Origin of the sequence: Salipiger sp. 1_MG-2023 (genome assembly GCF_030547555.1) — a bacterium.
GTDB lineage: Bacteria > Pseudomonadota > Alphaproteobacteria > Rhodobacterales > Rhodobacteraceae > Salipiger.
Genome location: NZ_JAUOQN010000002.1, coordinates 111,472 through 168,488 on the forward strand (window position 1 = coordinate 111,472; position 57,017 = coordinate 168,488).

Genomic DNA, 57,017 nt, shown 5'->3' on the forward strand with positions numbered 1-57,017 from the left:
TTTCCGGTCTGGCCGTCGGCGGCATCGGAGTGTCGGCGGCGGTGCGGGCCTATCTGGCGCGCAAGACCTCGGTGATCGCAACGCTGCGCACGCTGGGCGCCTCGCGGCGGGTGATCTTCCTGACCTATTTCCTTCAGGTCGGCTTTCTGAGCCTTGTCGGCATAGCCATCGGCATCGTGCTGGGGGCGGCGATTCCGCTGCTGTTCGCGCCGATCATCGCAGGCGCCCTGCCGATTCCGGTGATCTTCACGCTTTATCCCGGCCCCTTGGGCGAGGCGGCGATCTATGGCGTTCTGACTGCGCTGCTGTTCACGCTCTGGCCGCTGGCGCGGACCGAAGACGTGCGCGCCGCGACCCTGTTTCGCGACGCGCTCGACAGCGCACGCGCCCTGCCCGCAACACGCTTTGTCGTGGCGACGGTGGTCCTGCTGGCGCTGCTGGTCGGGGTGGCGGTGCTGTTTTCGGGCAGCCCGCGCATCACGCTATGGACCACCGGCGGCATCCTTGGCGCGCTGATCATCCTCACCGTGGCCGCGTCGGGAATCCGCGCATTGGCCCGCAAGGCGACCCCCGCAGCGCGTGGAAAGCCGGTGCTTCGCTGGGCGCTTGGCGCGATCGGCGGGCCACGCGAAACTGCGGCGTCGGTGGTGCTGTCGCTGGGGCTGGGCCTGTCGGTGCTGGCCGCCATCGGGCAGATCGACGGCAACCTGCGCGCGGCCATCGACCGTGACCTGCCCGAGATCGCCCCGTCGTATTTCTTTGTCGATATCCAGCCCGACCAGATCGATGGCTATCGCCAGCGGCTCGCCGAAGATCCCGCCGTCAGCCGCGTCGATACCGCGCCGATGCTGCGCGGCGTGATCACCCGGATCAACGGCGTGAATGCCCGCGAGGTCGCCGGGGATCACTGGGTGGTACGCGGCGACCGGGGCATCACCTATGCCGCGCAGCCGGACGAGCGCACCATCATCACCGACGGCGCGTGGTGGCCCGAGAATTACGACGGCCCGCCCCAGATCAGCTTTGCCCGCGAAGAGGCCGAAGAAATCGGCCTGAACCTCGGCGACGAGATCACCTTCAACGTGCTTGGCCGCGACATCACCGCGACGATCACCAGCTTTCGCGACGTGGATTTCTCGACCGCCGGGATCGGCTTTGTCATGACGCTGAACCCGGCCGCGCTGCAGGGCGCGCCGCACACATGGATTTCGACCGTCTACGCCGAACCGCAGGCCGAGGCGCAGATCCTGCGCGATCTGGCCAGCCAGTATCCCAACATCACCGCGATCCGGGTGCGCGATGCCATCGACCGGGTGGCCGAGCTGCTGGAAGGCATTGGCGTCGCGATCCGCTGGGGCGCGGCGGCAACCCTGCTGACCGGGTTTCTCGTGCTGATCGGTGCGGCCAGCGCCGGGTCCGGCGCACGCACCTACGAGGCCGCCGTGCTCAAGACGCTGGGCGCCAGCCGCGCGCGCATCCTGCAAAGCTTTGCGCTGCGCTCGGTGTTGCTGGGCGCGGGCGCCGGGATCGTGGCGCTGGGAGCGGGCATCCTTGGCGGCTGGGCGGTGAGCCATTTCATCATGGAAACCGGCTTTGCCGTGCAATGGTCGTCGGCCTTCGGCATCATCCTTGGCGGCATCGTTGCCACGCTGCTCGCCGGGCTCGGCTTTGCCTGGAAACCGCTGTCGGCGCGCCCCGCCGGGGTACTGCGGGCGCGGGAATAGTGCCGCTTGCACCTCGCGCGCGGGACTGGCAAGCCTTCGCCATCCCTTTTGGCAGCTGCAGGACGCGATAGATGACCGATTCCCTTCCCATGCCGATTTCCGTGCTGAGTCGCGCTCAGAAGACCTCGATCCTCAACCTGGTACGCCGGGCCGCGAAGACCGAGATCATGCCGCGGTTTCGCCGGCTCGATGCGAAGGAGATCGCGCAAAAGACCTCGCGCCTCGATCTGGTGACCGAAGCCGACCGCAACGCCGAAAAGATGATCGCGCGTGGTTTGCTGCGGATGTTTCCCAATGCGGTGATCGTGGGCGAGGAAGCGGTGTCCGAAAACGCCGCCGTGCTGGACAAGATCGCCGGGGCCGAGCTGTGCTTTACCATCGATCCGGTGGACGGGACGTGGAATTTTGCCAAGGGTCTTGCCACCTTTGGGGTGATCGTCTCGGCGCTGCGCTTCGGCAAGCCGGTGTTCGGGCTGATCTACGATCCGGTGATGGATGACGTGATCTGGGGCGATCTTGGTGGGCCGGCGGAAATGACCGTGCCGACCAAGCGGGTCAATCGCGAGGTCTACACCTCGGAGGGCGGCGAGATCGCCGACCTGTATGGCTACATCCCGCTCTACATGATGCCGCTGGACAAGCGCGCCGAGATGGCGGCCACCCTGCCCCGCTTCGAGCATGTGCAATCCCTCCGCTGCTCGGCGCATCAGGACCGGATGCTGGTGCAAGGCCACGTCGATTTCGTGCTTTCGACCGGGCTGACGCCTTGGGACAATTCCGCCGGTGTGGTGCTGACCGGCTGTGCAGGCGGCGTGGCCCGGATGCTCGACGGGGCAGAGTTCAACGCCGCGAAGACCGAGGGCTACCTGCTCTGCGCCAGCGACGAGGCAACATGGACCCGGCTGCGCGACGCGTTTTCGTTTCTGCTGGAAACCCCGGCTGCGCCGGTGCCGATCGAAGACAGCGATGGAGACGGCGGCGAGGGTTAACGCCGCGCTGCCCAGCTCGCCGAGGCGTGCTTGCGGGTATAGAATTCGGCCATCAGGCCGATCATGATCAGCACCAGCGACAGGTACAACGCATATTCCCAGTTGGAATTGCGCGGGTTGTAATCGACAAAGGCAAAGCCGCGTGACTGGTCGATGGTGTGAAACAGCGGGTTCCAGCTGAACAGCGCGATCATCTTGGGCGGCAGGGTGTTGGCGACGAACATCTTGCCCGAAGCGATCATGTTGGCCCGCTGATAGATCGTCGACAGGATCGACACCGGCGTCGGGAACCATGGCTTTGCCGCAAGGAACACCAGCCCGATCGCCGCCCCCGACAGCCATGACAGCAGCAACATGCCAAGGCAGGCGATGGGATCATATATCTCCTGCATGACGAACGGGTTGAAGGCCACGTCGTAGATGAACAGGATGAAGAACAGTGACAGCACCTGAATATACAGCGTCGACAGCATCGCCGAAGCGATGGCGATGGCGGTGTTCATCGGCGCGTGCTGCATCATCGGGCTGGCCGGGCCTTCAGAACCGACGACGGCCCCCATGGTCTTGGTATGGGTCATGTACAGGAACACGCCGGTCATGATGTAGATCATGAAGTCGCCGCGCAGCGCCGTGCTGCGCAACCCGAGGATCTGGAACATGAAATAGAAGGCGAGCACGAAGATGATGGTCTGAAGCATGTTCATGAACAGCGCCATGAACGCGTTGCCATGGCTCTTACGCACGGCACGCACCGAATTGTGGTAGATCAGTTCGCAAATATAGACCGCAGACCCAAAGCTTGATCGCGGTTTTCTGGATTCGAACATCTTGCGCCTGCTCCGCTATGGCCCCACCGTCAGCTGCGCGGAAGGGTCTGCCCCATCGGACGGGTCTTCTTGCCCATCGCGACTTCGGGCAGCATAAGAGTGAGAGCCTTTCAAATCAATGAATCCGCACCGATTGGCGGAATAAGGAGATCAGCCTTGAATTACGAAACTCTTGTGACGGTGATGCGGCGCCTCGCGCTCGAGGCGGGCGACAAGATCATGGAGATCTACGAGTCCGACGATTTCGAGGTGAAGACCAAGTCCGACTCCAGCCCGGTGACCGAGGCCGACGAGGCGGCGGATGCGCTGATCTCGGTCGGACTGCGCGAGGCGTTCCCCGATGTGGCGCTAGTTACCGAAGAGCAGGCAGACAGCCATACCCTTGACGCGATGACCTTTCTTATTGTCGATCCGCTGGATGGCACCAAGGAATTCGTCAACCGGCGCGGGGATTTCACCGTCAACATCGCGCTGGTCGAAGAGGGCGTTCCGACGCGCGGCGTGGTCTATGCTCCGGCCAAGGGACGGATGTTCTACACCGACAGCGTCGGAAAGTCGATCGAAGAAACCGGCCCCTTCGACAAGGAGACCGTCGGCGAAACCGTGCCGCTGTCGGTCTCGAACGCCAATAATTCGGCGCTGATGGTGGTGGCCTCCAAGTCGCACCGCGACGAGGCAACCGATGCCTATATCGGCAAATACGCCGTGGAGGATTCCAAGAGCGCCGGATCGTCGCTGAAATTCTGCCTTGTCGCGACCGGTGAGGCCGATCTTTATCCGCGCCTCGGGCGGACGATGGAATGGGACACAGCCGCGGGCCATGCCGTGCTGAGTGGCGCGGGCGGTCGGGTCGTGCGGTTCGACGATCACACCCCGCTGGCCTATGGCAAGGCCGAGTTCGCCAACCCGTTCTTCATCGCCTACGCCCCGAGCGTCGAGCTGAAAGACGCCTGAATGCCCACGCCCTCGGCGCAGACGATTGCGGCCAGCATCGTGATCGTCAGCCGGGGGCGACCCGATGCGCTGCGGCTCTGCCTTGCGGGGATCGCGCAGCTTGATCATCCTCAGTTCGAGGTGATCGTGGTGGCCTGCCCGGCTGGCATGGCGATGCTGGGCGAGCATCCCCAACGGGCGCTGATCAAGGCCATCGCGTTTGACCGGGCCAATATCTCGGAAGCGCGCAATCTCGGCATCGCAGTTGCCGCGGGCGAGGTCATCGCCTTCATCGACGACGATGCGGTGCCCGAACCGACCTGGCTGGCGCATCTGCTTGGCCCTTTCGCCGATCCGCAAGTGGCTGCCGCCGGGGGCTATGTGCGTGGGCGCAACGGCATTTCCTTCCAATGGCGCGCCCGCTGCGTGCAGGGCAGCGGCGAAGATGCACCGCTGCACATTGCTGGCGACGCGCCGGCCCGCCCCGCCCTGCCCGATGGGGCCGCGCTGAAGCTTCAGGGCACCAACATGGCGCATCGCCGCACGGTGCTGGCGGCAATGGGCGGCTTTGATCCGGCCTTCCGCTTTTATCTCGACGAGACCGACCTTGATATGCGCCACGCGGCGCGCGGGCATATCTCGGTCGTGGTGCCTTTGGCCGAGGTGCATCACGGCTATGCCGAAAGCCCTCGGCGCAGCGCGCGCCGCGTGCCGCGCGATCTGACCGAGATCGGAGCGTCGATGGCGTGCTTCCTTGCCCGCCACTGCCCCGAGCAGGATCGCGGCGTGGCGTGGCAACGATTTCGCGACGGGCAGCAACACAGGTTGGCCGCGCTTGTCGCGCGCCGGGCGCTGCGCCGTGACGACATGCAGGGTTTGCTGCGCGGGCTGGATCAAGGCTTTGCCCAAGGTGCGAATCGCAGCGCCGCGCCGCTCGCAGCGATCCCGGCGGCGGGGGCGGCTTTCCTGCCCTTTCCCGGGCGTCCCGGCGCCAGTCGCAGCGTTTTGTTGGGGCGATTGTGGAACCGCCGCGCCCTGCGGCGCGAGGCCGCGCACCGCGCCGCGCAGGGCGAGATCGTCAGCGTCTTCCGCTTCACCCACACCGCGCTGCCTCACCGGCTGCGCTTTGACGCCGGGGGTTACTGGGAACAGACCGGTGGTCTTTGGGGCCGCAGTGACAGGGGCGGACCACGCTTTGTCGCGACGCTGTTCCGGGCGCGACTGAACGCCGAGATTACACGAGTGGCGAAAATTCGAGGTTTGCGCACGCCAAGCGATCACTAAGCAGAATATGATCGCCCAGCGGGAAGCCGCAGGCTATTTGCCCTGTTTTCTCGTTAAAAGAGACGTGCTAGTAAATTGGCGAAACCGTATCCTCGACACGCGAGGCTTTCGGATTATTTCAAGGAGCAAACCGTTATGCGCAACAAGGTGACCAAGGCGATTTTTCCAGTCGCCGGTCTCGGCACAAGGTTCCTGCCGGCAACGAAGTCCGTTCCGAAGGAAATCATGACCCTGGTCGACCGCCCGCTGGTGCAGTACGCCATCGACGAAGCCCGCGCTGCGGGCATCAAGGAATTCATCTTCGTGACTTCGCGCGGCAAAAGCGCGCTTGAAGATTATTTCGATGTTGCTCCCCATCTCGAGGCCGACCTGAAGGCCAAGGGCAAGGACAAGCTTCTCGAGATCCTCGAACATACCAACATGGACTCGGGCGAGATCGCCTATATCCGCCAGCACAAGGCGCTTGGCCTTGGGCACGCGGTCTGGTGCGCTCGCCGCCTGATCGGCGACGAGCCCTTTGCGGTGATTCTGCCCGATGACGTGATCGCGGCGGACAAACCCTGCCTTCAGCAGATGATCGAAAGCTACGAAGAAGTCGGCGGCAACATGGTCGCTGCGATGGAAGTGCCCGCCAGCCAGGCCAGCAGCTATGGCATCCTCGACGTTCAGGAAGACATGGGCAGCCTCGTGTCGGTCAAAGGCATGGTCGAAAAGCCCAAAGCTGGCACCGCGCCGTCGAACCTTGCGGTGATCGGCCGTTACATCCTGTCGCCGAAGATCCTTGAAAACCTCGAGAACAAGGAAACCGGCGCGGGCGGCGAGATTCAGCTGACCGACGCCATCGCCAAGCAGATCGGCGATGAGACCAACGGTGTCTATGGCTACCGCTTCAACGGTCAGCGCTACGATTGCGGCTCCAAGGCGGGCTTCCTTCAGGCGACTGTGGCCTTTGGCCTCGAGCGCGAAGAGCTTCGCGATGATCTGGCCGCCTACCTTCACGAGGTCGTCGCGGCGCGCAAGGCGGCCCAGTAACGCCTCATGACCCATGTATTGGTTACCGGGGGTGCGGGCTATATCGGCTCGCACGCCTGCAAGGCGCTGAAAGCGGCGGGCTATACGCCCGTCACATACGACAACCTCGTGACCGGCTGGCGGGATTCGGTCAAGTTCGGCCCGTTCGAGCAAGGAGACCTGTCTGACCGGGCAAAACTGGACGCGGTCTTCGCCAAGTACCAGCCGGTGGCGGTGATGCATTTCGCCGCCCTGAGTCAGGTTGGCGAAGCGATGTCCGAGCCGGGGCGCTACTGGCGCAACAACGTCGAGGGCTCGCTGACCCTGATCGAAGCGGCCTGCGCCGCTGGCTGCCTGAATTTTGTGTTCTCATCGACCTGCGCGACCTATGGCGAGCATGACAACGTCGTGCTCGACGAGGCCACGCCGCAAGAGCCGCTGAATGCCTATGGCGCCTCCAAGCGCGCTGTCGAAAACATCCTGCGCGATTTCGAGGCCGCCTACGGGCTTCGGTCGGTGATCTTCCGCTATTTCAACGTGGCGGGCGCCGATCCCGAAGGCGAGGTCGGCGAGCATCATCGCCCCGAAACCCATCTGATTCCGGTGATGCTCGAAGCCATCGACGGCAAGCGCCCGGCGCTGACCATTCACGGCACCGATTACGACACGCCCGATGGCACCTGCATTCGCGATTACGTGCATGTCTGCGATCTCGTCGATGCGCATGTGCTGGGGCTGAAATGGCTGCGCGAGGACAAGGGCAGCCGGGTGTTCAACCTCGGCACCGGCACGGGGTTTTCCGTGCGCGAGGTCATCGACGCATCGCGCGCCGTGACCAACCGCGAAGTGCCCCATTCCGAAGGGCCGCGCCGCGCTGGCGATGCCACCAAGCTGGTGTCCGGCTCGACCCGCGCCGCCGGCGAACTGGGCTGGGAGCCGGCGCGTTCGACCATGCCGCAGATGATCGCGGATGCCTGGAACTGGCATCTGAATGGCCATTACGACGGCTAGACTTCTGGACCTGACGCGGCTGGTCTCACGGGTCGGCCGCGCCTTCACCGGCATTGACCGGGTGGAATACGCCTATCTTTCCAGACTGTTGTCCGAAGGCCCCCTGTGGGGGCTGGTGCGCACGCAGCTGGGCTATCTTCTGCTGGACAGATCGGGCTGCGCCGAGCTGAAGGCGTTGCTGGAGGGCAACGCCTTCCCCGCGCCGGACCTGCTGTCACGCCTGCGCAAGCGCGACAATCGGCGCGCCGGGGCCGAGACGGCCTTGCGCCGCGTCGCGGTGGCGCGCTGCCTGCCATCGGGGCTGCGGCGGATGTTGCGGGCGCTGCCCGAGAGCTGCACCTATCTCAACGTCGGGCACACGCTGTTCAGCGTCGACGCGCTGCGGGATCTGCGGGTGGTCGTGTTGCTGCATGATACCATCCCTCTCGATCACCCGGAGTTTACCCGAGGCGGCATGACCGAGCGGTTCACCGGGTTTCTCGACCGGGTCGGGCAATCTGCGGCGCTGGTGATCTGCAACTCGGCGCAGACGCAGGCGGATCTGGCGCGGCATCTTGCGTCGCCCCCGCCAAGCGTCGTGGCCCATCTGGGCGTCGATGTGGCGCGTCCCGGCCAGATACCCTCCGGCCCGTGGGTCGGGGCACCCTATTTCGTGGCGCTTGGAACCATTGAGCCGCGCAAGAACCACGCGCTGCTGCTTAACCTGTGGCAGCAGCGCGCATCCCGAAGCCATGACAGCCCCCCGCATTTGCTGATCTGCGGCGCGCGGGGCTGGGGCAATGCCGAGGTATTTGCCCGGCTCGATGCCGGGATTGCAGGGGTGCATGAATTGCCGGGCCTGCATGACCATGCTGTGGCCGCCTTGTTGCAAGGCAGCGCCGGGCTGCTGTTTCCAAGTCTCGCCGAGGGCTACGGCCTGCCCCCGATGGAAGCCGCCGCGCTGGGGGTGCCGGTGCTGGCCGCCGATCTGCCGGTGTTGCGCGAGGTGATAGGGGATATTCCCATTTACGCCGCGGTAGCCGATACATATCGTTGGGCGCAGGAAATCGACCGGCTGGCAGCGGATCGACAGGCAGGGTGTCACGAAAAAGGTTCAACGCGTGCGGCATTTTATCCGCCCACATGGGATGAACATTTCAAGTTCGTGTTAACCCTGATCTGATAGCCGGAAACCGATAGGTCGGAGAAACCGGCCGCAGTGAGGGCACGCTTTGGGTGCATGGCAGTCATATCGGCTGAGGCTTCAGCGCAAACGCTGGCGCATACGCGCCCTGCGCAAGTCGCGTGAACTCAGGCCGGTGATCAATCGCACCGGTCAGATCAGGCCTTCGGACCTTCTGGTTTTCTGCACCGCCCGGAACGAAGGCATCCGCCTGCCCTATTTCCTGCAGTATTACCGCGAGATGGGGGTCAACCACTTCTTCTTTGTCGACAATGACAGCAGCGATGGCTCGCTCGAATACCTGTCGCGGCAAGAGGATGTGTCGGTCTGGTCGACGCGTGGCAGCTACAAGCGCGCGCGCTTCGGGGTGGATTGGCTCAATCATCTGTTGCGCAAATACGCCCACGGGCATTGGGCGCTGACCGTCGATCCGGACGAATTCTTCCTCTACCCGTTCTGCGACACCCGCCCGCTGCGCGCCCTGACCGACTGGCTCGATGCCTCGTCGATCAAGAGCTTTTCCGCCATGCTGCTGGATATGTACCCCAAGGGGCGCATCGACGCGCAGCCCTACGTGGCCGGGCAGAACCCGCTTGAGATCGCGTCATGGTTCGACGCCGGAAATTACTCCATTGCCCGCAACAGGCGCTTCGGCAACCTGTGGATTCAGGGCGGCCCCCGGGCCCGCGTGTTCTTTGCCGACGCGCCGCAAAAGGCGCCGGCGCTCAACAAGATCCCGCTGGTGAAATGGGACAGGCGCTATGCCTATGTCAGTTCGACCCATATGCTGCTGCCACGCGGGCTGAACCTCGTCTATGACGAGTGGGGCGGCGAAAAGGCCAGCGGGCTGTTGTTGCACACAAAATTCCTCGACACCTTCGGGACCAAGGCCGCCGAAGAGCTTGAGCGCAAGCAGCATTACGCCGCGTCGGTCGAGTATCTCGCCTATCACAATGGGATCAAGGACAACCCCGATCTGTGGTGCCGATGGTCCGAGAAATACATCAACTGGCGACAGCTGGAAATCCTCGGATTGATGTCCAAGGGCAACTGGGCATGAGCGTCGGCATCGTGATGCTGGTGCACACGGCCTTTGACCGGGCCGAGCAGGTGGCCCGGCACTGGGTGCGCGCGGGCTGCCCGGTGGTGATCCATGTCGACAGCCAGGTTCCGGGACATATCTATCAGAGCTTTGTCGATGCGCTGTCGGATCTGCCCGAGGTGCTGTTTTCGCGCCGCCATCACTGCGAATGGGGCACATGGGGACTGGTGGCAGCCAGTCAGGATGCCTCCGAGCTGCTCCTGCACCGGTTTCCGGCGATCCGGCATGTCTATCTCAGCTCTGGCTCCTGCCTGCCGCTGCGCCCGGTCGAAGAGCTGATCGATTACCTCGACGAGCGCCCCCGCACCGATTTCATCGAAAGCGCGACCACCGCCGATGTGCCCTGGACGGTGGGCGGGCTTGATCACGAGCGATTCACCCTGCTGTTCCCGTTCTCATGGCGGTCGAACCGCTATCTTTTCGACAGGTTCGTCGATCTGCAACGTCGCTGCGGCTTTGGCCGGCGCATTCCCAAAGGCATCACGCCGCATATGGGTAGCCAGTGGTGGTGCCTCACCCGGCAGACGTTGAGCGCGATCCTGCAAGACCCGGACCGCAGCCGCTTTGATCGCTATTTCCGCCGGGTCTGGATTCCGGACGAAAGCTATTTCCAGACGCTGGCTCGGCTGTATGCGACCAATATCGAAAGCCGGTCCCTGACCCTGTCAAAGTTCGATTTTCAGGGAAAGCCGCATATCTTTTACGACGATCACCTGCAATTGCTGCGCCGCTCGGACTGCTTTGTCGCCCGCAAAATCTGGCCGCATGCAGAACGGCTGTATCAGGCCTTTCTGACCGATGACACCGGCGCCGAGAACCGGCAAGAACCGAACCCCGGTAAGATCGACCGGATCTTTGCCAAAGCGGTCGATCGGCGGACCCGTGGGCGCGCCGGTCTGTATATGCAGTCGCGGTTCCCCAACCACGGCTGGGAGAATGGGACAACCGCTTGGAAATACTCGGTGTTTCAGGGATTCAGCGATCTCTTCAAGGATTTCGACGGCTGGCTGGCGCGCTCCACCGGGGCGCAGGTGCACGGCCATCTGTTTGCCCCGGAGCGGGCGGAATTTGCGCAGGGACAGACGGTGATAAACGGCGCGCTGCCCGACACGGCCGCGCTGCGCGATGCCAACCCACGGGCGTTTCTGACCAATCTGTTATGGAATACACGGGGCGAACGGCAGTGTTTTCAACACGGCCCGCATGACACGCCCGACATCGTCTGGCACCTTGCGCGCGATCCCAATGCGCAGATCAGCGTGATCTCGGGGGCTTGGGCGGTGCCCTTGTTCAAATCCAACGCCAATTTCGCCGATCTGCGCGCCGAGGCTGCCTTGCTGCAAAAAACCGAAAGCAGCATGCTCGACCAGCTACGCTCGCCCGAGGCCAAGGCCCGAATCCGGATCTGGACCATGGCGGAATTCATCGAAGCGCCGATGGAACCGCTTCAGGTGCTGATCGACGAAATCGGCCAGCGCACGCCGCGCCGCCTTGCCGAAGCCCCGGTGATGGAGGATCTGACCGGCTTTGGACAATTCCTGCAAAACCTCAAGAATCAGGGGATGCACCCGTATCTGATGGGCGATTTTCCGGTGGAACCGGTGCCGCGCAACAGCCGTGGCAAACGCCGCAAGCCCTATCTTGTGAAGAGCTGAGTTCCTATGACCGACCGCTTCGACAGTTTCGTCGTCTTTGCCGAGATGCGCACCGGCTCGAATTTTCTCGAGGCGAACCTGAACGCCTTTGACGGGCTGAGCTGTCTGGGCGAGGTCTTCAACCCGCATTTCATCGGCTACCCGAACAGCACGGAGGTGCTGGGCATCACGCAAGAGCGTCGCGATCAGGATCCGATGCTTCTGCTGAACCGCATCCGTGAGCGGATGCCCGACGGTATTGGCGGCTTTCGATTCTTTCACGACCATGACCCGCGGGTGCTGCCGGCGATCCTCGAAGATGAACGCTGCGCCAAGATCGTGCTGACGCGCAACCCGGTCGACAGCTATGTCAGCTGGAAGATCGCGCAGGCCACCGGGCAGTGGAAGCTGACCAATGTAGCAAAGCGCAAGGAATCGCGGGTGCGCTTCGATGCGCCCGAATTCGAAGCGCATCTCGAGGCGTTGCAGGCCTTTCAGATGACGCTGATGAGCGCGTTGCAGGTCAGCGGGCAGACGGCGTTCTACGTCGCCTACGAGGATCTGCAGGATGTGCAGGTGATGAACGGGCTGGCGCGCTGGCTGGGCGTGCCCGCGCGGCTTGACGGTCTGACCGCCTCGCTGAAACGGCAGAACCCGGAGCCGGTCGCCGAGAAGGTGCTGAATTTCGACGAGATGGAAGGCGCGCTTGCACGGCTCGACCGGTTTAACCTGACCCGAACCCCGAATTTCGAGCCTCGGCGCGGGCCGCAAGTTCCGAGCTATCTTGGCGGCGCAACAACGCCTCTGCTGTTCATGCCGATCAAGTCTGGGCCCGAAGCGGCGGTGACGCGCTGGCTCTGCGCGCTCGATGGGGTGGAGGAAGACGCGCTTGCGCGCGGGTTCAGCCAGAAGACCCTGCGCCAGTGGAAGCGCGACCGCGAGGGGCATCGCAGCTTTACCGTGGTAAGGCACCCCCTGGCGCGAGCGCATGATGCGTTCTGTTCCAAGGTGCTGACCACCGGGCCGGGGAGCTATGCGGGCATTCGCCGGACCCTGCGGCGCGCCCACGCGCTGCCGATCCCCGAGGAAGAGCCGGGCGCGGATTACAGCGCCTCGGCCCATCGTGAGGCGTTCGAGGCGTTTTTGCTGTTCCTGAAGGCGAACCTTGCGGGGCAGACCGCGGTGCGGATCGACGGGCATTGGGCAAGTCAGACGCAGGTGATTCACGGCATGTCAGAGCTTGTCGTACCCGACATGGTGGTGCGTGAGGACGAGATGCTGGCCTATCTGCCAGCGCTGGCCTTGCAGGTCGGCCATACGGCCCCGCCCGACCCGGAGAAGGTTCCGGTTGCAGCGCCTTATGCGCTGGCAGAGATCTATGATGATCGGCTCGAAGCGGCGGCGCGCGACGCCTATGCCCGCGATTACCTGATGTTCGGCTTCGCAGACTGGGGCTAACGCTTGCGTCCGCAGCCGGTGGGGGCCAGCCCCCACACCCCCGGAGTTTACCGGCAAGATGAAGGGGGGCCCTCGCGCCTGACCAGCGGCGCTATGCTGCCTGGGAGGAGCGGTCTTCGGTCAGGATGGCGTGCAGCGTGGCCGGGTCTGGATTGGCGCGCAGCTTGTTGCACAGACCGGCGTCGCGCAGGGTGCGCGAGACCAGGGCGAGGGCCTTGAGATGCTCGACCCCGGCATCTTCGGGCGCGAAGAGCGCCAGAATCAGATCGACGGGTTGGCGGTCGACGGATTCGAATTCGACCGGCTTTTCCAGCAGGATGAAGACACCGCGCACCTCATCGATGCCGTGAAGACGGGCATGGGGCAAGGCAACGCCATGTCCCACGCCAGTGGGCCCGAGGCTTTCACGCTCCATCAGCGCCTCGACGACGCGAGGCGCTTTCAGGGAGTATGCAGTTTCAGCCAACTCGGCGATGTCATGCATCAACCGTTTCTTGCTGCTGGCCGCGGCGACCACCTTGACCGCTTGCGGACTCAGAAGTTCCAGAAAGGTCATAGACCGCCTTTCGCTGTCTGCTCATGGGCGCGCTGGCCTCGGGGCGCGACCCGTTCGTTACGGATCGATCCAGCCGATGTTGCCATCGTCGCGACGATACACGACGTTCACGCCATCCTTTTTCTCGTTCCGGAAGACCAGCACGGGGGCACCGGCCAGTTCCATCTGCATAACGGCTTCACCGACCGACAGCGAGGGGATCTTGGCTTCCATCTCGGCCACGATGATCGGTTGCAGCGAGTCCGGCTCATCAGCTTCTGAGTCGGTCTCGCCGGCGAGGATATACGAGGAGCCCCCGAAGAGTTCAACGGGCTCTACGCGATCCTTGTGATGGTCTTTGAGACGGCGCTTGTAACGACGCAGCTGCTTGTCGATCTTTTCGATGCAATCGTCGAACGAGGCGTAGATCTCGGTTGCCCGGCCCTTGGCCGAAGCATTCAACCCGGTCGACAGATGGATGGTGACTTCGCATATGAATTCATGCGCGCTCTTGGAAAAGGTGATCTGTGCGTCGGTCGCGCGGGAGGAATATTTATCCATCACCGGAGCGAGCTCGGTTTTCACATGAGTTTGCAGCGCTTCGCCGATGTCGATCTGCTTACCCGTGATCTGATAGCGCATATTGGTTCCTTCTCTTCTTTTGGACCCGTCGCCCTTCCGCTTGCTGCGGATGAGTCACGTGGGTACGAGCCGGGAAAGACACAAGGCCGTTGCGATCGGTGCCCGGGCCTCCCTCTCCTCAGGGGCCTCTTGTAGGGCCTGCAAGACGGCGATGCGTCATGACCTGATTTGACTTCAGACTCGGGCTGAGTGTCAATGATCTGTCGCAAACCATGGCCTGCCGACTGCCGACAAAGCGAAGGAACATCCAAGGCGCGCCTAGCCGAAGCGGAAATTCTCGCCCAGGTAAACCCTGCGCACGTTTTCGTTCTGCACCACCTCGGCGGGGGTGCCGGACATCAGCACCTTGCCGTCATGCAGGATATAGGCGCGGTCGACGATCTCGAGCGTTTCGCGCACGTTGTGATCGGTGATCAGCACGCCGATGCCGCGAGTCTTGAGATCGGCGACGAGGTGGCGGATATCGCCGACGCTGATCGGGTCGACCCCGGCGAAGGGCTCGTCGAGCAGCAGGTATTTCGGATCGGCCGCAAGGCAGCGGGCGATTTCCACGCGGCGGCGCTCACCGCCCGACAGCGCCAGCGCCGGGGCGCGGCGCAGGTGTTCGATGGAAAATTCGCCGAGCAGTTCTTCGAGCCGTTCGCGGCGCCGGGTCGCATCGGGTTCGACGATGTCGAGCACCGAGGAAATGTTGTCTTCGACCGACAGGCCGCGAAAGATCGACATTTCCTGCGGCAGATAGCCGATGCCAAGCCGCGCCCGACGATACATCGGCAGCCAAGTCGCATCGCGCCCGTCGATGGTGACCTGCCCGCTTTCGGGGTTCACCAGACCTGCCACCGCGTAGAATGTCGTGGTCTTGCCCGACCCGTTGGGGCCGAGCAGCGCCACCACCTCGCCCCGGTCGAGCGACAGGGTCACGTCGCGGATCACCACACGCTTGCGATAGCTCTTGCGCAGATGCTGGACGCGCAGGCCGCTGTCTGCGTCGGTGACGGTCAGTTCCGGAAGGGCCATGCTTACCGCCCGTCGGCAGCGTTGCCGATGACGGTTTTCACCCGGCCACTCATCTGCGCCGTTCCCGCGTCAAGATCGACCTCCATCCGTTCAGAGGTCAGCACATTCTGGCCCTGTGTCAGCAGCACGTTGCCCGTCATGACGATGGTGCCCGCGTCGATGCTGTAATCCGCGCGCTCGGCCTCGGCAGCATCGTCGCCGCTGACCACGGTCACACCGCCGGTGGCTTCCATGCGCTCGATGCTGCTTTCGTCCTCGGTGTAGATGATCAGCACGCGGGGCGCGGCAAGGCGCATCTCGCCCTGCCCGATCACCACATTGCCGCTATACAGCGCCGTGCCGTCGGACTGGTTGACCTGAAGCTGATCGGCGCTGACCTCGACCGGCGCGCTGGTATCCTGCTTGGTGCCGCCGAAGGCCACATTGGTGCCTTGCGCCGCAACCGGCCCCGCAAGGGCAATGAAAATGGCGGCGATCAGCGTACGGTACATCGGCATAGCCCTCATGGATCTTGCGGGTCATATACCAGCTTTATGCCGCCGGTGAAAAGCAGTTGCACATCGCCCGTGCTCGCATCCGACGCGATCACCAGCTTTCCCGCGGTGAAACGCCCCGCCGGACCGGTGCCGCTGACCGGGGCCAGCGTCTGTGCATCGATGCGGTCGATGGCGCTCACCATGTGCTCAGTGTCCATGACATAGCCGGTCGAGCTTTCGATCCGCACCGCGCCTTGCAGGTCTGCGGTCATGGCGCCGCTGTCGATGCGGGCCTCTTGGGCACGCAGGGCAAGGCTGCTGCCATCGGCCATGTCGAGCTGTGCGTCGAGCCGGTTCGCCAGCATCTGCTGCGCCTCATCCCCAAGCGGTTCGACCGTGTCGGCGGTAAAGCGCAGCTGGTCGCCGTCTTGCGTGGTGCCGATATACACAGGTGCAACGATCTGTTCGCGGGCGCCCGAGGGGGCATCGCCCTCAACCACCGGCAGCGTGCTCACCGGCGCGCTGCCACGCGGCAGCAGGAACAGCGTCGACAGCATCACCAGCGCGACCAGCGGCAGCAGCAGCTTCAGCCAGCCAATCAGCCGCGTGTAGGAATCTCCGCGCCGGACCATGGCTCAGCTATGCGCAAAGATGTCGGTGTCGGCCCAGCCCGCAAGGTCGAGCCGCGCCCGCATCGGCAGGAAGTCGAAACAGGACTGCGCCATGTCGCTGCGCCCCTCGCGCTCGAGCCGGGCGATCAGAACCTCGCGCAGGCGGTGAAGGTGCAGCACGTCCGATGCGGCATAATCAAGCTGCGCCTTGCTCAGCTCCGCCGCGCCCCAGTCGCTGGATTGCTGCTGTTTCGAGATATCGACGCCCAGCAACTCCTGCGTCAGGTTCCGCAGCCCGTGACGATCAGTATAGGTGCGCACCAGACGGCTGGCGATCTTGGTGCACCAGACCGGCTGCGCCAGCGTGCCAAAGGCATGATACATCGCGGCGATATCGAAGCGTCCGTAATGGAACAGCTTGAGCACCTGCGCATCGGCCAGCAGGCGGCACAGGTTCGGGGCTTCGGTCTGGCCGCGAGCGATCTGAACAAGATGCGCATCGCCGTCGCCCGCCGAAAGCTGCACGACGCACAGCCGGTCGCGACGGGGGTCGAGCCCCATCGTCTCGCAGTCGATGGCAACGACCGGCCCGAGGTCCAGCGTGTCTGGCAGATCCTGCCTGTGAAGATGAATGGCCATGCACGCCGCCCCAAGTTGCCGCACCGAGATATGCAGGCTGCACGACTCATGCAACCAAAAGCCGGGAAAAGGATTCGGAAACCATGTCTCAATCGGGCGATCAGTCGACGCAATGTGGCGCGATTCGGCTCGAGTTAGGCGAAAGCTGGGCGGTCGGTGGTCATCACTTAGGCACAGCCCATCACGGATTGTCTCTACCTGTAACATTTCGTTATCGACAATGTTCTCGCGGAGCGTGTCGATCAGCCGGCAGCGCTTGCGATCCACTTGGCGTCGCAGACGATCAGGCCACGTCCGCGCAACGAAGATACGGTAGCCGGATTGTTTCCACCCCGGCTCGACCGGCCCTCGCCCAGGCTCGTATCTGACCGCTCTCCGCCGCCCCGAGCCCAGATTTTTCCGCGCTGCAGCATGAATTTGCCGGTTTTGGCACCGGTATTGTTTCCGCCCAAAGACCGCCCGTCTCCAAAAGCATGGCGGACGATTCTATTCAAACGCCCGGTATTGCGAGGCGGCTATTCATTTAAAATAGGTTAACCGCGGATTTACATCTGCCCGCAAGAATCAACCACAAGCTGTTCATAAAAGCGTCGGTTGACCCCAGCGAAGTCGCGGCGCATAAACATAAAAGTCGATCGAATGAACACATTCCGGTCACAGAACTTGATTATCACAACGGCACCGGGGGGTTGGTGCCATCACTCGGGAGCTTATGGCGAGTTCACTGCAATCTTGACCGGCGCATTGTCGGAAATCCCCGACCTCTCCAGAGGATAAACCTGAGCCCGGCTTTGGCCGAACTATGCGCTCGGCTGTTTTTCTGGAAGAGACCCGGAGGCGCAGGCCCTTTCCGTTTCCCGTCGATGCAATACCTCTGGGAGGTCACGTTGACACTGCATATTCGACAACCGGTCATCACGGCCGAATTCGACAGGCTGATTGAAGACACGCTGCTCAAGGCTCCGCGTGCGCAGTTTTACCGCGACTTCGGCAAGCGGAGCCTTGATGTCGCCATCGTGCTTCTTGGGGCCGTGCCCGTTGTTCTGGTGACGCTGGTTCTGGCGGCGCTGATCGCGCTTGATGGCAAGTCGCCGTTCTTCCTGCAAAAGCGGGTCGGGCGTCATGGCCGGATCTTCTACATGTGGAAGCTGCGCTCGATGGTCGCCGATGCGGAATCGCGGCTGGAGGCGCATCTGGCCTCGGATCCTGCCGCTCGTGCCGAATGGGACCGCAACCAGAAGCTTCGCAACGACCCGCGCATCACGGTGGTTGGTCGCATCATCCGCAAGACATCGCTGGACGAGTTGCCGCAGCTGTTCAACGTCCTGCGCGGCGACATGAGCCTTGTCGGCCCGCGCCCGATGCTGGTGTCGCAGCAGGAGCTGTATCCAGGCACCGCCTATTACGCGCTGCGCCCCGGCATCACCGGCTTCTGGCAGATCTCTGTCCGCAACGAATCGAGCTTTGCTGAACGGGCCGGGTTCGACACCGATTACCTGCGTCAGGTGTCGCTTGGCACCGACCTGTCGGTGATCGCGAAAACCTTCCGCGTCGTTCTGCACGGCACCGGCTGCTGAACTCTCTCTCTTCAAAGCTCACGACAGACCCCCGGCCCTTGCGCCGGGGGTTTTTCGTTTACGCCAGATACCCCCACCCGTCTGCCCACGCAGCCTTTCTACCTGCCCGCAAGGGCACAGGCCTACGGTATCGCTAGGGCGATGCCCCATGAGGCCGATGCGTCCCGAATGCAAAAACGCGCCGCGGGTGGGCCGCGGCGCGTCATGTCAGCGAGGCCCGAAAGGCTTAGCTAGCGTTCGGCAGGATCACGATTTCGACTCGGCGGTTCTGCTGCTTGCCCTCTGCGGTCAGGTTCGACGCGATGGGCTGGTTTTCGCCGCGACCGATCGACTGGATACGGTAAGACGGCACGCCTTCGGACATCAGCACCGAAGCCACGGACTGCGCCCGGCGCTGCGAGAGCTGCTGGTTGTAGCCCGCATCGCCATCGCTGTCGGTGTGGCCGATGACCTGCACCGTGGTGTTGGGATATTCCAGCAGCGAGCGGCCCACGGTGTGCAGATCGGCCTGAAGGTCGGGGCGCAGCGATGCGCTGTCGGTGGCGAACAGGATGTCCTGCGGCAGCGTCACGATCAGCCGGTCGCCGGTGTTGTTGATCCCGACATTGTTGCCCAGCTGCTGGCGCAGCGCGGCTTCCTGCTTGTCGAGGTTGTTGCCGATCAGACCGCCCGCCGCCGCGCCGACGGCAGCGCCAACGAGGGTGTTCTTGACGGTGTCATTGTTGTTGCCGCCCAGAATGCGGCCCGCCGCGGCCCCGCCCAGCGCGCCGATCACCGCACCCGACTTGGCGCGTGCGTTGGGATCGCTGTCGTCAATCAGCGTAATATCGCTACAGGCCGCCAGCGCCAGCGCGGCGGTGAGCGTCAGGAAAATCGGTTTGGTTGCCCGGATCATGAAAAGCCTCTCCTCATGGTATGCAGTCCCCAGAGTCGGGGTCTGCGTGGGTTATAGCCTGCCGTTTACCAGCGCCAACCACGGTTATGCGATCACATCGGCGGGAGTCTGCGCATCCCGCAACAACTCTCACGCCGATGTCACGCCTCGAGCCGCGCTGATTCCCACGCAAGGATCGCCCGCTTGACCGGCAGCCCCCAGTGATAGCCCCCCAAGCCGCCCGATTTGCGCAGCGCCCGGTGGCAAGGGATCAGCAGCGAGATCGGGTTGCGCCCGACCGCCGTGCCCACCGCCCGCACGGCGCGCGGGTTTCCGATGGCCTTGGCGATTTCGGAATAGCTGGTGACATGGCCGGACGGGATCCGCATCAGCGCCTCCCACACCTTGATCTGGAACGGCGCGCCGATCAGGAACAGTGGCACATCTCCCTGAGCCTGCCCGAAGGCGGCGGCGGTCCAATCCGCCAGCATGGCGGGATCTTCGACGTAGCGCGCCGCCGGCCAGCGGGCGCGCAGATCGCGCATCGCCTCCGCCTCGCCGGATTCGGCGGAAAAGGCGATGCCGCACAGGCCTTTTTCGGTGCCCATCATCAGCGCCGGGCCAAACGGGCTGTCGAACCAGCCCCAGCGGATCACCAGCCCGTCACCGCCTCTGGAATACTCGCCCGGGCTCATCGCCTCCCAGCGCAGGAACAGATCGTGCAGGCGTCCGGAGCCGGACAGCCCGGCCTCATGCGCTGTCTCAAGCGTGGTGAACCGCTCATCCAGCAGCGCCTTGGCGTGACCCAGCGCAAGATATTGCTGGAAGCGTTTCGGCGACACCCCGGCCCAGCGCGAGAACACCCGCTGGAAATGCGCCGGGCTCATGTTCAGCCGCCCCGCCAGCGCCTCTAGCGATATGCCGGGACCGGCCGCGTCGACCTCGGCGATGGCGCGGCGCATGAAATCGAAATGATAGCCTTGGGCGTCCTGCTGCATCTGTCCGGCTCCGTTCTGCGTGACACAGCAGTAGCCTGACCGAGGCCGCCGCGCGACCCGGATCCTGCGGTTTCAAGGCCAGCCCCTCGTCCGCAACGCTAACTACTTGCCCGGACCGCGTTTGCCCGGCATATCCGGACAAATGGCAAAACAGCTCGATTATCATACCCTGCGGGAGATCTTCACCCGCTTTCAGACGGCGGAACCCGAACCAAAGGGCGAGCTGCATCACGTCAACGCCTATACGCTGGTTGTCGCCGTGGCGCTGTCGGCGCAGGCGACCGACGCCGGAGTCAACAAGGCCACGGCGAAGCTGTTCGAGATCGCCGATACCCCCGCAAAGATGCTGGCCCTCGGGCTGGACGGCGTGACCGAGCATATCAAGACCATCGGCCTGTTCCGCAACAAGGCCAAGAACGTCATCAAGCTGAGCCAGATCCTTGTCGATGATTACGACGGCGAAGTGCCCTGCTCGCGCGCCGCGTTGGAAAGCTTGCCCGGCGTCGGGCGCAAGACCGCCAATGTGGTGCTCAACATGTGGTGGCATTACCCGGCGCAGGCGGTCGATACGCATATCTTTCGCGTCGGCAACCGCAGCGGCATCTGCCCCGGCAAGGATGTCGTCGCCACCGAGCGCGCCATCGAAGACAACATTCCCGTGGATTTCCAGCATCATGCCCATCACTGGCTGATCCTGCACGGCCGCTACACCTGCGTCGCGCGCAAGCCGAAATGTCCGGCTTGCCTGATCCGCGACCTCTGCCAGTTCGAGGAAAAGACCCTATGACCCTGCCCCATCCCACCAAGAAATATCAGGTCGTCGGCATCGGCAACGCCATCGTCGACGTGCTGAGCCGCAGCGATGACAGCTTTCTCGACCATATGGGCATCGAGAAGGGCATCATGCAGCTGGTCGAACGCGACCGCGCAGAACAGCTGTACGGCGCGATGGAAAACCGGGTTCAGGCACCGGGCGGGTCGGTGGCCAACACGCTGGCCGGGATCGGCAAGCTGGGGCTGCGCACCGGCTTTGTCGGGCGGGTGCGCGACGATGCGCTCGGGCGGTTCTACGCCGAAGGCATGGAGCGCGACGGCACCGATTTCGTCAATCCGCCGGTGGTGGGCGGCGAGCTGCCGACCTCGCGCAGCATGATCTTCGTCTCGCCCGATGGCGAGCGCTCGATGAACACCTATCTGGGGATTTCCGCCGAGCTTGGCCCCGAGGATGTGTCCGAAGACGTGGCGGCGCAGGCCGAGATCGTGTTCCTCGAAGGCTATCTTTTCGACAAGCCCAAGGGCAAAGACGCCTTTACCCGCATGGCCCGCAAATGCCGCGCCGCGGGAGGCATCGCCGGAATCGCCATTTCCGATCCGTTCTGCGTCGAACGTCACCGCGACGATTTCCTGCGCCTGATCGCCAACGAGATGGATTACGTCATCGGCAACGAGGCCGAGATCCGCTCGCTGTATCAGGACGATCATCTCGACAAGGATCTGAAGCGGGTGGCGGCGGTCTGCCCGCTGGTGGTCTGCACCCGGTCGGGCGACGGCGTCAGCGTGATGAAGGATGGCCAGCGCATCGACGTGCCGGTAACCAAAGTTGTGCCAATCGATGCCACCGGCGCGGGCGATCAATTCGCCGCTGGGTTTCTGTACGGGCTTGCCACCGGCGCCGACATGGAAACCTGCGCCCGGATGGGCACCGTTGCCGCATCCGAGGTCATCGCCCACATGGGCCCGCGCCCCGAGGCCGACGTAAAGGCCCTGCTGCGCCGCGAGGGGTTGATCTGAACCATCGCCTCTGGCGTCGTCGCCCCCTGACGTCGCGCCAGACTGCAAGACCTGTGCGCGCCGGGATCCTTGGCGCGCATGACAGGGCTCCGGCGGTATGAAAGAGACCCGGGCCCGTTGACTTGGCCCACGCCTGATCGCAGCGCATTTTACCGAAACCAAGCGACAAAACGCTGCCATTTCTTGACGCAAACGATTTAAATCGACACGCTCCCTTGAGTTCAGGGCAAATCCCGAGGGGCGAATGGAATCGCTGAGTGTCACGGCTCCGCCTGTCAACGACCGCGCTGCCGAAGCGCGCGCCCGGTCACGGGAGGCGCGCGCCCGGGCCAGAGAGGCCGTAAGCGTCGCACAATCCCTTCAAAAAGCTGCGTCTCTGTCTGACAACAGCGCAGCAAAGGCGCCGCGCAGCGATCAGTCCGGCTCGTCCGCGGCCTGAAGCGCGTCGAGCGCAAGCGGCACATTGTCCTGCGATATGGCCAACAGCTTCTGCTTCATGGCATGGCCATCCAGATCTTTCCCGGCTGGGCTGGCCTTGATCAGCGAGACGATGCCCGCAACGATGGTTGATGCCGCAGAGGTGCCTCCGAACAAGGTATAAAGCCCGCGCGGCAGGCTTTCCTGCCCCATCCGGTCGGCGATCACGCTGGCAGGCAGGCGATCTTCGGTCAGGTCGCGATCGGATGTCGTGCTTGCATCATAGCCGTAAGGTCCGGGAATGTCGGTCGCCAGCACCCCGTAGGGCGAATAGTCGGATACTGCATCGATCCAGCCTTCGACAGCGGAAAGATCCAGCCGCCGCGCCCGCCACGATGTGTCAGAATGGCGGAAATAGGCGTTTGAAATCTCTTCGCGATCATCCGAAGGCGCAAGCACCGTCGGCCCGTCTGCCTGCCCCGAGGAATAGCTGGCAATCCTGCCAAGGCTGTTCACCGCCCCCACGGTGATCAGCGCATTGTCCGGTGCGGCCAGAGAGGCGGGATATTCCAGACGGCTCTGGCCGCTGTTCCCGGCGGCAAGGATCACCGGCACATGCGCGGCGATTTTCAGCAGCAGCTCTTCGAACAGCAGCTTGTCGGCGTAGCGCGCCGCGTCGGTCAGGTTGCCGTTGCCGCGCGGATCGGCGTCTTCGCCGAGTTTTGGCTTGCCGTCCTCCCCCCAGACCGCGAGGTAATCGGCGGGGGAAAGCATGTCTTCGGCGGCGCGCGGCATCAGGATCACATCGGCGCCCCGGTCGATGGCATAAAGCAGCCCCATGATCAGCGGCCAGTAGGCAGGGCTGTAGACCGTGGCGATGGGAATCACCTGCGCCACCGGGTTCACCCCGTAATAGGGCAGCGTCACCGGGCTGCGATGCGTTGCCCCTTCGGGTTCGGGTCGCCCGGCCAGCAGCCCCGCACAGCAGGTGCCGTGCGCTGCGAAACGGGCCGAGGGCGAAAGCAGGTCGATCCGCGCCGGGCTCAGCGTTCCGGCCAGATAGCCGTGGATCGCATCGCCAAGCTGCGGCGTCAGCGGGCGGTCGAAAAACGCCGCGGGATCGTCGATGCCGATCTGCGCCAACGCGGCAGGCAGCCGGTCGAACCGTGGCACGGCAGCATCGGGATCGTCGGCATAGAGCGTGCCCTGCACATGGGCGGCAAATTCGATCGGCTGGTGCAGACAGGGGCGCCCCGGCTCTTGCAGGTTGGGATGGTCCAGCGCCGCCCCATTGTCGATCAGCGCAATCCTGACCGGCTTTGCGTGGCCCAGCAGCGCCACCCAGGCCGGGCTGGGCTGCCATGTTTCAGGGGCGGTTCCGGCAGGTTGCAACGCGCCGATCCGTGCGAGATGCCACAGGAAATGTTGCCCATACCCGGGTTCGTCCATCATATCGTCACCTTCAGCGCCAGTCCTGCTGCGCCGCGCGGATCGCGGAGCGGCAGACATACATGAAATAGGGGGCCATCTGCCGCGCCAGCATCTCGCCAGCGTCGGTATCCGAGGGGTAATGGATGCCCGCGTGTTCGCGGTTTTCACCGATGCGCCGCGCCACGTGAAACAGCTCGACCGTCGCAGGCAGCTCGGGCAGCGCCCGGTTCAGCACTTCGGCGAGGGTGAAATTCTGGAAGGCGTGGTTGCTCGGATAGGCCGCGTGCGGTGGATTCGACAGAAAGGGCCGCAGCGTCGGGTCCAGCGCCGAGGGGCGCGGCCGGGAAAACCGCGCCTTGTAGACGTAGCCGATGCGCTCTGACAGTTGCAGCAACGTGCGGATCAGCCGGACGGTGTTGTCATAGCCGCCGATGCCGTCGATCCCCAGCGGGCGCAGCACGTCGATTGGATGGTTGGCGGTCTTCTGGCGGTCGATCTCGGCCTGCCGGTAGCTGTCCTTGCGCAGATCCTGAAGATAGCCCCGCAGGATCTCGATTTCAGCGGCGGTCTCATCGGCGCCGGGGGGCGGCGGCAGACAGATCGCCTCGAAGGGAAAGGCGTGCCCGGCCTCGAGGATCGCCCCGCTGCCATCCGGCGCAATGCGATCGCCGAGCAGCGCCAGCTCCCGCAGCTCCGCCCATGTCGACAGCACCTGATCGGGAAAACCGCCGCCCGCTGTCTGCGCCTGAGCCTGTGCTTGGGCCTGCGCCTGTGCTTGGGCTTGAGCCTGTGCACGGGCTCCGCCAAGGCTGGTCGCGCTTTTCACGCTTGCGACCGAGGCAATGCGCATTGTTGCGCCGCGCGTGGCCGCAACCGGCGCCGGAGCGGCCAGCGGCTCGAATATGTCGCCCTGTTTGCCGAGCCGCAGCTTGCTGGCGCCGTCGAACCCGGCAAGTGGATGGGGCAATGGGGGGATCGGCACGGGCGACTCCTGTCTCAGGTCACGGCAGCATGAAGCGCGCGAAAACTGCGGCCAAGCGCTTCGCGGGCGTGTTCGGCGGGCACTGGAAAATTGCTGTCCCGCAGGTTCTTGGCATCGTTGTGGGGGTCGGCGCGGCACAGCGCGTCCCACGTATTGCGCGCGTCGGCCAACTGCCCCGCCTGCGCCTGCGCCGCCGTGAGATAGCGCAGCGTCGGCTCGTAGGGACGGCTGCGCAGCGGCATCAGGCCACGCGCCTCGCGCCCATGCGCGACGGCCTGCACCGCATCGCCGCGACACAGCGCGATCATGCTCAGCCCGGTCGAGAATGCATAGGCATAGGGATGGCTGCCGCCGCGCTGACGCGCTGTCACCGCGGCCTGTTGCGCGGCGTCCAGCCGCCCTTCGTAGAAGCGCAGCATCGACAGCGCGAAATGATACATCGGGGTTGCCGGATCGCTGCCCTCCAGCGGGGTCAGCAACGCATTCGCCCGGTCGAAATCCCGCAGCACGAAGCCGCTTACATGCGCCAGAAGCGAGCGCACCAAGGGATTGTCGGGCGCCTCGTCCAGTGCCTCTGCGGTCAGCTGTTCGGCCTCGTCCCGCAAGGCAGGGGCGTCGCGGCCCTTGCTGCTTTCCAGCCGAAACGCGGTGGTCAGCGCCAGCCACGCCTTGAAGCTGCCACGCGACTCGATGGCGGCGGCGCGGCGAAAGCGCTCGACAGCGGCGTCGGTGTTGCCGGGGCCAAGGTGGAACAGCCGTTCGATCCCGTCGAGCATCAGCCGCGACGCGGCGCGGCTGCCATCACCGGTCTCGCGGTCCTCGCGGCAGACAGCGCGCTCGATCTGCCCGGCCAGCCGAGCGACCGTGCCTGCTAGTGCGGCGCGATCGGTGCCGGTATCGACGGGCAGCACCACGTCTTCGGACCAGATCACCCGGCCACTGGCCAGCGCGATCAGCGCAAGCTGCACGCAGATCCGGTCGCCAGAGGTCATCGCCCGGCTGGCAAGCCGCGCGTCCGCCCCGCCAAGGCTTTGCAGGTCGGCGTCGCGCAGATCGCGCAGGTCGATCAGATCGTTCTGTGACAGCAACGACACCAGCCGGCCCAGCAGCATCCCCGCGCCCATCTCGGCCAGCATGTCCTGAGGCAGCGTGCGCAGCGCCCCGACCGCGATGCGCAGCCGCGAGCCAGCGTCGCGGCCCTGCCCGGAAACCACCACGCTGCGCGGCCGCCTGAGCCGGGAGCGCGTCTCGCGCAGCCAATCCTCGAATTCGGGATCGTTCAGATCGAGCCCCTCAAGAAAGGCCCCCTCTGGCGAAACCTGTTCCAGATCGCAGTCGATTGCGGCCTTGTTCAGGGCCACTCCGTCGGCACGGCAAAGCACAAATCCATCGGCATCCTCGCCAAGCGCAGTGCGCAGCTGGCGCAGGCATTTCTTCAGGCTGTCGCGGCCATGCTCCGGGCCGCTGAGCGACCACAGTAGATCCTGAAGCCGAACACGCGGCACAGCCCGCCCATCCTGACAGGCAAGGATCGCCACCAGCCCCTGTGCCTTGCGGCCAAGCGTCACCGCCCGCCCGTCCGGAGCGCGCAGCTCGAACGGTCCGAAAAGGCGCAATCTGTAACGATCACCGGGGCAGTTCATGCCCATGCCTCCAATACGCGTACTGAAATTTGTTAACCGATGCTTTACCTTTGGTCAGCTTCTGTCAAACACGCAATTCCCGACTTTTGAGAGGTTTCCTCGGTTTTTCCCCGAAAATGGTCCGTGAATTCCCCATTTTTTCCCCTGTGCCGGTGAATCCATTGGCGAAACGATGCTTGGGAGGGGGCGCGAATGCGGCGCTCGACAGGGGAAGATGACGCGATGGATGATTTTCGAGACTATCAGCACCATTCCAGCTCCGACACTGGTCTGGCAGAACGCCACCTCAAGTCCTGCGAGATTCGCGAAACCGCCGCGCTGATCGCCGCCAGCCGCGCGCCACAGATCAGCCCGACCAATGGCGAAGACGCACGGCATGCCGAACTGTGGCCGCTGGCCTTCACCAAGGGCCTGCCCCATGATTCCGATGGCTTTGTCGACCCGCGCGCCTACCGCGCCTTCGTGAGGGCGATCACGCAGCCGGGGCGGGCTGGCCTCGCCCATGATTTCGACGTACCGCTCGGCCCGCAGGCAGCGGGCGTGCGCGGCGGCCACACCCCCGCATGGTATCGCCCCAAGCCCGACTATCGCGAGCCGTGGCGGTGCACGCGCCGTGACGGCAACCCCATCGAGCCACGGGATTGGGACGGCCCGCGCGCCGGGCATCTGTTCGATCTTCAGGGGGCCGATCCGGGCGACATCGCCACCGGAGCCGCCCCCACGCTGGGCTCGGCCGAGTTGATCGCGGAAATGGCCGAACTTTACGCGCTGGCGCTGCTGCGCGACGTGCCATTTTCCGAGATCACCGCGGGCAGCGATCGCGTGCTTGCCTGCGGGCTCAGCGTCGATGCGCTGACGCAAGCGCTTGGCAGCCTGCCGTTCCTGAACCTTGGCGTCACCCCCTGTGGCATCGGCCCCCGCGCCACAGAGCGCCGCGCAACCCGTTTTGACCAGCAGGGGCAGCATGCGATCCGATCGCTGTTTCAGGGCGTGACGCGCAACGACGATCGCGGCCCCGCCCTGTCGCAATTCCTGCTTGTCGGAACAGGGCGCACCCCCACAGAGCAGCGCCGCGGCCACGTTTCCCTTGGCGTGCAGGACATCGACCAGCGGGTCGGACGCTATCCGCACGGCGTCGATCACATGGTCGACACGCAAAGCTGGCTTGATGCGCAGCAGGGCGCAAATCTCGGGCATTTGCAGGCGCTTGCGCCAGAGCGCGGGTTCATCACCACGCCGCGGCATCTGGCTGCCTGCGCACGGCTTGACCAGATCTCGCAGCATTGCACCACGGCGGCATTGATCCTGCTCGGCCAAGGCGCGCCCCGCTCCGGCGCTCAGGCGCAAGGCACCCGCGGGGCAAGCGGCGAGGTCGCCGCGCTCGATCTGTTGTCCAGCCTCGCCATCGCCGCCTCGCACGCGGCCAAGGCGGCGCGGCGACAGGCATTTCACATCCATCGCCGGGGGCGCCCCGAACGCCTTGCAGCGATGCTCGACAAGGTCGCGAATGGGCGTCCCGGCAGGCTGACACAGGACATGCAGCGCCAACTGCGGCTGATGCTCGACGGGCTGGAGCGGACCGGCCTGCTTGCCCCTGTTGCGGCGCATAATGCCGCGCAGCTTGCAGCGCATAAAGATCCTCAAAACGGCTACCCTCTGACTGGCCTGTCGCACGACGGGGCGCAAAGCCTTCTGCTGCCGATGGCATGGATCGACGGATCGCCCATGACTCCTTCGCACGGGGCCGCGCCCGCAACCGTTGCCGGGGCCTGCATCACCATGCTCAAGGCCCGGTTCGAGATGTTCACCTGCGAAGACGGCTGGACAGAGCGCCCGATGGACAGCATCGGCCTTGGCGACGCGCTGCAACCCTGCGTCATCTCTGGCCTCGATGGAATCGACCCGGCGCGCAGCGGCGCCGATCTGGTTCCGGCGACAGGCAGCAAACATCTCACGATCCAAGGAGAGCTCGACAAGCTGGCCGGCAACCTCGCCCAGGCCGGTTGCATGGCAGGCGTGCATTTTTTCAGCGACGCCAGCGAGGGGCTGAGGCTGGGAGAACGGATCGCCCTGACGATCCTGCAGGAACAGATGCTGACCTCTGCCGATCCGGTCAGTCTGCGGTTCACCAGTTTCGACGGCGATCGCATCCTGATCGAGGGAAGGGCTCACGCGGTCGGCGTGACGATTTGCGGGCGGGATGGCCGGATGGTTGACGTGACCAGCTGGCTGTCCCGTGCCGCCGAAGACCACATGCCGGTCTGACAGGGGAAGACCGGCATGACGGCCGCGCCCGGTGGATCGGCTCCCGGATCTGCCGGGCGGGGTCATTTGTGCGATGGCTGTTGCTGCAATCCCGGTTGCAGATCACCCGCTCGCGTGTAGGTGTCCAGAGCTTTGTCGCCGCAAGCGTCGATGACGTAGCCACATGCTCGCTCGGCGGCCCGCTGGAAGGTGTCGGGACGGTTCATCCCCTTGTACTCGAGGTAGAGGGACATCGCCTCGGAGAGCGTGATGCTGCTCGACGCCGATTCGATCCTCGGGGGCGACACCACTGCTGCTCTGGGATCCCGCTGCAGCCGAAGCATGTGCTTCCCCGGCAATTCCTTGGACTGCGAGCGAAGATGGAACCAGTACTCGTCCAGTTGATCAGCTGCACGCCTGCCCGTGCTTCTGCGATTCGGGAAGATCTCGTGCGAAGGGAAACCGCAATGCGGGGCGCAGTGTAGTGACTCTTCAGCTCTGCCGGGATGCGACGGCTGAAGTACAAGATCCCTGATTTCACGAAGGTGAACGAGGGCAAAATGGTCTCCGACATGGTCTACGGCTCCTAGCAGCGGCAAGAAGCTGAAGCGAAACCAATGTGTTACCAAGGGAATTGGTGCCGGTGATAGGACTCGAACCTACGACCCCATCATTACGAATGACGTGCTCTACCAGCTGAGCTACACCGGCACTGGTGGGCGGCCTAATAGCATCGAGGCCACCCGTAGGGAAGGGCTATTTTGCCTCTTCTTTGCGGGCATCTTCGGCAACGACTTCGGCCTCTTCGACCTCGGCCTTGGTGGCCTCTGCCGCAGCCGCGCCCTCTGGCGTCGGAGGGTTGGGGGCCATGACCACCGGCGCCTCTTCTTCGGCGGGGGCCGGCGCGGTGCCGACGATCAGCGGCAGCATCTCGGCCCCGGCGGGCGCACCGCCGTTTTGCGGCGGGTTGGTCCAGCTCAGCGTGTCAAAACCGCCGCAATTGTCGCAGATCGGCACCCAGTCGGCGTGGATGTGGTGGCACTTGTCACAGACCCAACACGGGCCGCGCGGCGCGCTCAGCGCCTTGGCCAGCCAGCCGCGCACCTCGGTTTCCGGCGCGCCCTCACCCTTGGCAATCGCAGCCATGACGGTCAGCACGCGGGCATCCGGTTCGGTCTCGGCAAGGTTGCCGATGGCGCGGCGCGCCTCGGGGAAATCCTCGGCGGACAGCGCCAGCTCGGCCCGCAGCAGCTTGGTTTCGCGATGCGCCGTGCGCAGCGATGTCAGCGCCTTGAACCGCTTCATCCGCTGGGCCGGGGTTTCCTCGGGCTCGATCTCGGCGAAGGTGGCCGCAAGATCGGGGTGCGGCTGCACGCTCCAGGTCTTCTTGAGGATACGCTCGGCCTTTTTCTTTTCCGAGCGCGCCAGATAGGCCCGCGCCGCCATGCAGGCGCCGGGGATCAGGTCGGGCGAGCCCTTTGCCGAGGCAATCGCCGCCTCGCGCGCCTCGATCGGCTTGTCCTCGGCAAAGATATCCTTGGCTTCGGACAGTGCCAGAACCGCATCGCGGCGCTTGTACACGTCGCGCGGCAGGTTCCCGTGCTTCAGCTCGGCGGAAAGCGTCTTGCGCGCGCCTTTCCAGTCGTGCTTTTTCACCTGCAATTCCAGAAGCATGTCCTGAATTTCAGGATGTTTGGGCTTGATCGAGAAGGCACGTTCGGCCAGCGCCAGCGCGGTGTCTTCATCGCCCTTGGCCAGCTTCAGCTTCATCATGCCGCGAATCCCGGCAAAGCGGGTATCCTCGTTCTGGATCAGCTTCTTGTAGGTCTCCTCGGCCTTGCGGGTGTCGCCGCTCATTTCGGCGGCCTGCGCGGTGAGCAGGTTGGTCAGCGCGGGTTTGTGCAGATAGCGGTCGGCCTTTTGCGCCTTGGCCATGGCCAGCTTGCCCTCGCCAGAGGACAGCGCCAGCAGGCCTTCGGACAGCGCCTGATAGCCCTTGCGTTCGCGGTTGCGGTCAAAATAGCGCGACAGCGCGGTGTCATCGCCGTTGATGAACTTGAGCACCGCGATCAGCAGGCCCACCAGCTTGAACAGGATGAACAGGCCCAGAACCAGCAGGCCGACGGCGATCACCGATTGCAGCGGCCCGAGGTTCAGCTCGTACCCTGCGGCGGTGATCTGGATGCCGCCGTTGGCCTCCATGATATAGCCCGCGCCAAGGGTCAGGGCCGCGACGATGGCGACGAAGATGACGATCTTCAGAAGTGACCAGAGCATGTTTCGACCCTTATTCCTTGTTCAGTTCCTGGGCGAGCGACTCTGCCGCCCCGACCGCATCGGCGCGTGTCTGCGCCTTGGCCATCCAGTCGCTCAAAGGCGCCTTGGCCTCGTCCGGAAGGCTGTTCAGTTCGCTCAGCGCGGTGGCAAGGTCGCCGCCTTTCAGCGCGGCCTCGGCGCGCGACAGGATGGCGTCGGCGCCATCGCCGTCGCGCGGGGTGACCGAGCGCACGCCCAGCTGGTTTTCGAGGAAGGTGCTGAACCGCGCGGTGCCGCTCGATCCTTCGGTTTCGTCGCGCCGCGCGATGGCAAGCGCCTCGCGGGCCAGCGGCGGGTATTCCTCGGTCAGTTCGGGCAGCGTGGGCGCGCCGTCTTCCGCAGGTGCCGACAGCGCCGCCGGCACCGAAACGCCATTGGCTTCGATGATCGCGAGCTGCGCGGCATAGGGCGCACCGGCCACGATGGCAGCGCTGGCCTCGGCCAGTGCGGCGCGGGCCTTGGACAGGGCGGCAAGCTGTTCGGCGTTGGCCTCGGCGTCGAGCGCCTGCTGGGTCATATCCTCGACCTGTGTCTTTTGCAGGGCCACTGCCTCGCGCAGCGTGTCGAGTTCACGTTCGAACGCCGCGACGGCCTCGGGCGAGATCTGCTCCAGCGGGCGCTTTTCAATCGCATCGAGCCGCGCGGTGAAGGCGTCGAGACGCTCTGACAGTTCCGCAGAGCTGCCGCTGGCAGCGTCGATCTGGCTTTGCAGATCGCTGACCGAGGCTTCGAGCGCCGAAAGATCGATGCCGTTGGCGGTATCGGTGGCGGTCTTTACCTCGGCAGCAAGCGCGTCGATGCGGGCCGACTGGTCGGTCAGGCTGGCGCGGGTTTCATCCTCGAACGGATTCGGCACGGTACCAAAACCGCCCGCCTGATAGGTCGCAACGCCGTAGCCGATGCCGGCAGCGATGACACCGCCCAGCAGCATCGGCACAAAGCCGCCCTTTTTCTCGACGATGGTCTTTTCGATCACCTGCGGCGGCGAGCTGGGTGCGGGCCTCTGCTCGGCGGCGGGGGGAACGGCGGCAGCGGCGGTTGCAGCTTCAGGAGCTGGCGCTTCGACGGTGCCGTCGATTGCGGACGGCGAGTTGGCGTCGATGGTAGAACCGTCGTCCGGAACGGGCGCATCCTCGTCGTCCGGAGCGGACGCATCCGTGTCGTCCGGGACGGGCGCATCCTTGTCTTCCGCTTCGGCGGTCTCATCCGTGTCTGGCACAGCCTCGGCCTCGGCGGCCTCTTCCTCGGCCAGAGCCGCTTCGCCTGCCGAATGAATATCGGTGTTCTCGTCCGTCTCGACAGAGGCGGTTGCCTCTGGTTCGGCCTCTTTGGCGGGAGCGTCGTCTTCGGCCTTGCCCGCGCCGTCGCCGAGCAGCTCTTCGTTCACCGTCTCCGGGGTCCGTGGCGCTTGCGTATCAGCGCCATCCTCAATGCCGTCTACCGGTTTCTTCTCGTCGGCCACGCTCCACCCTTTCAAATTCTCGAGTACGTTCTCGTATCCTCGGCACGTCTGAGGCGCGTGCCTGCCTAACCTTCCACAGACCCGTGACGTTTCACAAGCGCCCCGCTGTCTTTCAGTAGACCAATCACGACAGCCTGCATATGTTCCGCGTCAGCTCGCGCAGGAATTTCCAGCCTTTGCACATAGAGCGCGCCCAGCGCATCGGCCACCTCGGGGCTGATGGCTGCGACGATTAGCGGCGCTCTGCCTGCCGGGGTCTGCGCAACCTGCTGTGCCGTTCGCGCAGAGAAAAGCGGAAGAATCACCGGAGCCTGACCAGACAGGGCCATCAACGCCTCGGCGCTCAATTCCTGTGCAGGCTGATCGTAAATGACCGCTTCGCGCACCGAAATGCCCGCGTCGGTCAGCCGCCGGGCCACATCGCCGCGGCTGTGGGTGCCGCGCAGGTGGATCAGCGGGCCGCGCGGGGCCTGCGCGCGGATCAGCGCCACCAAGGCATCGGCATTGCCCTGCGCGCTGATCGGCGCAAAGCCGGCGGCGCGGGCGGCGCGGGCGGTGGCATCGCCCACCGTATAACACAGCGGCAGCGGCGCGCCGCCAAGCGCCTGCCACGCGGCCACGCCATTGGCCGAAGTAAAGATCGCCCCCACCGCATCGGTCTGCGGCAACGGGCCGCGCGGTTCGATCCGCAGCAGCGGGCTCACGATCGGACGAAAGCCCTCCACCCGCTCTGACACGGCTGCCAGAAACCGCCGCGCGGCGGGTTCGGGCCTTGTCAGCAGCAGGATGGGCGTTGGCATGGCGGCCTTGGCATTGTGACGCTTGTGCGCAGGTGGTAGCTGCATGGCAAAGGCATTGCAACGGATGGACGCATGAACGACCCCCTGATCCTCGGGCTGGAGAGCAGCTGCGACGACACTGCCGCGGCGGTGCTGCGCGGGCGGCAGATCCTGTCATCGGTGGTGATGGGCCAAGCCGAACTGCACGCCGCCTTCGGAGGCGTGGTGCCCGAGATCGCCGCCCGCGCCCATGCGGAAAAGCTCGATCTTGCCATCGAACAGGCGCTGACCGACGCCGGGGTGATGCTGCGCGACATCGACGCGGTGGCGGTGACGGCGGGGCCGGGGCTGATCGGCGGCGTGTTGTCGGGGGTGATGATGGCCAAGGGGCTGGCGGCAGGGCTGGGCAAGCCGCTGATCGGGGTCAACCACCTTGCCGGCCATGCGCTGACACCGCGCCTGACCGACGGTCTGGCGTTTCCCTACCTGATGTTGCTGGTGTCGGGCGGGCATTGCCAGTTCCTGATCGTGCGTGGCCCACAGGAATTTACCCGCCTTGGCGGCACCATCGACGACGCGCCCGGCGAGGCCTTCGACAAGACCGCCCGCCTGCTGGGCCTGCCGCAACCCGGCGGGCCGTCGGTCGAACAGGCGGCGCTTTCGGGCGATGAAAAGCGGTTTCGCTTCCCCCGCCCGCTGCTGGATCGCCCCGGCTGCGATCTGAGCTTTTCCGGCCTGAAAACGGCGCTGTTACGGATGCGCGACCAGATTGTCGCCGACCAAGGCGGGCTGTATGAACAAGACCGCGCCGATCTGTCCGCCGGGTTTCAGGCGGCGGTGCGCGACGTTCTGGCGGAAAAGACCAGGCGGGCGCTGGCGCTGTATCTTGCCGACGCGCCAGAGGCCCCCGCCATCGCCATCGCTGGCGGGGTTGCGGCCAACACCGCCATCCGGGGCGCCTTGCAGGCGATCTGCGACGAACGCGGCGTGCGTTTCACCGCGCCTCCGCTGGCGCTTTGTACCGACAATGCGGCGATGATCGCCTATGCCGGAGGCGAGCTGCTTGCCCTTGGCGAGCTGTCGGACATGGCGCTGACCGCCCGCCCCCGCTGGCCGCTCGACCGGAACGCCGCGCCGCTGCTTGGCTCTGGCAAGAAGGGCGCCAAGGCGTGATCGGCGTGCTTGGCGCGGGGGCCTTCGGCACGGCGCTGGCGATCACGCTGGCCCGCAAGGGCACCCCCGTGACCATCTGGGCGCGCGACGCCGCCACCGTTCACAGCATCAACGCCGAGCGCCGCGCCCCGCGCCTGCCGGGTGCGCCACTGCCCGATGGCATCACCGCATCACAGTCCATCGCAGAGGTTGCACAGGCGCAGACCCTGCTGCTGGCCACGCCGATGCAATCGCTGCATTCGGTGCTTGGGCTGATCGATGCGCCGCTGGCCGGGCAGCGCCTTGTCGCCTGCTGCAAGGGCATCGATCTGACCGAACTGACCGGCCCGACCGGTGTGGTCGCCGCCGCCAAGCCGCAGGCGATCCCCGCGATCCTCACCGGCCCCAGCTTTGCCGACGACATCGCGCGCGGCCTGCCGACCGCGCTGACCCTTGCCTGCGCCGATGCCGCCACCGGCGCCGCGCTTCAGGCAGAGCTGTCGACCCCGACGCTGCGGCTGTATCGCGCCACCGACACCACCGGGGCCGAGCTTGGCGGCGCGCTGAAGAACGTCATCGCCATTGCCTGCGGGGCCTGCATCGGCATGGGGCTGGGCGACAGCGCCCGCGCCGCGCTGATGACCCGCGGCTTTGCCGAAATGACCCGCCTTGCCATAGCGCTTGGCGCAAAACCGCAAACGCTCGCCGGGCTGTCGGGCCTTGGCGATCTGGCGCTGACCTGCACCTCGGAGCTGTCGCGCAACTATCGCTATGGGCTGGCGCGGGGGGGCGGCGCGCCGTTCGATGCCGCGCTGACCGTCGAAGGTGTCAAGACCGCGCTGGCCGTCACCCGGCTGGCCGGGCGGCTGGGCTTGGATCTGCCGATCTGCGCCGCCGTGGCCGAGGTTTCGAACGGCGCCTCGGTTGCCGAGATCATCACCCAATTGCTAAACCGATCCCTGAAGGAGGAATGACATGCTTATCGCTCTTATCGCCAAGGACAAGAAAGGCGCGCTTCAGACGCGCAAGGACAACCGCGACGCGCATCTGAACTACATCTCGGCCACCGGCGTTGTCGCCATGGCCGGGCCGCTGCTGGATGCGGCGGGCGAGATGTGCGGCAGCCTGGTGATTCTCGATGTGGCCGACATGGCGGCTGCGCAGGCATGGGCCGACAGCGACCCCTATGCAAAGGCAGGCCTGTTCGAGAGCGTCGAGCTGAAGGCATGGAAAAAGGTCGTCGGGTGAACCACTGGCTGTTCAAGTCCGAACCATCGGCCTGGTCCTGGGCGGACCAGGTGGCCAAGGGCAGTGCGGGCGAGGAATGGTCCGGCGTGCGCAACTATCAGGCCCGCAATTTCATGCGCGAGATGCGCGTGGGCGACCGGGGCTTTTTCTATCATTCCCAGACGGAAAAGGCCATCGTCGGCATTGTCGAGGTGATTGCACAAAGCCATCCCGACAGCACGGCTACCGACGGTCGCTGGGATTGTGTCGACATTCAGGCGATAGAACCGGTGAAAACCCCGGTGACGCTTGAGATGGTGAAAGCCGACCCGCGCCTGTCGGAAATGGCACTGCTGAAACAGTCGCGCCTGTCGGTGCAGCCAGTCACCGCCGAGGAATGGCGGGTGGTCTGCGCGCTCGCCGGGCTGAGCTGAATTGCACGCCTGACAAAAAGATAAAGACGAGGTCCGGCCGGTGCCGAACCCCGTCTCTCACCCCACTGCTCCCACACAGTATGGTTGAATTCCGGTTTCGGCCTTCTGGCCACAAACCATGGATACCCCAAGCCGCGATTCTCCCCAAGTTGGAACTGCCTAAAGCGCAATCCATTGCGGAAAGGTCGTGGTAAACTGCGTTAACCGAACCCGGTCAGCCGTAGACCGCTTGCTTGCCGAACTGCGTCACCAAAAGATAATACAGCACGGCGCGATATTTGCTGCGCTCGGACTGTCCGTAGGTTTCGATGGCCTTGTTGATGCCGTCCATCAGCTCTGGCCCATCGGGCAAGCCCAGCTTCTTGATCAGGAAATTGGCCTTCACGGTCTCCAGCTCGGCCGGCTGAGACGAGGCGACGGTCGCGCTGTCGGCATTGTAGATCGACGGACCACAGCCGATGGTCACCTTGGTCAGCAGGGCCATATCCGGCTCGATGCCGCATTTACCGCGCAGATCCTCGGCGTATTTCTGAATCAGCTCGTCGCGCTTGCTCATGTCTTCTCTCCCGTGTTGGGCCCCGGGTGCGCGGGGCTGAGCGCAGCATGGCCCACACGCCACAGAAGAAAAAGCTGGAAAATTTTCGCCCTTTTCGGTTGCAAGCTGCCATGCTGAACCGGGCGGCCCGGGGAAATCGTGAAGAAACCCTTAAAATCAGGTGACAGCTCTGGCCTTTATCGCCCAGCATCAGGGCAGGTTGCCCCCGACAAGAGCGACGACAGACGCCGAGAACAACAGAAGGACAGACAGGATGAGTTCCGACACTTTTATTGTCGCGTTCGAAGGCGCGCCCGACAATCCGGGCGTTCTGGATTACGCCATTCACCGCGCAAAGACCGAAGGTGCCAGCCTGGTGCTGGTGCATGTCCTCGAATGGTCGCCCTACCGCTTCCTGACGCAGGAAGAGCTGGCCGAACGCCACGGCCGTCGCAAGCAGGAGCTGGCGCGCGCCGATCAGGTCGTCATGCAGCCCGCGCTTGCCAAGGCCGCCGCCGCCGGCGTGACCGCCAAGGGGGTCATCCGCTACGGACAGGTGGTGGAACTGATCCTCGAAGAGACCAAGAAAGCCGAGGCCTCGGTGATCTTCGTCGGTCGCTCGGGGTCGCAGTCGATGGCGGCACGGGTCTTTGGATCGGTGACGCTGGGCCTTGCGCAACTTGCTCCCGTTCCCACCGTCATTGTGCCCTGAGCCGGAAAGGCAGACCCATGTTCAACAAGACAGTCCTTCTTGCCCTCGCGGCACTGCTTGCGGCCCCGGCGGCCACGGCGCAGGAATCCACCAACAGTCTGGATGCCGCCATCAACGAGATGGTCGGCGCGGCGACCGGTCCCTTTGTCAATTTCATCTTCTCTCCTTTTCCCGGCACGAGCTTTCCGTGGATCGTGCTGTGGCTGGTGATCGCCGCAACGGTGTTCACCGTGTATTTCGCCTTTGTGCAGTTCCGCTCGTTTCCCCATTCCATCGCGCTGGTGACCGGCAAGTATTCCGATCCTGACGACGCCGGCGAGGTCAGCCATTTCCAGGCGCTGGCAACGGCGCTGTCGGGCACGGTGGGCCTTGGCAACATCGCGGGCGTCGCCGTGGCGGTGTCGATCGGCGGCCCCGGCGCGACGTTCTGGATGATCCTCGCCGGCCTGATGGGCATGGCGTCGAAGTTCACCGAATGCACGCTGGGGGTGAAATACCGCAACGAATATCCAAACGGATCGGTGTCGGGCGGCCCGATGTACTACCTGTCCAAGGGCATGGAGGAACGCGGATTTGCCAAGCTTGGCAAGTTTCTCGCCATCCTGTTCTCGATCTTCTGCGTGCTCGGCTCGCTGGGCGGCGGCAACATGTTCCAGGCCAACCAGGCCCATGCGCAGATCTCCAACATCGTCGGCGATTATCCCGGCTGGATCACCGGCATCATCTTTGCCGCCATCGTCTTTGCGGTGATCATCGGCGGGCTGAAATCCATCGCGCAGGTCACCGAAAAGGTCGTGCCCTTCATGGGCGTGCTTTATGTCGGCACGGCGCTGATCATCATCGCGATGAACTACGACCAGATCGGCTGGGCCTTCGGCCAGATCTTCGCGGGAGCCTTCACCGGGCTTGGCGTCGCTGGCGGGCTTGTTGGTGCCCTGATCCAAGGCTTCAAACGGGCAGCGTTTTCCAACGAGGCGGGCGTCGGTTCGGCCGCCATCGCCCATAGCGCGGTGCGCACCAAGGAACCGATCACCGAAGGCTATGTCTCGCTGCTGGAACCCTTCATCGACACGGTGGTGATCTGCACCATGACGGCGCTGGTCATCGTCATCACCGGTGTGCTTCAGATCGACCCGCAGACCGGCCTGTACATCTGGGACGCCGAAGCGGGCCGGGTGGCAACCGAAGGCAACGTGTCCGGCGTGGCGCTGACATCGGCGGCCTTCGGCTCGGCGCTGTCGTTCTTCCCCTATGTGCTGGCGCTGGCGGTGATCCTGTTCGCCTTTTCGACGATGATCTCGTGGAGCTACTACGGCCTCAAGGCATGGACCTACATGTTCGGCGAGGGCAAGGCGCAGGAGCTGTCGTTCAAGATCCTGTTCTGCATCTTCGTCGTGATCGGCGCGGCGATGAACCTTGGTCCGGTGATCGACTTCTCGGATGCGGCGATCTTTGCCATGGCGCTGGTGAACATCTTCGGGCTGTATTTCCTGATGCCCATCGTCAAGGCCGAGATGCTGAGCTACCAAGCCCGGCTGAAATCGGGCGAGATCAAACGCTACGCCTGATCCGTGCGAACGCGAAGGGGGGCGCCCGGCCACGGGCGCCCCTCCCTTTTTTCAGGCCCGGCTCATTTGGCCGACAGCAGCTCGGGAACCGACAGCAGGAGGAACTCGTTGTCCGCCGCCTTGCCGATGTTGCGCCCACCCGAGAACGGCAGGTTGTTGTCATTCGCCACGATGATGTGGGTGTCATCGACACGGGCCACGTCTTCGATGGTGAAGAACGGGAAGGTGAACGCGCCCTCGCCCTGATGCAGCCCGTCGATGGCCTTGCCGTCCGGATCGGCGATGTTCATCAGATCGATGTGGCCGATCCGGCGAACGAACCCATCCGCATCGGTGTCGCTCATGTCGACCAGGACGACGTTCTTGACCTTGGCGGGGTTGGGATAGCAGGCGGTCGTGTCGGTCACGCCCTCGGCGCAGCCCTGCGCAATGTCGCCTTCGCCATTGTCACGTTCGATCACCAGCGCGCGGGTCTCGTCGATGAAGTTGAAATCGCCGATGGCGGTGGCGCCGTCCGACAGCTGGAACTTGACCGAGCTGCCGGTCCAGTCCCCCGCCTTCGGATCGAACTGGAGGACCCGCAGGAAGGGGCCTTCGGTTTCGCCGCCGTCAAGCAGGATCGGCTTTTCCAGCATCGCCCAGAGCATCCCGGTGCCGGGCTGAAGCGCCATGCCCTCGTAGCCGCCCGAACGCTGCACCTGGAAATCGGTGCCGGCAGCGGCGGGAACGTAGACGCTATAGGTGTCGGGGCCGGTCAGTTCCTTGCCGTCAAGCATGGTCGCGTGCACCGATTTCACCACCCCGTCGAGCCCGGCGCGGATGATATACGGGCCGAATTCGTCGCCGATGAACACTTCGTCGCCAATGACCTGAATGGACTCGGTGTCGAAATCCGCGCCCGTCAGGTACCGGCTTTGCGTGCCTTCATAAGCGATGCGAAACGGCACGACGTGATTGGGATCGGAGAGGAAGATCGTCTCGCGGCGTTCGACCGATTGCCTGTCCCAGTCAGGGGCCATCTTGTGAAAGAACAGCATCGCGTCCGGCGAGTTGCGCTTGGAGCCGAAACCGTTGTCGGTCAGCGTGTACCAGCTGCCATCTTCGGCGCGGGTCATCGCAAAGCCCGACATGCCCTGCACCGGCTGGCCGATGAAGGGCAGCGCGATGCCGGTATCGTGCCCGCCATAGGATTTGCCGACATTGCCCATGACACTCATCGGCGCATCGATGCGCGCCGCGCCGGTGAACTTGCCCGAGATCCAGGCATCGCGCGGCGCGTCAGCAGGCGGCTCGACCAGCGACATCGCGGGCAGGATCGCATGGCCTGCAAGCGTGGCAGGATAGATTTCTTCGGCAAGGGCCGGGGCGGCAAGCACGCCCGCAACAGCAAGGACAGAGATCGAGAGGCGCATGAGACGGTTCCATTCCCAAGGTAAGGCTAGCCGTGCTCTACCCTTGCTTGGTAACACGCAGATCACTTCGCAATCTCAGTTTCATGACCGATCCTGCGGCGAAAGATCTCGCTTGCGCCATTGGACAGAGATCAGAGGGGGCGCTGCCCCCGCCCTTCGGGCCCCCCGGAGTTTATCCGGCAAGATGAAGACGGGGCGCGGCGCCTATCCTTCATCTTGCCAGATAAACTCCCGCCGGAGGCGTCGCTACAGGGCGGCCAGGAACACCGCTTCAAGATCTTCCTCACTCATGCCGCCCGCGCCGTCGCCAGCGTCGACAAGGCGGGCCGCCAAGGCAGACATGGCGGCGTTGAGCGGGGCGGGGGCGCCGTGCAGGCGGCCCAGCAGCGCGATTTCACCATTGAGATAATCGGTCTCGACGCTACCCGCGCCTCGGGAAATGCTTTGCCGGGTCGAGCTGCCCGAGCGTGGCACCCCGGCGATATCGACGATCTTCATGAATTGCTCGCGTATCGGGTTGTCGAGGCCCATTTCCTCCCAAGGGATCCCCGCGGCAGCGAATACTGTCTCGGCCTCGGCCTTGAGCTGCGCCGTAAAGCGCCCTTTGGCAGCTTCGTACGGCAGCAGCGCATCGACGATATTGCCAAGGTTCAGCAGCAGCTTGCCGTATTTCGTGTCCATGACGCTCGCGGGCAGGAGGGCGGCGAGATTCGCAGCTTCGAACGCCTGTTTCAGCGTTTCGTCATCGGTGTCGGTGCCGCCCGGGTAGCGGCCCAGCATGAACAGCCCATAGCAGGGCGCGCCGTGGGTGATGACCTCGCCCGGTTCCAGATAGGTGGCGGGCATCATCACCGTCGCGCCATGCACATTGGGGAAATAGCGCAAGGCGACGCGCTCGTTGGCGACGCCGTTCTGCAAGCAAAACAGCGGCTGTTCGGTCATCCCGGCGGCGCGCAGATCTTGCAGCGCGGCGTCTGTGTCCTGCCCCTTGACGCAGAGCAGCACAGTATCATCGTCGCGAAAGGTGATCTCGGACGGGTGAGCAACGCAGGGCAGATCCACCGTGATGCGACCCTTTGGGCTGATCATCGTCAGGCCCTTGTCGCGGATCGCCTCCAACATGCGGCCGCGCGCGATGCCGATGACCTCTTGCCCCGTGGCCAGAAGAGCCGCAGCGACAACGCCGCCGATGGCGCCGACGCCGTGAATGATGATGCGCATGGTTATCTCCTTCGTACTTGCCGCATGGCAGCGCCCTTGCGCGGCAAAGTGCAACCCTCGAAAGGCAAACGCCCCGCACGATCACGGGGCGTTTATAAAAAGCGATGGCGGAACGGTCAGTAGCGGTAATGTTCCGGCTTGAACGGGCCTTCGGGGGTGACGCCGATATAGGCGGCCTGTTCGGGGGTCAGCTGGGTCAGCTTGACCCCGATGCGGGCCAGATGCAGGCGCGCGACCTTTTCATCCAGATGCTTGGGCAGGATGTAGACCTTGTTTTCGTAATCGCCGCCGTTCTTCCACAGTTCGATCTGCGCCAGCACCTGATTGGTGAAGCTGGCGGACATGACAAACGACGGGTGGCCGGTGGCGTTGCCAAGGTTCAGCAGACGGCCTTCGGACAGCAGGATGATGCGCGAGCCGCTCGGCATCTCGATCATGTCCACCTGGTCCTTGATGTTGGTCCATTTGTGGTTCTTCAGCGCGGCGACCTGAATTTCATTGTCGAAATGGCCGATGTTGCCAACGATGGCCATGTCCTTCATCGCGCGCAGATGCTCGATGCGGATGATGTCCTTGTTGCCGGTGGTGGTGATGAAGATGTCGGCGCTGTCCACCACGTCTTCCAGAAGCACCACCTCGAACCCGTCCATCGCCGCCTGAAGCGCGCAGATCGGATCGGCTTCGGTGACTTTCACCCGCGCGCCAGCACCTGCCAGCGAGGCGGCAGAGCCCTTGCCCACGTCGCCGTAACCGCAGACGACGGCGACCTTTCCGGCCATCATCACGTCAGTGGCGCGGCGAATGCCGTCGACCAGCGATTCCTTGCAGCCGTATTTGTTGTCGAATTTCGACTTGGTGACGGAATCGTTCACGTTGATTGCCGGGAACGGCAACTGGCCGGTTTTCTGCAATTCGTACAGGCGATGCACGCCGGTGGTGGTTTCCTCGGACACGCCCTTGATCTGGTCGCGCACCTTGGTGAACCAGCCCGGCGAGGCCTCCAGACGCTTGGCGATCTGCGCCTTGATGACCGCCTCTTCCTCGGATTGCGGCACCGGGATGATCTCTTCGCCCGCCTCGGCGCGCGCGCCCAGCAGGATGTACAGCGTGGCGTCGCCGCCATCGTCGAGGATCATGTTCGGGCCGTCTTCGAACTGGAAGGATTTGTCGACGTAATCCCAATGCTCTTCAAGGCTTTGGCCCTTGATCGCGAACACCGGAATCCCCGCTGCGGCGATGGCTGCCGCGGCGTGATCCTGCGTCGAGAAGATGTTGCAGGAGGCCCAGCGCACCTCCGCGCCCAGCGCCACCAGCGTTTCGATCAGGCAGGCGGTCTGGATGGTCATGTGCAGCGAGCCCACGATGCGCGCCCCCGCCAGCGGTTTGCTTTCCCCGAATTCCTCGCGGCAGGCCATCAGGCCCGGCATTTCGGTTTCAGCGATGTCCAGTTCCTTGCGGCCGAATGCTGCAAGCGCGATGTCTTTGACGACGTAGTCCTGTGCCATTTCCGGCTCCGTCCTGTGAATGCGTGTTGGCGCCCGAGGTAGCATCCCTTGATTATAGCGGCAACGTGCATCAGGACTCGCTGCAGACGGACCGTAAAAGAGCAGGCGCGATGATCGAGGCAGACAGCTTTCCCAGCAATGAATACGCTCGCTGTTGCGTGCACGCCGAGTCGCTGTAATGGCGAAACAGGCGCGCGCATGGCAACGGATGCTGTCGGGGCGCAGGCTTGACCTGCTCGACCCAACCCCGGTGGATATCGAAATCGAGGACATCGCCCATGGCCTTGCCTTTGTTGCCCGCTGGAACGGGCAGACCCATGGCGATTTCCCCTATTCCGTGGCCGAACATTCGCTGCTGGTCGAGGCGCTGTTCTGCCGAATGAATCCCGGCGCAACCGTGGCGCAGAAGCTGACAGCGCTGCTGCACGACGCGCCGGAATACGTCATCGGCGACATGATTTCCCCGGTGAAGGCGGCGGTCGGGCCGGAATACGGCGTGCTCGACAAGCGGCTGATGGCGGCGATCCACATCCGCTTCGGGCTGCCCGCGCTGATCCCGCCGCGGCTCAAGACGCGGATCAAGAAGGCGGATCTGGTATCGGCCTATATGGAGGCAACGCAGATCGCCGGATTTTCGGCGGCGGAAGCCAAGAAAGTCTTTGGGGCGCCCGAGCCGGCGCTGATAGAGGGGCTGGATATCCACCTGCGCCCGCCGGTCGAGGTGCGTGCGGCGTTCAACGCCCGCCACGCCGAACTGCTGGCGGCGCTGCCATGCTGACCGTGCGCCGGGCCGCAGCGCTGGATGCGCGCGACATCGCAGAGCTGTTGAACGAGGTCATCGCCATCGGCGGCACCACGGCGATGACCGACGCGGTCGACCCCGTCGATGTGCAAGCATGGATGCAAAGCGATCCGCGCGCGATCTGGCATGTGGCCGAAGACGATGCGGGGCAGATCCTCGGGGTGCAGTGGATCGACCCGCATCCGGAACATAGGGATTCGGTGGGGCAGATCTCGACCTTTGCACGCTCTGGAAAGACCGGGCTCGGCATCGGATCAAAGCTGTTCGAGGCCACGAAACAGGCGGCGCGCATGGCAGGCTACGCATGGATCAACGCCGAGATCCGCGCCGACAATGCCGGCGGGCTGATCTATTATCAAAGCCGCGGCTTCGAGGACTGGGGCCGTATCGACGGTTATGTGATGCGCAACGGTCAGACCGTGACCAAGCTGCTCAAGCGCTACGACCTCTGAGCGCCGCCAGCCCAGTCAGCCTAGTCAGCGCGGCGAGCGCTTGGCCAGAATGCGCTGCAACGTCCGGCGGTGCATGTTCAGCCGCCGCGCGGTTTCCGACACGTTGCGATCGCACAGCTCATAGACCCGCTGGATGTGTTCCCAGCGCACCCGGTCGGCGCTCATCGGGTTCTCGGGCGGCGGCGGAAGATCGTCTGTCCGGGACAGCAGCGCGTTGGTGATGTCGGTGGCATCCGCCGGTTTCGACAGGTAGTCGGTTGCCCCGATCTTGACCGCCGCAACCGCCGTAGCAATCGCCCCGTAACCGGTCAGCACGATCACCTTGCTGTCGGGGCGACGCTCGCGCAGCACCTCGACCACATCAAGCCCGTTGCCATCCTCGAGCCGCAGGTCGATCACCGCATAGGCCGGAGGCCGCGCCGTGGCGATCGCTGTTCCCCCCGCGACCGACAAGGCGGTCTCGACCTCAAAGCCGCGCTTTTCCATCGCCTTTGCAAGGCGGCGCAGGAACGGTTCATCATCATCGACAAGCAGGAGGGAGCGGTCGTCGCCGAGGTCTTCGATGGTGCGGTCCGACACGATTTTATACTCCCGATGCAGGTCTTTGCCTGCAAAGGTTCATACCCAAGCCCTGCCGGAGGGTCAAACACCGCGTGGCAGTTACATGTGGTCGATGAAGCACCCCACCGTCTGCGCCATATCGTCCGGCGTTGCCTCGCGGCGGAAGAACTCGGCGAATCCGGTTTCGGGCAGCACGAAATAGGTGAAGGTCGAATGGTCGACGAGGTAATAGTCGTTGCCAGTGTCGTTCTTCTTGTAATAGGTCCGATAGGCTTGGCTTGCCGCCTTCACCTGCTCGGGCGATCCGGTCAGGCCGATCATCTTGTCGCTGAACACCCCGGCATACTCGCCCACCACCTCGGGCGTGTCGCGCTCGGGGTCGATCGAGATGAACACCGGCGTCACGTCATAGCCCTGCTCTTCGAGGATATCGACCGCCTCGGCATTGCGCGCATTGTCGAGCGGGCAGACATCCGGGCAGAAGGTATAGCCGAAATAGACCAGAGACGGCTTGGTGATCACATCGGAGTCGGTCACCGTCTGCCCGGCGCTGTTGACCAGCGTGAATGGCCCGCCGATGGCCCCGGCGCCACCCGCAACCGCAGTTGCGCGGCAGCTGGCGAACTGGTCATCCGACCCCCGGGTGTAAAGCCACGCCCAGGCGGAAACGACGACAAGGGCGGTGGCGGCAGCGGTAACGGCGATCCAGCGCATGGAATCCTCCGGTGATGTGATTGCGGAACCTGCCCTGCAGACTTAACAATCGCGGTCGTGGGGATAAAGAGACGAAAGCGCGCAGCCATGAGTCAGCCGGATCTGGGATTGCTCGAAGAGGGCCAGCGCAGCAATTTCATCCGCCTGCGCACGCTGATCATTCTGCGCTGGGTCGCCATCGTCGGCCAGCTGACCGCGATTTCCGTCGCCCGCCAGCTGTATGATCTGCAACTGGAACTGGGGCTTTGCTATCTCGCCGTGGGCGTGTCGGTGGTCGGCAATCTCATCGCCATGTTCATCTACCCCGAAGACAAACGCCTGTCCGAGGCCGAGAACTTCCTGATGGTGATGTTCGATCTGCTGCAACTGTGCCTGCTGCTGTTCCTCACTGGCGGGTTGCACAACCCGTTCTCGCTGCTGGTGCTGGCCCCGGCCACGGTTTCGGCGACGGTGCTGTCGCTGCGCTCGACCGTGCTGATCAACGCCACCGCCGTGGCGCTGATCACCTGCATGGTGTTCGTCTACATGCCACTGAGCACCCAAGACGGGACGATCTTCGGATTGCCTGACGTGTTCATCTTTGGCCAGTGGACGGCGCTGGTGATCGCGCTGCTGTTCATCTCGGTCTATGCACGGCGTACGACGAACGAGATGAACGCCATGTCGGATGCGCTTGTGGCAACGCAGATGGCGCTGGCGCGGGCGCAGAAACTCAGCGATCTGGGCGGCGTGGTCGCCGCCGCCGCGCATGAGCTGGGCACACCGCTGGCAACGATCAAGCTCGCCTCGGCAGAGCTGATCGAAGATCTGGACGAGTTCCCCGAGATGCAGGAAGACGCCCGCCTGATCCGTGCCCAGGCCGATCGTTGCCGCGACATCCTTCATGGCATGGGCCGCGCCGGCAAGGACGATCTGCACATGCGCCACGCCCCCCTGTCCGAGGTGCTGCGCGAGGCCGCCGAGCCGCATGAGAATCGCGGCAAGACCCTGACGATGGAATTTGCCCCCCTGCCCGGCGGCGGCCCTCAGCCGCAGGTGTTTCGCCGCCCCGACATCCTGCACGGGCTGCGCAACCTCGTACAGAACGCGGTGGATTTCGCCCGCACGCAGGTCTGGATCGACGCCAGCTGGGACGACCGCCGCATCGTCGTGCGCATCCGCGACGACGGGCCGGGCTATCCGCCGCATCTGATCGGGCGGCTTGGCGACCCGTTTCTGCGCCGCCGCCGCAGCGATCCCGGCCGCAGCGCACGGCCCGGATACGAAGGCATGGGGCTTGGCCTGTTCATCGCCAAGACCCTGCTGGAGCGCAGCGGCGCCGAGCTCAGCTTTGCCAATGGCGCAGAAGAGGGCGAAGGCGCGGAAGGCGCCCCCAATGGCGCCATCGTCGAGCTGACCTGGCCCGTGGCCAAGGTGGTGGCCACTGTTGCACCGAACACGCCGCTTGGCGAAAATCCCTTGATCGAAACCTGACCCGCAGTCACAACTTAACCGGTAATTAACCTTCTACTTTTAGCTGTGTGTCCGGTTAACAGTTTGTCAGGGTCACGTTGTGGAACTGCTTGTCATTATCGCCGCCGGTATCGGCGCCAGCTGTGCCGCAATCTTCGGCGGGCTTCTCCTGCGCACTGCGCGTATCCCTGTCGACGATCCGCCAAGCCCCGGCACCCGTCCTCGTGGCAACCGGGTCGAGATGTTCGTGACCGATGGCCGACTGGTCGATGCCACGCCGCAGGCCCGCCAGTTGCTTGATTGCACCCCGGACGAGAGGCTGATCTGGGATGACCTCGCCGAGGTGCTGCGCGCCCATTTCCCCGCCTTCCCCGAAGCGCCCCCCAGAGATCGGCTGGTGCTCGACGCCACCGGCGATCCCGACACCCATATCGAGATCCGGCCCGAAGGGCGCAGCCTGAACCTCAGCATGACCGGGCCGTCGCTCGACGCGGGCGAATACCTGCGGCTGCGCACCGAAATGCGCGATCTGTCACGCCTCAGGCTGGCGTTTACCCGTGCGCCGTTTCCGGTGTGGCAGACCGACCGCGCCCGCAAGGTGGTGTGGTCCAACCCCGCGTTCACCGATGTGGCGCTTCAGGCCGGGCAGGCCGACAATGCGACACCGCCCTTTGCCGTGCTGCCCAACGAGGCCGAAGAACTCTACATCAGCCGCACCAGCATCGGCAAACGCGAGGATGGCACGCAGAGCTGGTTCGAGGTGCAATCCTATCGCCTTGCCGATGGCTGGCTGCATTTTGCCCAGAACATCGACGCGGTGATCCACGCCGAAGCGACGCAGCGCAATTTCCTGCAGACGCTGACGCGGATCTTTGCCCATCTGCCCATCGCCCTTGCGGTCTTTGACAAGGACCGGCGGCTGGTGCTGTTCAATCCGGCGCTGATCGACCACACCAACCTGCCGGCGGAATTCCTGTCGTCTCGGCCCAACCTGCTCAGCTTCTTCGACATGCTGCGCGAACGGCAGATGATGCCCGAGCCCAAGGATTACCGGTCCTGGCGCGACAAGCTGTCCGAGGTCATCGCCGCGGCAAGCTCGGACCTGTACACCGAGGTCTGGAACCTGCCCGTTGGCCTGACCTATCGCATCACCGGGCGGCCCCACCCCGACGGCGGCGTCGCCTTCCTGTTCGAGGACATCACCTCGGAAATCAGCCTCACCCGCCGGTTCCGCCAGGAGATCGAGGTGACGCAATCAGTGCTCGACAGCCTTGGCGATGCGGTGGCGGTGTTTTCGCAGCTCGGCACGCTCACCTTCACCAACGCCGCCTACCGGGACATGTGGAATCTGGACCCGGACGGCAGCCTTGCCGACACCTGCATCGCCGAGTCGACCCGGCTGTGGCAATCGGCCTGCAAGTTCAGCCCGATCTGGTCAGACCTGCGCGATTTCGTGATGACCGAGCGGGATCGCGCCGGCTGGGACGCCGAACTGATCCGCAGCGACGGCCAAAGGCTGCTGAGCCGGGTCGAACCGCTGGCCGGAGGCTCGACGCTGGTGCGCTTTTCCGCGCTTCCCGCCGACGCCGGCAACCTGCGTCGCAGACGCGAGAATGTTGACGCCTGAACAAGGCTTGCGCCGACCGGGGGGCACGGTATCCTTGCGCCATGACCCAGCCGCGCACCGTTACCCTTCCCACACCCGACGCAACCTGCGCTCTAGCGAGGGCGCTTGGCGCGCGGCTGCGTCCCGGCGATGTTCTGCTGCTGTCGGGCGGCATCGGCGCGGGTAAGACCCATTTCGCACGATGCCTGATTCAGTCGCTTCAGGATCACCCCGAAGACGTGCCCTCGCCCACCTTCACCCTCGTGCAGGTCTATGACAGCCCGTCGGGCGAAATCTGGCACGCTGATCTCTATCGCCTCTCGAACCCTGACCAATGCCTCGAGCTGGGACTGACCGACGCCTTCGACACCGCCATCTGCCTTGTGGAATGGCCCGACCGGCTGGCCGGGCTGACGCCGCAAGGGGCACTGTCGCTCGAGTTCACCACCGGTGATCCTGAGGATCTGCGTCACCTGTCCCTTGCCTATTCCGATCCGCGCTGGACCGACATCCTGCGGGACCTGGGCGCGCAATTCGAGGCCAGCTCTTGACCGACCCGTTCCTCGATGCCGCGGGCTGGGGCGGAGCCAAAACCGCTGCGCTCGCCGGCGATGCGTCGGCCCGCCGCTACACCCGCCTGTCCTGCAACGGTGCAACCGCGATCCTGATGGACGACCCCGACGGCGACGTGGCGCTGTTCGCACGCCTGTCGCGGCACCTGTGCGGGCTTGGTCTCAGCGCGCCGCGCATCCTTGCCGAAGCGCCGGGGCGATTGCTGCTCGAAGATCTCGGCGACGGGCTGATCGCGCGCCTGGCCACCGACCCCGAAACCGAAGCGCAGCTGTACCGCGCCGCCGTTGACGCGCTGACGGAGCTGCACCGCCACCCCGCGCCGCCACTATTGCAGGCGACGCCGCAGCGGCTGGCGCAGATGACCGATCTTGCCTTTGATTGCTACGCGCCGGATGCGGCGGCGGCAAAACCCGCCGTGATCACCGCCTTCGAAGAGGCGCTCAGCACCCATGCCCCCGGCACCGACGTCATGGTGCTGCGCGATTACCATGCCGAGAACATCCTCTGGCTGCCCGAACGCAGCGGCCCCGCCCGCGCCGGGCTGCTCGATTTTCAGGACGCGCTGGCCGGGCACCGCGCCTATGACCTCGTGTCGCTGATCGAAGACGCCCGCCGCGATCTGCGCCCCGGCATCGCAGAGCTGTCGATCCGCCACTATCTCGATGCGACCGGGCTGGACGACGCCCCCTTCCGCGCAGCCCTTGCGGTGCTGGGCGCGCAGCGCAACCTGCGCATCCTCGGGGTGTTCGCCCGACTGGCTGCGAGTCGCGGCAAGCCCGGCTATATCGACCTTGTGCCCCGTGTCTGGGGCCACCTGCAAACCGACCTGCGCCACCCGGCGCTGCGCGACATCGCGCGCCTGCTCGGCGCGCTTCCCGAACCCGACGCTTCGCGTCTGAACAGGCTGAAACACCCGTGCCCGACGCCCTGATGCTGTTCGCCGCCGGTTTTGGCACCCGCATGGGTGCGCTGACCGCCGAGCGCCCGAAACCGCTTGTGCCTGTCGCGGGCAAACCGCTGATCGATCATGCGCTGGCGCTTGCCGATACATACGGGCCGCTGCGCCGGGTCGCCAATGCCCATTATCATGCCGATCAGATCGCCGCGCATCTGACCGGGCGTGACGTTGCAATCAGCGTTGAGACACCGCAGATCCTCGATACCGGAGGGGGCCTGCGCGCCGCCTTGCCGCTGCTCGGCGACGGGCCGGTGTTCACCATGAACACCGATGCGATCCTGACCGGGCCGAACCCGCTGCGGCTTCTGGCCGAGGCGTGGCGACCCGAGACCATGGATGCGCTGCTGCTCTGCGTACCGCTGGCGCGCGCCGTCGGGCGCAAGGGGGACGGCGACTTTACGCTGTCACAAGATGGGAAAATTTCCCGCAGTGGGGATAGCGTCTATACCGGCCTTCAGATCATCAAGACCGATGGGCTGCTGGGCATCGATGAGACGGCATTTTCGCTCAACCTGCTATGGAACCGCATGGCCGAAAACGGCCGCCTGCACGGGCTGAGCTACCCCGGCCAATGGTGCGACGTTGGCCACCCAGAGGGCATTTCACTGGCCGAAACCATGCTGGCCGCCGATGTTTGAGCGCCTCGATCATCCGCGCGTCTTTGCGCTTGAACCCGGCGTGGATTTCCCCCGCGCGCTGGTGAACGGCTTGCGCGCCCGCATGGCCGGACAGCCGCCCGAAGCGATGGCCCGCGTCGAGCTGATCGTCAACACCACCCGCATGGCGCGCCGCATCCGCACGGTGTTCGACGAAGGCCCCGCCACGTTGCTGCCCCGGATGCGCCTGCTGTCGAACGTATCGGACCCGGTGGCGCTTGCCCGACTGCCCGCGCCGGTGCCGCCGCTGCGCCGCAGGCTCGAACTGATCGGGTTGGTATCGGGGTTGCTCGACGCGCAACCCGATCTTGCCCCGCGCGCCTCGCTGTTCGATCTCGCCGACAGCCTTGCGACGCTGATGGATGAAATGCAGGACGAGGGCGTCACGCCCGACGCCATCGCCGCGCTGGATGTCAGCGACGAGTCCGGGCACTGGCAGCGCACGCAGCAATTCCTGATGATCGTGCAGCGCTATTTCGACGGTGCCGAAGAGGCGCCGGATGTGAACGCCTTTCGCCGCCTTGCGCTAGAGCGCCGCCTTGCGGAATGGGAACAGGCGCCGCCGACGCACCCGGTGATCCTTGCCGGTTCGACCGGCTCGCGCGGGGGCACCAACCGGCTGATGCAGGCGGTGGCACGTCTGCCGCAGGGCGCTCTGGTGCTGCCCGGCTTCGATTTCGACACGCCCGAGACGGTGTGGAACGGTCTGAGCGACGCGCTCTCGGGCGAGGATCACCCGCAGTTCCGCTTTGCCAGACTGATGGCCGAACTTGGGCTGACGGCGGGTGATATCCCGCGCTGGACCAGCGATCACCCGCCCGCGCCCGAACGCAACCGGTTGATCTCGCTCGCGCTTCGCCCCGCGCCGGTGACCGATCAATGGCGCGAGGAAGGCCCGCGCCTGCAAGCCCTGAGCGCGGCGACCGAGGGGCTGACCCTGATCGAAGCGCAAAGCCCGCGTGACGAGGCCACCGCCATCGCGCTGCGCCTGCGTCAGGCTGCGCAAGACGGTGTCACCGCCGCGCTCATCACCCCCGACCGGATGTTGACGCGGCAAGTCACTGCCGCGCTGGACCGCTGGGAAATTCTCCCGGACGACAGCGCCGGTGTGCCGTTGCAGCTGTCGCCGCCGGGGCGGTTCCTGCGGCATGTCGCCGATCTGTTCGGCGGCGATCTGACCGCCGAGGCGCTGCTGACGCTGCTCAAGCATCCGCTGACCCACAGCGCACAGGGGCGCGGCCCGCATCTGCGCGCCACCCGCGAGCTGGAACTGCAGATCCGCCGCAAGGGCTGGCCGTTTCCGCGCCCCGAGCAGATCCGTAGCTGGGGCGAGGCCGAAGACATGGCCGACTGGGCCGAATGGCTGATCGACGCCTTCTTTCCCGCGCGCCAGCCGCACCAGCGCCCGCTGGCCGATTGGGTCACCGCGCATCTCGCCGCCGCCGAGGCCATTGCCGGGGGGCCGGATTCGGAACTGTGGAAACAGGCCGCCGGGCGCAAGACCCGCACGGTGGTCGAGGGGTTGCAGGCCGAGGCCGCGCATGGCACCGCGCTCGACGCGCGCGATTATGCCGATCTTTTCGCCGCGATCCTGTCGCGCGCGGAACTGCGCGACAACGACGCGCCGCACCCGAAAATCCTGATCTGGGGCACGCTTGAAGCGCGGGTGATGGGGGCTGATCTGCTGATCCTCGGCGGGCTCAATGAGGGCTCGTGGCCCGAACTGCCCGGCGCCGATCCGTGGCTGAACCGGCGGATGCGCCATCAGGCCGGTCTGCTTGTGCCCGAAAGGCGCATCGGCCTTGCCGCCCATGATTTCCAGCAGGCGGTGGCGGGGCGCGAGGTTGTGATCACGCGCGCACTCAAGAGCGCCGATGCCGAGACCATCCCGTCGCGCTGGGTCAACCGGCTGATGAACCTGATGAACGGCCTGCCCGGTCAGGGCGGCCCCGAAGCGCTGGCGGCGATGCGAGCCCGCGGTGCACATTGGCTGGCGTTGGCGCGCGCGCTGGAACGGCCGGTGCCGGTGCCCGCGGCTCCACGCCCCTCGCCCGCGCCGCCCGCCGGGGCGCGACCCAAAAGCCTGTCGGTCACCGAGATCAAGACGTTGATCCGCGACCCCTTCGCGATCTATGCGCGGCGGGTGCTGCGCCTGTCTCCGCTCAACCCATTGCAGCGCGCGCCCGATGTCATGTTGCGCGGCACGCTGGTGCACGAGGTGCTCGAAGCCTTCGTTCAGGACAGCGTCGCCGACCCGTCTGGCCTGACCGAACGCGCCCTGATGGCCCGCGCGGCGCAGATCCTGCAAGACCCCGAGATCGTGCCATGGCCCGCCACCCGGCACCTTTGGCAGGCCCGGCTTGCACGGGTCGCGGGCTGGTTTGCCGAGTCCGAACGCGCCCGCCAGACCCTCGCCCGCCCGGCGCAATACGAAATCATGGGCCATGCGCCGATACCTGCGCTGGATTTCACCCTGCGCGGCAAGGCCGACCGCATCGACCTTGATGAGCGCGGCGGCGCGCATCTTTACGATTACAAGACCGGCGGCGCGCCGTCGAAAAAGGAACAGAAGTTCTTCGACAAGCAGTTGCTGCTCGAGGCGGCGATGGTCGAACGCGGCGCCTTTCGCGACTTCGCGCCAAGCCATGTCGCAAGCGCCACCTTCGTCGCGCTGAACCCTGCGGGAGAAATTCCCGCGCCGCTTGACGAAGTCCCCGCCACGCAGGTCTGGCAGGAATTCGAGGCGCTGATGACCGCGTGGGCCGATCCCGATCGCGGCTACACCGCCCGCGCCGCGTTGCTCAAGGAAACCGACATGTCCGATTACGATCATCTTTCCCGATTTGGAGAATGGGACGTGATCGACCCCGCCACACGCGAGGCGCTGGAATGAAGCGCGACGAGGCAACCGAAGCGCAGGTGCGCGCCGCGCGGCCCGATGCCTCGACATGGCTGGCGGCGAACGCGGGTTCAGGCAAGACGCGGGTGCTGACCGACCGGGTGGCGCGACTGCTGCTGGACGGGGTGCTGCCCGAGCACATCCTGTGCCTGACCTATACCAAGGCCGCCGCGACCGAGATGCAGAACCGCCTGTTCCGCCGTCTGGGCCATTGGGCGATGCTAGATGATGACGCGCTGCGGGCCGAACTGCTGGATCTGGGGCTCGACGGCATGCTTCCGGGCGAGCGTCTTGCACAGGCCCGCACGCTGTTTGCCCGCGCCATCGAAACGCCGGGCGGCTTGCGCATCCAGACCATCCATTCGTTCTGCGCCTCGCTGCTGCGCCGGTTTCCGCTCGAGGCCGGGGTGTCGCCGCAATTTCACGAGATGGAAGACCGCGCCGCCGAGCTTCTGCGCGCCGAGGTGCTTGATGCGCTGGCGGTGGAGGCCGCGCCGCTGGTCTCGACGCTGGCCTTTCACATCACCGCCGATCCCGCGCCGCTGCTGGCCGAGATCTGCGCCAACCGCGATGCCTTTCTTCCGGCGCGCAGCGTGGCCGATCTGGAGGCGCTTTACGGTCTGCCGCCCGGCCTGACCGAAGAGACCCTGCTGGGGCAGGTCTTTCTTGGCGGCGAGATGGATCTGTTGGCCCGGATGATCCCGGCGCTGGCAGGCTCGGGTGCCAATGATCAAAAGGCGGCGGCGGCGCTGGCGCGCATCACCGCGCCGGATCTGGCGGCGCTTCCCATCCTCGAGAGCGTTTTGCTCACCGGTTCCGGCGCAAAGGAGCCCTTTACCGCCAAGATCGGCAGTTTTCCGACCAAGGGCCTGCGCAATGGCGCGCTTTCGGCTGAAATCGACGCGCTCGACGCGCTCATGCGCCGGATCGAAACCGCGCGCGAGCAGCGGCTTGCGCTGGCCTCTCTGGGGCGTGAAATCACGCTGCACCGTTTTGCCAGCGCCTTTTTGCCCGCCTATGAACGGGAAAAGCAGAAGCGCGGCTGGCTGGATTTCGATGATCTGGTGACGCGGGCGCGCGATCTGCTGTCCGACCCGCGCGTGGCGGAATGGGTGCTGTTCCGGCTTGACGGTGGCATCGACCATATCCTTGTCGACGAGGCGCAGGACACCTCGCCCGTGCAATGGCAGGTGATCGAGCGGCTGGCGCAGGAATTCACCTCAGGCGACGGCGCGCGCACCGATATCCGCCGCACGATCTTTGTCGTGGGGGACAAGAAACAGTCGATCTACAGCTTTCAGGGGGCCGATCCCAGCGAGTTCGACCGCATGGCCGCCGAGTTCGCCGAGCGACTGAGGCCGACCGACGCGCCGCTGTGCCGGATGATGCTGGAATACAGTTTCCGCTCGGCTGAGCCGATCCTGCGGCTGGTGGACAATTGCTTCGAGGGGCGAGAGGCGGCAGGGTTTTCCCCTGATCAGACCCACCGGGCCTTCAAATCCGCCATGCCGGGGCGGGTTGACCTGTGGCCGCATGTCGAGAACACCAAGGCCGAAGACGACGACAGCGACTGGTTCGAACCGGTCGACCGGGTGGGCGAGAGGCATCATTCGGTGGTGCTTGCGGGCCGGGTCGCGGGGTTCATCGCCAAGACCATCGGCACGCCGCTGCCCGAGGAGATCGGCCATTCGGGCACCTATCGCACCCGCCCTGCCCATGCCGGCGATTTCCTGATCCTCGTGCGTGGACGCGGGCGGCTGTTTACCGAGATCATCCGCGCCTGCAAATCGCTTGGCCTGCCGATTGCCGGGGCGGACCGGCTGAAGGTCATGTCGGAACTGGCGGTCAAGGATATCGGCGCGCTTCTGGCCTTTTTGTCGACCCCCGAAGACGATCTGTCGCTGGCCACCGCGCTGCGTTCGCCGCTGTTCGGGCTGTCGCAGCAGCAGCTTTTCAGCCTTGCCCAGCCGCGCAAAGGATACCTGTGGGCAGCGCTGCGCAACGCGCGGGAAGATTTCCCGGATGCGGTCCGGGTGCTGGATGATCTGCGCGGACAGACCGATTTCCTGCGCCCCTACGATCTGATCGAACGCATCCTGATCCGCCACGACGGGCGGCTGAAGCTGCTCGGCCGGCTTGGCGAAGAGGCGCAGGATGGCATCGACGCGCTGCTTGGGCAGGCGCTGGCCTATGAGCAGACCGAGGTGCCCTCGCTGACCGGGTTCCTTGAATGGATGCAGACCGACGATCTGGAGATCAAGCGCGCCCCCGACAGCGCCGGTTCCCGCATCCGCGTGATGACGGTGCACGGGGCCAAGGGACTGGAAGCGCCAATCGTGATCCTGCCCGATTGCGCCCGCCCGCGCGCCGATATCCGCGATCAGCTGCTGAAAGCCGATGGCGGCACGGTGTGGAAGGCGTCTTCGGATGCGCAACCGCAGGTTCAGGCCGACGCGCTGCAGGCCGCGAAAGAGGCGGATGCCCGCGAACGGGACCGCCTGCTCTATGTGGCGCTGACGCGGGCCGAGAAATGGCTGGTGGTCTGCGCCGCCGGCGAACTCGGGAAGAATGGCGAGGCGTGGTACGACAAGGTGCGCGTCGGGATGGACCGGTCGGGCGCGCTGCCGGTGCAGTATGATTTCGGAGACTGGGGCGGCACGCTGGACGGCTGGCGGCTCGGCACGCAGGACTGGTCGTCACTGCCGCTGGAGACCCCTGCCGCACGTGCCATCCCCACCACCGATCTGCCGGATCTGTTCCGCTTGCCCGCGCCTGCGGTTGCCGAAGCGGCCAAGGCGGTGTCGCCGTCGGACCTTGGCGGCGCCAAGGCGCTTGGCGGCGATGCGGGCGAGGATCGCGACGAGGCGATGCGGCGCGGCACGCTGCTGCACCTGCTGCTGGAACATCTGGCCCCGCTGCCCCCCGAGGCACGGGCCGAGGCGGCCCCGCATGTGATCGCCATCTCCGAAGACCCACCCGCCGAGACCGAAACGCTTGTCGCCGAGGCGC

General features: G+C 64.9%; 51 protein-coding genes and 1 tRNA gene (2 of these 52 only partly in view). 29 read left to right on the plus strand and 23 right to left on the minus strand.

All coding sequences use genetic code 11. The features are described 5' to 3' along the window. Both Q4543_RS01840 and Q4543_RS01845 read left to right on the plus strand, forming a co-directional pair. Positions 1 to 1,724: the 3' portion of an ABC transporter permease gene (locus Q4543_RS01840; RefSeq protein WP_303436028.1), read on the plus strand. The gene continues 781 nt to the left of window position 1, outside the view; the window shows 1,724 of its 2,505 coding nt (coding positions 782-2,505); its start codon lies off the left edge, out of view; the stop codon is at positions 1,722 to 1,724. A gap of 71 nt (positions 1,725 to 1,795) precedes the next feature. Beyond that, entirely contained in the window at positions 1,796 to 2,713 is a 918-nt protein-coding gene (locus Q4543_RS01845) for an inositol monophosphatase (protein ID WP_303436030.1), read from the plus strand. On the opposite strand, the gene Q4543_RS01850 is transcribed toward Q4543_RS01845, so the two are convergent. Then, positions 2,710 to 3,540, minus strand: coding sequence for an ABC transporter permease (locus Q4543_RS01850; RefSeq protein WP_303436032.1), 831 nt, complete (start codon positions 3,538 to 3,540; stop codon positions 2,710 to 2,712). The genes Q4543_RS01845 and Q4543_RS01850 overlap by 4 nt on opposite strands. Before the next feature lie 156 nt (positions 3,541 to 3,696). On the opposite strand from Q4543_RS01850, the gene cysQ reads away from it, so the two are divergent. From cysQ to Q4543_RS01890, 8 genes are all read left to right on the plus strand, one after another. Then, positions 3,697 to 4,494 (plus strand): 3'(2'),5'-bisphosphate nucleotidase CysQ, encoded by a 798-nt coding sequence (cysQ, locus tag Q4543_RS01855; RefSeq protein ID WP_303436035.1) that lies wholly within the window; start codon positions 3,697 to 3,699, stop codon positions 4,492 to 4,494. Continuing rightward, on the plus strand, positions 4,495 to 5,757 hold the full coding sequence (locus Q4543_RS01860) for a glycosyltransferase family 2 protein (protein WP_303436037.1): 1,263 nt from the start codon (positions 4,495 to 4,497) through the stop codon (positions 5,755 to 5,757). It abuts the gene before it with no gap. Between the two features lie 135 nt (positions 5,758 to 5,892). Next, the gene (gene galU, locus Q4543_RS01865) at positions 5,893 to 6,789 is read left to right on the plus strand and encodes a UTP--glucose-1-phosphate uridylyltransferase GalU (RefSeq protein ID WP_216002217.1); all 897 of its coding nucleotides are present in this window, start codon (positions 5,893 to 5,895) and stop codon (positions 6,787 to 6,789) included. Positions 6,790 to 6,795: 6 nt separating this feature from the next. Then, complete coding sequence (galE, locus tag Q4543_RS01870) at positions 6,796 to 7,779, plus strand: UDP-glucose 4-epimerase GalE (protein WP_303436039.1); 984 nt, start codon at positions 6,796 to 6,798, stop codon at positions 7,777 to 7,779. Further along, positions 7,760 to 8,941 (plus strand): glycosyltransferase family 1 protein, encoded by a 1,182-nt coding sequence (locus Q4543_RS01875; protein WP_303436041.1) that lies wholly within the window; start codon positions 7,760 to 7,762, stop codon positions 8,939 to 8,941. Before galE ends, Q4543_RS01875 begins: the two co-directional genes overlap by 20 nt. Positions 8,942 to 9,014: 73 nt before the next feature. Then, positions 9,015 to 10,001, plus strand: coding sequence for a glycosyltransferase family 2 protein (locus Q4543_RS01880; RefSeq protein ID WP_303436136.1), 987 nt, complete (start codon positions 9,015 to 9,017; stop codon positions 9,999 to 10,001). Further along, positions 9,998 to 11,698 carry a beta-1,6-N-acetylglucosaminyltransferase gene (locus Q4543_RS01885; RefSeq protein WP_303436043.1) on the plus strand — a complete coding sequence of 567 codons (1,701 nt, stop codon included), beginning with the start codon at positions 9,998 to 10,000 and terminating at the stop codon, positions 11,696 to 11,698. Before Q4543_RS01880 ends, Q4543_RS01885 begins: the two co-directional genes overlap by 4 nt. A gap of 6 nt (positions 11,699 to 11,704) precedes the next feature. After that, positions 11,705 to 13,135, plus strand: coding sequence for a nodulation protein NodH (locus tag Q4543_RS01890; protein WP_303436045.1), 1,431 nt, complete (start codon positions 11,705 to 11,707; stop codon positions 13,133 to 13,135). A gap of 91 nt (positions 13,136 to 13,226) precedes the next feature. On the opposite strand, the gene Q4543_RS01895 is transcribed toward Q4543_RS01890, so the two are convergent. The 6 genes from Q4543_RS01895 to Q4543_RS01920 all read right to left on the minus strand — a co-directional run bounded on the left by Q4543_RS01895 (position 13,227) and on the right by Q4543_RS01920 (position 17,055). Continuing rightward, positions 13,227 to 13,691, minus strand: a complete 465-nt coding sequence (locus Q4543_RS01895; RefSeq protein ID WP_303436047.1) for a PTS sugar transporter subunit IIA — start codon at positions 13,689 to 13,691, stop codon at positions 13,227 to 13,229. A 57-nt stretch (positions 13,692 to 13,748) separates the two neighbouring features. Further along, a complete protein-coding gene (gene raiA, locus Q4543_RS01900; protein WP_216002210.1) occupies positions 13,749 to 14,312 on the minus strand; it encodes a ribosome-associated translation inhibitor RaiA in 564 nt (187 codons plus the stop codon). Between the two features lie 258 nt (positions 14,313 to 14,570). Further along, positions 14,571 to 15,329, minus strand: a complete 759-nt coding sequence (lptB, locus tag Q4543_RS01905; protein ID WP_303436050.1) for an LPS export ABC transporter ATP-binding protein — start codon at positions 15,327 to 15,329, stop codon at positions 14,571 to 14,573. 2 nt (positions 15,330 to 15,331) lie between these two features. Then, on the minus strand, positions 15,332 to 15,820 hold the full coding sequence (lptA, locus tag Q4543_RS01910; RefSeq protein WP_216002208.1) for a lipopolysaccharide transport periplasmic protein LptA: 489 nt from the start codon (positions 15,818 to 15,820) through the stop codon (positions 15,332 to 15,334). Between the two features lie 11 nt (positions 15,821 to 15,831). Then, complete coding sequence (lptC, locus tag Q4543_RS01915; protein ID WP_303436053.1) at positions 15,832 to 16,437, minus strand: LPS export ABC transporter periplasmic protein LptC; 606 nt, start codon at positions 16,435 to 16,437, stop codon at positions 15,832 to 15,834. A 3-nt stretch (positions 16,438 to 16,440) separates the two neighbouring features. Then, the gene (locus Q4543_RS01920) at positions 16,441 to 17,055 is read right to left on the minus strand and encodes a ribonuclease D (RefSeq protein WP_216002206.1); all 615 of its coding nucleotides are present in this window, start codon (positions 17,053 to 17,055) and stop codon (positions 16,441 to 16,443) included. Positions 17,056 to 17,942: 887 nt separating this feature from the next. Here Q4543_RS01920 and Q4543_RS01925 point away from each other — a divergent pair. Then, positions 17,943 to 18,632, plus strand: coding sequence for a sugar transferase (locus Q4543_RS01925; protein WP_216002205.1), 690 nt, complete (start codon positions 17,943 to 17,945; stop codon positions 18,630 to 18,632). Between the two features lie 226 nt (positions 18,633 to 18,858). On the opposite strand, the gene Q4543_RS01930 is transcribed toward Q4543_RS01925, so the two are convergent. Then, positions 18,859 to 19,527 carry an OmpA family protein gene (locus Q4543_RS01930; RefSeq protein ID WP_216002204.1) on the minus strand — a complete coding sequence of 223 codons (669 nt, stop codon included), beginning with the start codon at positions 19,525 to 19,527 and terminating at the stop codon, positions 18,859 to 18,861. A 140-nt stretch (positions 19,528 to 19,667) separates the two neighbouring features. After that, entirely contained in the window at positions 19,668 to 20,504 is an 837-nt protein-coding gene (locus tag Q4543_RS01935) for a bifunctional helix-turn-helix domain-containing protein/methylated-DNA--[protein]-cysteine S-methyltransferase (protein WP_303436059.1), read from the minus strand. Positions 20,505 to 20,646: 142 nt separating this feature from the next. Here Q4543_RS01935 and nth point away from each other — a divergent pair, with 142 nt between their 5' ends. Next, positions 20,647 to 21,291, plus strand: coding sequence for an endonuclease III (gene nth / locus Q4543_RS01940; protein ID WP_216002202.1), 645 nt, complete (start codon positions 20,647 to 20,649; stop codon positions 21,289 to 21,291). After that, complete coding sequence (locus Q4543_RS01945) at positions 21,288 to 22,295, plus strand: adenosine kinase (RefSeq protein ID WP_303436061.1); 1,008 nt, start codon at positions 21,288 to 21,290, stop codon at positions 22,293 to 22,295. Before nth ends, Q4543_RS01945 begins: the two co-directional genes overlap by 4 nt. Before the next feature lie 414 nt (positions 22,296 to 22,709). On the opposite strand, the gene Q4543_RS01950 is transcribed toward Q4543_RS01945, so the two are convergent. From Q4543_RS01950 to Q4543_RS01960, 3 genes are read right to left on the minus strand one after another with little or no spacing between them, the layout of a single operon-like run. Continuing rightward, complete coding sequence (locus Q4543_RS01950; protein ID WP_303436064.1) at positions 22,710 to 24,161, minus strand: S8 family serine peptidase; 1,452 nt, start codon at positions 24,159 to 24,161, stop codon at positions 22,710 to 22,712. A 13-nt stretch (positions 24,162 to 24,174) separates the two neighbouring features. Continuing rightward, on the minus strand, positions 24,175 to 25,125 hold the full coding sequence (locus tag Q4543_RS01955; protein WP_303436066.1) for a hypothetical protein: 951 nt from the start codon (positions 25,123 to 25,125) through the stop codon (positions 24,175 to 24,177). Positions 25,126 to 25,139: 14 nt separating this feature from the next. Continuing rightward, a complete protein-coding gene (locus Q4543_RS01960) occupies positions 25,140 to 26,768 on the minus strand; it encodes a hypothetical protein (protein ID WP_303436068.1) in 1,629 nt (542 codons plus the stop codon). 222 nt (positions 26,769 to 26,990) lie between these two features. On the opposite strand from Q4543_RS01960, the gene Q4543_RS01965 reads away from it, so the two are divergent. Beyond that, entirely contained in the window at positions 26,991 to 29,033 is a 2,043-nt protein-coding gene (locus tag Q4543_RS01965; RefSeq protein WP_303436070.1) for a hypothetical protein, read from the plus strand. Positions 29,034 to 29,235: 202 nt separating this feature from the next. Here Q4543_RS01965 and Q4543_RS24585 read toward each other — a convergent pair whose 3' ends face one another. From Q4543_RS24585 to Q4543_RS01990, 5 genes are all read right to left on the minus strand, one after another. Then, on the minus strand, positions 29,236 to 29,586 hold the full coding sequence (locus Q4543_RS24585) for a DUF6538 domain-containing protein (RefSeq protein WP_368502144.1): 351 nt from the start codon (positions 29,584 to 29,586) through the stop codon (positions 29,236 to 29,238). Between the two features lie 61 nt (positions 29,587 to 29,647). Then, positions 29,648 to 29,723: transfer RNA gene (locus Q4543_RS01975), tRNA-Thr, on the minus strand. Positions 29,724 to 29,768: 45 nt separating this feature from the next. Continuing rightward, entirely contained in the window at positions 29,769 to 31,289 is a 1,521-nt protein-coding gene (locus tag Q4543_RS01980; protein WP_303436073.1) for a heme biosynthesis protein HemY, read from the minus strand. Positions 31,290 to 31,299: 10 nt separating this feature from the next. Next, on the minus strand, positions 31,300 to 32,790 hold the full coding sequence (locus tag Q4543_RS01985; RefSeq protein ID WP_303436074.1) for a COG4223 family protein: 1,491 nt from the start codon (positions 32,788 to 32,790) through the stop codon (positions 31,300 to 31,302). A 65-nt stretch (positions 32,791 to 32,855) separates the two neighbouring features. After that, on the minus strand, positions 32,856 to 33,590 hold the full coding sequence (locus Q4543_RS01990; protein ID WP_303436076.1) for a uroporphyrinogen-III synthase: 735 nt from the start codon (positions 33,588 to 33,590) through the stop codon (positions 32,856 to 32,858). 72 nt (positions 33,591 to 33,662) lie between these two features. Here Q4543_RS01990 and tsaD point away from each other — a divergent pair, with 72 nt between their 5' ends. Genes tsaD through Q4543_RS02010 form a run of 4 tightly spaced genes read left to right on the plus strand, consistent with a single transcriptional unit; the run spans position 33,663 to position 36,382 of the window. Continuing rightward, positions 33,663 to 34,742, plus strand: coding sequence for a tRNA (adenosine(37)-N6)-threonylcarbamoyltransferase complex transferase subunit TsaD (gene tsaD / locus Q4543_RS01995; protein ID WP_303436078.1), 1,080 nt, complete (start codon positions 33,663 to 33,665; stop codon positions 34,740 to 34,742). Next, positions 34,739 to 35,695 (plus strand): NAD(P)H-dependent glycerol-3-phosphate dehydrogenase, encoded by a 957-nt coding sequence (locus tag Q4543_RS02000; protein WP_303436080.1) that lies wholly within the window; start codon positions 34,739 to 34,741, stop codon positions 35,693 to 35,695. Before tsaD ends, Q4543_RS02000 begins: the two co-directional genes overlap by 4 nt. A gap of 1 nt (position 35,696) precedes the next feature. After that, on the plus strand, positions 35,697 to 35,969 hold the full coding sequence (locus tag Q4543_RS02005) for a YciI family protein (protein WP_303436082.1): 273 nt from the start codon (positions 35,697 to 35,699) through the stop codon (positions 35,967 to 35,969). Further along, positions 35,966 to 36,382 carry an EVE domain-containing protein gene (locus Q4543_RS02010; RefSeq protein WP_303436137.1) on the plus strand — a complete coding sequence of 139 codons (417 nt, stop codon included), beginning with the start codon at positions 35,966 to 35,968 and terminating at the stop codon, positions 36,380 to 36,382. The genes Q4543_RS02005 and Q4543_RS02010 overlap by 4 nt, the downstream gene beginning before the upstream one ends. A 214-nt stretch (positions 36,383 to 36,596) precedes the next feature. Here the strand turns inward: Q4543_RS02010 and Q4543_RS02015 are convergent, their stop codons facing one another. Then, a complete protein-coding gene (locus tag Q4543_RS02015; protein WP_303436084.1) occupies positions 36,597 to 36,938 on the minus strand; it encodes a DUF2853 family protein in 342 nt (113 codons plus the stop codon). Between the two features lie 253 nt (positions 36,939 to 37,191). Between Q4543_RS02015 and Q4543_RS02020 the strand changes: the two genes are divergently transcribed. Next, entirely contained in the window at positions 37,192 to 37,629 is a 438-nt protein-coding gene (locus tag Q4543_RS02020) for a universal stress protein (protein WP_303436086.1), read from the plus strand. 17 nt (positions 37,630 to 37,646) lie between these two features. Next, positions 37,647 to 39,197, plus strand: coding sequence for a sodium:alanine symporter family protein (locus Q4543_RS02025; RefSeq protein ID WP_303436087.1), 1,551 nt, complete (start codon positions 37,647 to 37,649; stop codon positions 39,195 to 39,197). 62 nt (positions 39,198 to 39,259) lie between these two features. Here the strand turns inward: Q4543_RS02025 and Q4543_RS02030 are convergent, their stop codons facing one another. The 3 genes from Q4543_RS02030 to ahcY all read right to left on the minus strand — a co-directional run bounded on the left by Q4543_RS02030 (position 39,260) and on the right by ahcY (position 43,335). Next, complete coding sequence (locus Q4543_RS02030) at positions 39,260 to 40,609, minus strand: esterase-like activity of phytase family protein (RefSeq protein ID WP_303436089.1); 1,350 nt, start codon at positions 40,607 to 40,609, stop codon at positions 39,260 to 39,262. Between the two features lie 246 nt (positions 40,610 to 40,855). Then, entirely contained in the window at positions 40,856 to 41,830 is a 975-nt protein-coding gene (locus Q4543_RS02035) for a ketopantoate reductase family protein (protein ID WP_303436091.1), read from the minus strand. Positions 41,831 to 41,946: 116 nt separating this feature from the next. After that, positions 41,947 to 43,335 carry an adenosylhomocysteinase gene (ahcY, locus tag Q4543_RS02040; RefSeq protein ID WP_216002184.1) on the minus strand — a complete coding sequence of 463 codons (1,389 nt, stop codon included), beginning with the start codon at positions 43,333 to 43,335 and terminating at the stop codon, positions 41,947 to 41,949. A gap of 178 nt (positions 43,336 to 43,513) precedes the next feature. Between ahcY and Q4543_RS02045 the strand changes: the two genes are divergently transcribed. Both Q4543_RS02045 and Q4543_RS02050 read left to right on the plus strand, forming a co-directional pair. Next, positions 43,514 to 44,113, plus strand: a complete 600-nt coding sequence (locus Q4543_RS02045) for an HD family hydrolase (RefSeq protein ID WP_303436094.1) — start codon at positions 43,514 to 43,516, stop codon at positions 44,111 to 44,113. Then, entirely contained in the window at positions 44,107 to 44,589 is a 483-nt protein-coding gene (locus tag Q4543_RS02050) for a GNAT family N-acetyltransferase (protein ID WP_303436096.1), read from the plus strand. Before Q4543_RS02045 ends, Q4543_RS02050 begins: the two co-directional genes overlap by 7 nt. A 24-nt stretch (positions 44,590 to 44,613) precedes the next feature. Here the strand turns inward: Q4543_RS02050 and Q4543_RS02055 are convergent, their stop codons facing one another. Together Q4543_RS02055 and Q4543_RS02060 are read right to left on the minus strand one after the other, a co-directional pair. Then, the gene (locus Q4543_RS02055; protein ID WP_216002181.1) at positions 44,614 to 45,168 is read right to left on the minus strand and encodes an ActR/PrrA/RegA family redox response regulator transcription factor; all 555 of its coding nucleotides are present in this window, start codon (positions 45,166 to 45,168) and stop codon (positions 44,614 to 44,616) included. Between the two features lie 81 nt (positions 45,169 to 45,249). After that, positions 45,250 to 45,864: an SCO family protein gene (locus Q4543_RS02060; RefSeq protein ID WP_303436097.1), complete on the minus strand. Its 615-nt coding sequence runs from the start codon at positions 45,862 to 45,864 to the stop codon at positions 45,250 to 45,252. A gap of 87 nt (positions 45,865 to 45,951) precedes the next feature. Here Q4543_RS02060 and regB point away from each other — a divergent pair, with 87 nt between their 5' ends. The 7 genes from regB to addA form a co-directional block, all read left to right on the plus strand. Then, complete coding sequence (gene regB, locus Q4543_RS02065) at positions 45,952 to 47,337, plus strand: sensor histidine kinase RegB (protein WP_303436099.1); 1,386 nt, start codon at positions 45,952 to 45,954, stop codon at positions 47,335 to 47,337. Positions 47,338 to 47,416: 79 nt separating this feature from the next. Then, on the plus strand, positions 47,417 to 48,943 hold the full coding sequence (locus tag Q4543_RS02070) for a PAS-domain containing protein (protein ID WP_303436100.1): 1,527 nt from the start codon (positions 47,417 to 47,419) through the stop codon (positions 48,941 to 48,943). 41 nt (positions 48,944 to 48,984) lie between these two features. Continuing rightward, positions 48,985 to 49,473 (plus strand): tRNA (adenosine(37)-N6)-threonylcarbamoyltransferase complex ATPase subunit type 1 TsaE, encoded by a 489-nt coding sequence (gene tsaE, locus Q4543_RS02075; protein WP_303436101.1) that lies wholly within the window; start codon positions 48,985 to 48,987, stop codon positions 49,471 to 49,473. After that, a complete protein-coding gene (locus tag Q4543_RS02080) occupies positions 49,470 to 50,426 on the plus strand; it encodes an aminoglycoside phosphotransferase family protein (RefSeq protein ID WP_303436102.1) in 957 nt (318 codons plus the stop codon). The genes tsaE and Q4543_RS02080 overlap by 4 nt, the downstream gene beginning before the upstream one ends. Further along, on the plus strand, positions 50,411 to 51,091 hold the full coding sequence (locus Q4543_RS02085) for a nucleotidyltransferase family protein (RefSeq protein ID WP_303436103.1): 681 nt from the start codon (positions 50,411 to 50,413) through the stop codon (positions 51,089 to 51,091). The genes Q4543_RS02080 and Q4543_RS02085 overlap by 16 nt, the downstream gene beginning before the upstream one ends. Beyond that, positions 51,084 to 54,002, plus strand: coding sequence for a double-strand break repair protein AddB (gene addB / locus Q4543_RS02090; RefSeq protein ID WP_303436104.1), 2,919 nt, complete (start codon positions 51,084 to 51,086; stop codon positions 54,000 to 54,002). Before Q4543_RS02085 ends, addB begins: the two co-directional genes overlap by 8 nt. Next, a protein-coding gene (gene addA, locus Q4543_RS02095; RefSeq protein ID WP_303436105.1) for a double-strand break repair helicase AddA crosses the window boundary here: on the plus strand, positions 53,999 to 57,017 show its 5' portion. Its footprint extends 359 nt past the window's final position; the window shows 3,019 of its 3,378 coding nt (coding positions 1-3,019); the start codon lies at positions 53,999 to 54,001; its stop codon lies off the right edge, out of view. The genes addB and addA overlap by 4 nt, the downstream gene beginning before the upstream one ends.

What these genes read in the sequence shown, in the direction of transcription:
- regB (WP_303436099.1), top strand. Translation starts at nt 45,952, where the DNA reads ATGAGTCAGCCGGATCTGGGATTGCTCGAAGAGGGCCAGCGCAGCAAT.
- Q4543_RS01945 (WP_303436061.1), top strand. Translation starts at nt 21,288, where the DNA reads ATGACCCTGCCCCATCCCACCAAGAAATATCAGGTCGTCGGCATCGGC.
- galE (WP_303436039.1), top strand. Translation starts at nt 6,796, where the DNA reads ATGACCCATGTATTGGTTACCGGGGGTGCGGGCTATATCGGCTCGCAC.
- Q4543_RS01890 (WP_303436045.1), top strand. Translation starts at nt 11,705, where the DNA reads ATGACCGACCGCTTCGACAGTTTCGTCGTCTTTGCCGAGATGCGCACC.
- Q4543_RS01895 (WP_303436047.1), bottom strand. Translation starts at nt 13,691, where the DNA reads ATGACCTTTCTGGAACTTCTGAGTCCGCAAGCGGTCAAGGTGGTCGCC.
- Q4543_RS02050 (WP_303436096.1), top strand. Translation starts at nt 44,107, where the DNA reads ATGCTGACCGTGCGCCGGGCCGCAGCGCTGGATGCGCGCGACATCGCA.
- lptB (WP_303436050.1), bottom strand. Translation starts at nt 15,329, where the DNA reads ATGGCCCTTCCGGAACTGACCGTCACCGACGCAGACAGCGGCCTGCGC.
- Q4543_RS02060 (WP_303436097.1), bottom strand. Translation starts at nt 45,864, where the DNA reads ATGCGCTGGATCGCCGTTACCGCTGCCGCCACCGCCCTTGTCGTCGTT.
- Q4543_RS01990 (WP_303436076.1), bottom strand. Translation starts at nt 33,590, where the DNA reads ATGCCAACGCCCATCCTGCTGCTGACAAGGCCCGAACCCGCCGCGCGG.
- Q4543_RS01960 (WP_303436068.1), bottom strand. Translation starts at nt 26,768, where the DNA reads ATGAACTGCCCCGGTGATCGTTACAGATTGCGCCTTTTCGGACCGTTC.
- raiA (WP_216002210.1), bottom strand. Translation starts at nt 14,312, where the DNA reads ATGCGCTATCAGATCACGGGTAAGCAGATCGACATCGGCGAAGCGCTG.
- ahcY (WP_216002184.1), bottom strand. Translation starts at nt 43,335, where the DNA reads ATGGCACAGGACTACGTCGTCAAAGACATCGCGCTTGCAGCATTCGGC.
- nth (WP_216002202.1), top strand. Translation starts at nt 20,647, where the DNA reads ATGGCAAAACAGCTCGATTATCATACCCTGCGGGAGATCTTCACCCGC.
- lptC (WP_303436053.1), bottom strand. Translation starts at nt 16,437, where the DNA reads ATGGTCCGGCGCGGAGATTCCTACACGCGGCTGATTGGCTGGCTGAAG.
- Q4543_RS02020 (WP_303436086.1), top strand. Translation starts at nt 37,192, where the DNA reads ATGAGTTCCGACACTTTTATTGTCGCGTTCGAAGGCGCGCCCGACAAT.
- Q4543_RS24585 (WP_368502144.1), bottom strand. Translation starts at nt 29,586, where the DNA reads ATGTCGGAGACCATTTTGCCCTCGTTCACCTTCGTGAAATCAGGGATC.
- tsaD (WP_303436078.1), top strand. Translation starts at nt 33,663, where the DNA reads ATGAACGACCCCCTGATCCTCGGGCTGGAGAGCAGCTGCGACGACACT.
- addB (WP_303436104.1), top strand. Translation starts at nt 51,084, where the DNA reads ATGTTTGAGCGCCTCGATCATCCGCGCGTCTTTGCGCTTGAACCCGGC.
- Q4543_RS01950 (WP_303436064.1), bottom strand. Translation starts at nt 24,161, where the DNA reads ATGGACGAACCCGGGTATGGGCAACATTTCCTGTGGCATCTCGCACGG.
- Q4543_RS02030 (WP_303436089.1), bottom strand. Translation starts at nt 40,609, where the DNA reads ATGCGCCTCTCGATCTCTGTCCTTGCTGTTGCGGGCGTGCTTGCCGCC.
- Q4543_RS01980 (WP_303436073.1), bottom strand. Translation starts at nt 31,289, where the DNA reads ATGCTCTGGTCACTTCTGAAGATCGTCATCTTCGTCGCCATCGTCGCG.
- Q4543_RS01965 (WP_303436070.1), top strand. Translation starts at nt 26,991, where the DNA reads ATGGATGATTTTCGAGACTATCAGCACCATTCCAGCTCCGACACTGGT.
- tsaE (WP_303436101.1), top strand. Translation starts at nt 48,985, where the DNA reads ATGACCCAGCCGCGCACCGTTACCCTTCCCACACCCGACGCAACCTGC.
- Q4543_RS01860 (WP_303436037.1), top strand. Translation starts at nt 4,495, where the DNA reads ATGCCCACGCCCTCGGCGCAGACGATTGCGGCCAGCATCGTGATCGTC.
- Q4543_RS01885 (WP_303436043.1), top strand. Translation starts at nt 9,998, where the DNA reads ATGAGCGTCGGCATCGTGATGCTGGTGCACACGGCCTTTGACCGGGCC.
- Q4543_RS01875 (WP_303436041.1), top strand. Translation starts at nt 7,760, where the DNA reads ATGGCCATTACGACGGCTAGACTTCTGGACCTGACGCGGCTGGTCTCA.
- Q4543_RS02025 (WP_303436087.1), top strand. Translation starts at nt 37,647, where the DNA reads ATGTTCAACAAGACAGTCCTTCTTGCCCTCGCGGCACTGCTTGCGGCC.
- Q4543_RS01935 (WP_303436059.1), bottom strand. Translation starts at nt 20,504, where the DNA reads ATGCAGCAGGACGCCCAAGGCTATCATTTCGATTTCATGCGCCGCGCC.
- Q4543_RS02015 (WP_303436084.1), bottom strand. Translation starts at nt 36,938, where the DNA reads ATGAGCAAGCGCGACGAGCTGATTCAGAAATACGCCGAGGATCTGCGC.
- Q4543_RS01850 (WP_303436032.1), bottom strand. Translation starts at nt 3,540, where the DNA reads ATGTTCGAATCCAGAAAACCGCGATCAAGCTTTGGGTCTGCGGTCTAT.
- Q4543_RS02045 (WP_303436094.1), top strand. Translation starts at nt 43,514, where the DNA reads ATGGCGAAACAGGCGCGCGCATGGCAACGGATGCTGTCGGGGCGCAGG.
- Q4543_RS02005 (WP_303436082.1), top strand. Translation starts at nt 35,697, where the DNA reads ATGCTTATCGCTCTTATCGCCAAGGACAAGAAAGGCGCGCTTCAGACG.
- Q4543_RS01845 (WP_303436030.1), top strand. Translation starts at nt 1,796, where the DNA reads ATGACCGATTCCCTTCCCATGCCGATTTCCGTGCTGAGTCGCGCTCAG.
- Q4543_RS02035 (WP_303436091.1), bottom strand. Translation starts at nt 41,830, where the DNA reads ATGCGCATCATCATTCACGGCGTCGGCGCCATCGGCGGCGTTGTCGCT.
- Q4543_RS01920 (WP_216002206.1), bottom strand. Translation starts at nt 17,055, where the DNA reads ATGGCCATTCATCTTCACAGGCAGGATCTGCCAGACACGCTGGACCTC.
- galU (WP_216002217.1), top strand. Translation starts at nt 5,893, where the DNA reads ATGCGCAACAAGGTGACCAAGGCGATTTTTCCAGTCGCCGGTCTCGGC.
- lptA (WP_216002208.1), bottom strand. Translation starts at nt 15,820, where the DNA reads ATGTACCGTACGCTGATCGCCGCCATTTTCATTGCCCTTGCGGGGCCG.
- Q4543_RS01930 (WP_216002204.1), bottom strand. Translation starts at nt 19,527, where the DNA reads ATGATCCGGGCAACCAAACCGATTTTCCTGACGCTCACCGCCGCGCTG.